The sequence below is a fragment of the Mammaliicoccus lentus genome (assembly GCF_947036595.1).
Taxonomy (GTDB): Bacteria; Bacillota; Bacilli; order Staphylococcales; family Staphylococcaceae; genus Mammaliicoccus; species Mammaliicoccus lentus.
Genome location: NZ_OX344834.1, coordinates 2,651,887 through 2,709,557, shown reverse-complemented (window position 1 = coordinate 2,709,557; position 57,671 = coordinate 2,651,887). Strand labels below are relative to the sequence as shown.

Annotated in this window: 43 protein-coding genes, 9 tRNA genes, 7 rRNA genes, 1 pseudogene and 1 other annotated feature (2 of these 61 only partly in view); of the genes and pseudogenes, 57 read left to right on the top strand and 3 right to left on the bottom strand. The window is 37.5% G+C overall.

All coding sequences use genetic code 11. The features are described from left to right. The 25 genes and pseudogenes from ftsH to ACNMOQ_RS13355 form a co-directional block, all read left to right on the top strand. Window positions 1-2,071, top strand: the 3' portion of a protein-coding gene (gene ftsH, locus ACNMOQ_RS13475; RefSeq protein WP_016999893.1) for an ATP-dependent zinc metalloprotease FtsH. Its footprint begins 41 nt before the window's first position; 2,071 of the gene's 2,112 nt are visible here — the last part of the coding sequence; the start codon falls outside the window, past its left edge; the stop codon is at window positions 2,069-2,071. Between the two features lie 64 nt (window positions 2,072-2,135). Further along, window positions 2,136-3,008, top strand: a complete 873-nt coding sequence (gene hslO, locus ACNMOQ_RS13470) for an Hsp33 family molecular chaperone HslO (RefSeq protein WP_016999891.1) — start codon at window positions 2,136-2,138, stop codon at window positions 3,006-3,008. A gap of 117 nt (window positions 3,009-3,125) precedes the next feature. Further along, entirely contained in the window at window positions 3,126-4,055 is a 930-nt protein-coding gene (gene cysK, locus ACNMOQ_RS13465) for a cysteine synthase A (protein WP_064211599.1), read from the top strand. A 141-nt stretch (window positions 4,056-4,196) separates the two neighbouring features. Then, window positions 4,197-4,976 (top strand): dihydropteroate synthase, encoded by a 780-nt coding sequence (folP, locus tag ACNMOQ_RS13460; RefSeq protein ID WP_416349995.1) that lies wholly within the window; start codon window positions 4,197-4,199, stop codon window positions 4,974-4,976. Window positions 4,977-4,979: 3 nt separating this feature from the next. Beyond that, window positions 4,980-5,339 (top strand): dihydroneopterin aldolase, encoded by a 360-nt coding sequence (gene folB / locus ACNMOQ_RS13455; RefSeq protein WP_016999885.1) that lies wholly within the window; start codon window positions 4,980-4,982, stop codon window positions 5,337-5,339. Further along, complete coding sequence (gene folK, locus ACNMOQ_RS13450) at window positions 5,340-5,828, top strand: 2-amino-4-hydroxy-6-hydroxymethyldihydropteridine diphosphokinase (RefSeq protein WP_016999883.1); 489 nt, start codon at window positions 5,340-5,342, stop codon at window positions 5,826-5,828. A gap of 16 nt (window positions 5,829-5,844) precedes the next feature. After that, window positions 5,845-5,970: pseudogene (locus tag ACNMOQ_RS13445) on the top strand (tRNA-dihydrouridine synthase); the annotation flags it as partial. Window positions 5,971-6,008: 38 nt separating this feature from the next. Further along, entirely contained in the window at window positions 6,009-7,496 is a 1,488-nt protein-coding gene (lysS, locus tag ACNMOQ_RS13440; RefSeq protein ID WP_064205418.1) for a lysine--tRNA ligase, read from the top strand. Window positions 7,497-7,783: 287 nt separating this feature from the next. After that, a 5S ribosomal RNA gene (gene rrf / locus ACNMOQ_RS13435) occupies window positions 7,784-7,898 on the top strand. 13 nt (window positions 7,899-7,911) lie between these two features. After that, window positions 7,912-7,987 (top strand) — tRNA-Val (locus ACNMOQ_RS13430). Between the two features lie 4 nt (window positions 7,988-7,991). After that, a tRNA-Thr gene (locus ACNMOQ_RS13425) sits at window positions 7,992-8,067 on the top strand. 7 nt (window positions 8,068-8,074) lie between these two features. Further along, a tRNA-Lys gene (locus ACNMOQ_RS13420) sits at window positions 8,075-8,150 on the top strand. 28 nt (window positions 8,151-8,178) lie between these two features. After that, window positions 8,179-8,253 (top strand) — tRNA-Gly (locus ACNMOQ_RS13415). Window positions 8,254-8,268: 15 nt separating this feature from the next. Further along, window positions 8,269-8,357 (top strand) — tRNA-Leu (locus ACNMOQ_RS13410). Between the two features lie 6 nt (window positions 8,358-8,363). After that, window positions 8,364-8,440, top strand: a tRNA-Arg gene (locus ACNMOQ_RS13405). A gap of 10 nt (window positions 8,441-8,450) precedes the next feature. Next, window positions 8,451-8,524 (top strand) — tRNA-Pro (locus ACNMOQ_RS13400). 17 nt (window positions 8,525-8,541) lie between these two features. Beyond that, a tRNA-Ala gene (locus ACNMOQ_RS13395) sits at window positions 8,542-8,617 on the top strand. A 133-nt stretch (window positions 8,618-8,750) separates the two neighbouring features. Continuing rightward, a 16S ribosomal RNA gene (locus ACNMOQ_RS13390) occupies window positions 8,751-10,306 on the top strand. A gap of 279 nt (window positions 10,307-10,585) precedes the next feature. After that, a 23S ribosomal RNA gene (locus ACNMOQ_RS13385) occupies window positions 10,586-13,512 on the top strand. An 88-nt stretch (window positions 13,513-13,600) separates the two neighbouring features. After that, window positions 13,601-13,715 (top strand): 5S ribosomal RNA (gene rrf, locus ACNMOQ_RS13380). A 233-nt stretch (window positions 13,716-13,948) separates the two neighbouring features. Further along, window positions 13,949-15,504 (top strand): 16S ribosomal RNA (locus tag ACNMOQ_RS13375). Between the two features lie 93 nt (window positions 15,505-15,597). Further along, a tRNA-Ile gene (locus ACNMOQ_RS13370) sits at window positions 15,598-15,674 on the top strand. 198 nt (window positions 15,675-15,872) lie between these two features. Continuing rightward, window positions 15,873-18,799, top strand: a 23S ribosomal RNA gene (locus ACNMOQ_RS13365). A 203-nt stretch (window positions 18,800-19,002) separates the two neighbouring features. Next, window positions 19,003-19,117 (top strand): 5S ribosomal RNA (gene rrf, locus ACNMOQ_RS13360). The 16S, 23S and 5S rRNA genes sit together here with 9 tRNA genes alongside, the layout of an rRNA operon. 93 nt (window positions 19,118-19,210) lie before the next feature. Continuing rightward, window positions 19,211-21,103 carry an FUSC family protein gene (locus tag ACNMOQ_RS13355; RefSeq protein WP_416349994.1) on the top strand — a complete coding sequence of 631 codons (1,893 nt, stop codon included), beginning with the start codon at window positions 19,211-19,213 and terminating at the stop codon, window positions 21,101-21,103. Window positions 21,104-21,258: 155 nt separating this feature from the next. On the opposite strand, the gene pdxR is transcribed toward ACNMOQ_RS13355, so the two are convergent. Then, window positions 21,259-22,650: a MocR-like pyridoxine biosynthesis transcription factor PdxR gene (gene pdxR, locus ACNMOQ_RS13350; protein ID WP_416349993.1), complete on the bottom strand. Its 1,392-nt coding sequence runs from the start codon at window positions 22,648-22,650 to the stop codon at window positions 21,259-21,261. Window positions 22,651-22,757: 107 nt separating this feature from the next. Between pdxR and pdxS the strand changes: the two genes are divergently transcribed. Further along, window positions 22,758-23,645, top strand: coding sequence for a pyridoxal 5'-phosphate synthase lyase subunit PdxS (gene pdxS / locus ACNMOQ_RS13345; RefSeq protein WP_016999396.1), 888 nt, complete (start codon window positions 22,758-22,760; stop codon window positions 23,643-23,645). Between the two features lies 1 nt (window position 23,646). Then, complete coding sequence (pdxT, locus tag ACNMOQ_RS13340; protein ID WP_016999397.1) at window positions 23,647-24,225, top strand: pyridoxal 5'-phosphate synthase glutaminase subunit PdxT; 579 nt, start codon at window positions 23,647-23,649, stop codon at window positions 24,223-24,225. 748 nt (window positions 24,226-24,973) lie between these two features. On the opposite strand, the gene ACNMOQ_RS13335 is transcribed toward pdxT, so the two are convergent. Next, window positions 24,974-26,194, bottom strand: a complete 1,221-nt coding sequence (locus tag ACNMOQ_RS13335) for a NupC/NupG family nucleoside CNT transporter (RefSeq protein WP_016999398.1) — start codon at window positions 26,192-26,194, stop codon at window positions 24,974-24,976. Window positions 26,195-26,369: 175 nt separating this feature from the next. Here ACNMOQ_RS13335 and ACNMOQ_RS13330 point away from each other — a divergent pair, with 175 nt between their 5' ends. From ACNMOQ_RS13330 to tuf, 30 genes are all read left to right on the top strand, one after another. Further along, window positions 26,370-26,831, top strand: coding sequence for a CtsR family transcriptional regulator (locus ACNMOQ_RS13330; protein WP_016999399.1), 462 nt, complete (start codon window positions 26,370-26,372; stop codon window positions 26,829-26,831). Window positions 26,832-26,845: 14 nt separating this feature from the next. Beyond that, window positions 26,846-27,382, top strand: a complete 537-nt coding sequence (locus ACNMOQ_RS13325) for a UvrB/UvrC motif-containing protein (protein ID WP_016999400.1) — start codon at window positions 26,846-26,848, stop codon at window positions 27,380-27,382. 1 nt (window position 27,383) lies between these two features. Then, on the top strand, window positions 27,384-28,391 hold the full coding sequence (locus tag ACNMOQ_RS13320; RefSeq protein WP_016999401.1) for a protein arginine kinase: 1,008 nt from the start codon (window positions 27,384-27,386) through the stop codon (window positions 28,389-28,391). Window positions 28,392-28,410: 19 nt separating this feature from the next. After that, window positions 28,411-30,876 (top strand): ATP-dependent Clp protease ATP-binding subunit, encoded by a 2,466-nt coding sequence (locus tag ACNMOQ_RS13315; protein ID WP_016999402.1) that lies wholly within the window; start codon window positions 28,411-28,413, stop codon window positions 30,874-30,876. Between the two features lie 155 nt (window positions 30,877-31,031). Then, window positions 31,032-32,402, top strand: coding sequence for a DNA repair protein RadA (radA, locus tag ACNMOQ_RS13310; protein ID WP_416349992.1), 1,371 nt, complete (start codon window positions 31,032-31,034; stop codon window positions 32,400-32,402). A gap of 21 nt (window positions 32,403-32,423) precedes the next feature. Next, the gene (locus ACNMOQ_RS13305; RefSeq protein ID WP_016999404.1) at window positions 32,424-33,482 is read left to right on the top strand and encodes a PIN/TRAM domain-containing protein; all 1,059 of its coding nucleotides are present in this window, start codon (window positions 32,424-32,426) and stop codon (window positions 33,480-33,482) included. Between the two features lies 1 nt (window position 33,483). Beyond that, the gene (gene ispD, locus ACNMOQ_RS13300) at window positions 33,484-34,170 is read left to right on the top strand and encodes a 2-C-methyl-D-erythritol 4-phosphate cytidylyltransferase (RefSeq protein WP_016999405.1); all 687 of its coding nucleotides are present in this window, start codon (window positions 33,484-33,486) and stop codon (window positions 34,168-34,170) included. Next, window positions 34,163-34,642 (top strand): 2-C-methyl-D-erythritol 2,4-cyclodiphosphate synthase, encoded by a 480-nt coding sequence (ispF, locus tag ACNMOQ_RS13295; RefSeq protein ID WP_416349991.1) that lies wholly within the window; start codon window positions 34,163-34,165, stop codon window positions 34,640-34,642. Before ispD ends, ispF begins: the two co-directional genes overlap by 8 nt. Before the next feature lie 16 nt (window positions 34,643-34,658). Further along, the gene (gltX, locus tag ACNMOQ_RS13290; RefSeq protein WP_416349990.1) at window positions 34,659-36,116 is read left to right on the top strand and encodes a glutamate--tRNA ligase; all 1,458 of its coding nucleotides are present in this window, start codon (window positions 34,659-34,661) and stop codon (window positions 36,114-36,116) included. Between the two features lie 249 nt (window positions 36,117-36,365). Next, on the top strand, window positions 36,366-37,007 hold the full coding sequence (cysE, locus tag ACNMOQ_RS13285; protein ID WP_016999408.1) for a serine O-acetyltransferase: 642 nt from the start codon (window positions 36,366-36,368) through the stop codon (window positions 37,005-37,007). Then, a complete protein-coding gene (cysS, locus tag ACNMOQ_RS13280) occupies window positions 36,991-38,394 on the top strand; it encodes a cysteine--tRNA ligase (RefSeq protein WP_064204247.1) in 1,404 nt (467 codons plus the stop codon). Before cysE ends, cysS begins: the two co-directional genes overlap by 17 nt. A gap of 13 nt (window positions 38,395-38,407) precedes the next feature. After that, on the top strand, window positions 38,408-38,797 hold the full coding sequence (locus tag ACNMOQ_RS13275; RefSeq protein ID WP_037539268.1) for a Mini-ribonuclease 3: 390 nt from the start codon (window positions 38,408-38,410) through the stop codon (window positions 38,795-38,797). Next, window positions 38,790-39,536, top strand: coding sequence for a 23S rRNA (guanosine(2251)-2'-O)-methyltransferase RlmB (rlmB, locus tag ACNMOQ_RS13270; protein WP_016999411.1), 747 nt, complete (start codon window positions 38,790-38,792; stop codon window positions 39,534-39,536). Before ACNMOQ_RS13275 ends, rlmB begins: the two co-directional genes overlap by 8 nt. Beyond that, window positions 39,536-40,054, top strand: coding sequence for an NYN domain-containing protein (locus ACNMOQ_RS13265; protein WP_016999412.1), 519 nt, complete (start codon window positions 39,536-39,538; stop codon window positions 40,052-40,054). Before rlmB ends, ACNMOQ_RS13265 begins: the two co-directional genes overlap by 1 nt. 70 nt (window positions 40,055-40,124) lie before the next feature. Then, window positions 40,125-40,751: a sigma-70 family RNA polymerase sigma factor gene (locus ACNMOQ_RS13260; protein ID WP_247877449.1), complete on the top strand. Its 627-nt coding sequence runs from the start codon at window positions 40,125-40,127 to the stop codon at window positions 40,749-40,751. Window positions 40,752-40,801: 50 nt separating this feature from the next. Beyond that, complete coding sequence (gene rpmG, locus ACNMOQ_RS13255) at window positions 40,802-40,942, top strand: 50S ribosomal protein L33 (protein WP_081501334.1); 141 nt, start codon at window positions 40,802-40,804, stop codon at window positions 40,940-40,942. A 13-nt stretch (window positions 40,943-40,955) separates the two neighbouring features. After that, window positions 40,956-41,135 (top strand): preprotein translocase subunit SecE, encoded by a 180-nt coding sequence (gene secE, locus ACNMOQ_RS13250; protein WP_016999414.1) that lies wholly within the window; start codon window positions 40,956-40,958, stop codon window positions 41,133-41,135. A gap of 14 nt (window positions 41,136-41,149) precedes the next feature. Further along, on the top strand, window positions 41,150-41,698 hold the full coding sequence (gene nusG, locus ACNMOQ_RS13245; protein ID WP_016999415.1) for a transcription termination/antitermination protein NusG: 549 nt from the start codon (window positions 41,150-41,152) through the stop codon (window positions 41,696-41,698). Window positions 41,699-41,845: 147 nt separating this feature from the next. Continuing rightward, window positions 41,846-42,268: a 50S ribosomal protein L11 gene (gene rplK, locus ACNMOQ_RS13240; RefSeq protein WP_016999416.1), complete on the top strand. Its 423-nt coding sequence runs from the start codon at window positions 41,846-41,848 to the stop codon at window positions 42,266-42,268. Window positions 42,269-42,383: 115 nt separating this feature from the next. After that, on the top strand, window positions 42,384-43,076 hold the full coding sequence (rplA, locus tag ACNMOQ_RS13235) for a 50S ribosomal protein L1 (RefSeq protein ID WP_016999417.1): 693 nt from the start codon (window positions 42,384-42,386) through the stop codon (window positions 43,074-43,076). Between the two features lie 44 nt (window positions 43,077-43,120). Further along, window positions 43,121-43,262 (top strand) — a sequence feature (ribosomal protein L10 leader region). Window positions 43,263-43,305: 43 nt separating this feature from the next. Then, window positions 43,306-43,812 carry a 50S ribosomal protein L10 gene (rplJ, locus tag ACNMOQ_RS13230; protein WP_016999418.1) on the top strand — a complete coding sequence of 169 codons (507 nt, stop codon included), beginning with the start codon at window positions 43,306-43,308 and terminating at the stop codon, window positions 43,810-43,812. A 42-nt stretch (window positions 43,813-43,854) separates the two neighbouring features. Next, on the top strand, window positions 43,855-44,217 hold the full coding sequence (rplL, locus tag ACNMOQ_RS13225) for a 50S ribosomal protein L7/L12 (RefSeq protein ID WP_016999419.1): 363 nt from the start codon (window positions 43,855-43,857) through the stop codon (window positions 44,215-44,217). A gap of 82 nt (window positions 44,218-44,299) precedes the next feature. Then, window positions 44,300-44,908: a class I SAM-dependent methyltransferase gene (locus ACNMOQ_RS13220; RefSeq protein WP_016999420.1), complete on the top strand. Its 609-nt coding sequence runs from the start codon at window positions 44,300-44,302 to the stop codon at window positions 44,906-44,908. Between the two features lie 206 nt (window positions 44,909-45,114). Next, window positions 45,115-48,669 carry a DNA-directed RNA polymerase subunit beta gene (gene rpoB, locus ACNMOQ_RS13215; protein ID WP_016999421.1) on the top strand — a complete coding sequence of 1,185 codons (3,555 nt, stop codon included), beginning with the start codon at window positions 45,115-45,117 and terminating at the stop codon, window positions 48,667-48,669. Window positions 48,670-48,768: 99 nt separating this feature from the next. Beyond that, entirely contained in the window at window positions 48,769-52,386 is a 3,618-nt protein-coding gene (gene rpoC / locus ACNMOQ_RS13210) for a DNA-directed RNA polymerase subunit beta' (RefSeq protein ID WP_016999422.1), read from the top strand. A gap of 135 nt (window positions 52,387-52,521) precedes the next feature. Continuing rightward, window positions 52,522-52,776: a ribosomal L7Ae/L30e/S12e/Gadd45 family protein gene (locus ACNMOQ_RS13205; protein ID WP_064204243.1), complete on the top strand. Its 255-nt coding sequence runs from the start codon at window positions 52,522-52,524 to the stop codon at window positions 52,774-52,776. Between the two features lie 91 nt (window positions 52,777-52,867). Beyond that, window positions 52,868-53,290 carry a 30S ribosomal protein S12 gene (gene rpsL / locus ACNMOQ_RS13200; RefSeq protein ID WP_016999424.1) on the top strand — a complete coding sequence of 141 codons (423 nt, stop codon included), beginning with the start codon at window positions 52,868-52,870 and terminating at the stop codon, window positions 53,288-53,290. 86 nt (window positions 53,291-53,376) lie between these two features. Continuing rightward, window positions 53,377-53,847 carry a 30S ribosomal protein S7 gene (gene rpsG, locus ACNMOQ_RS13195; protein ID WP_016999425.1) on the top strand — a complete coding sequence of 157 codons (471 nt, stop codon included), beginning with the start codon at window positions 53,377-53,379 and terminating at the stop codon, window positions 53,845-53,847. 144 nt (window positions 53,848-53,991) lie between these two features. Beyond that, window positions 53,992-56,070: an elongation factor G gene (gene fusA / locus ACNMOQ_RS13190; RefSeq protein ID WP_016999426.1), complete on the top strand. Its 2,079-nt coding sequence runs from the start codon at window positions 53,992-53,994 to the stop codon at window positions 56,068-56,070. A gap of 137 nt (window positions 56,071-56,207) precedes the next feature. Beyond that, window positions 56,208-57,398, top strand: coding sequence for an elongation factor Tu (gene tuf, locus ACNMOQ_RS13185; RefSeq protein ID WP_016999427.1), 1,191 nt, complete (start codon window positions 56,208-56,210; stop codon window positions 57,396-57,398). Window positions 57,399-57,527: 129 nt separating this feature from the next. Here tuf and ACNMOQ_RS13180 read toward each other — a convergent pair whose 3' ends face one another. After that, a protein-coding gene (locus ACNMOQ_RS13180) for a M20 metallopeptidase family protein (protein ID WP_416349989.1) crosses the window boundary here: on the bottom strand, window positions 57,528-57,671 show its 3' end. The gene runs 1,032 nt beyond the window's last position; 144 of the gene's 1,176 nt are visible here — the last part of the coding sequence; the start codon falls outside the window, past its right edge; the stop codon is at window positions 57,528-57,530.

Below are 57,671 nucleotides of genomic sequence, written 5' to 3'. Positions count from 1 at the left end.
AGCTATCGTCCTATTTGGTGTGTTCCAGTTCATTAATGGCAACGGACAATCACCAAAACAACTTACATATAATGAGTTTATGACGAAGTTAGAAAAAGGCGATTTAAAAACGTTAACTATTCAACCAGAACAAAATGTTTATATGGTTAGCGGTGAACTAAAAAAAGGTAAAGATGAAAAATATACATCTTCAATCCTATTTAACAACCAAGATGATCTGAAAAAAATTACAGAAACAGCCGATAAGCAAAGTGACTTGAAATTCAATGTCAAAGAAGAAGAAAAACAAAGTGTGTTCGTAAGTGTGTTAACGACACTCATCCCTGTTTTAATTATTGCATTTTTATTTATATTCTTCTTAAGCCAAATGCAAGGCGGCGGTGGCGGTGGCGGCCGCGTTATGAACTTTGGTAAATCAAAAGCCAAACTTTATGACGACCAGAAAAAACGCGTTAGATTCTCTGATGTAGCAGGTGCTGACGAAGAGAAACAAGAATTAGTGGAAATTGTAGATTTCCTTAAAGATAATCGTAAATTCAAGAAAATGGGCGCACGAATACCTAAAGGTGTTTTACTAGTTGGTCCTCCAGGAACAGGTAAAACTTTACTTGCAAGAGCTGTTGCAGGTGAAGCTGGAACACCGTTCTTCTCAATAAGTGGTTCTGACTTCGTTGAGATGTTCGTTGGTGTCGGTGCAAGCCGTGTTCGTGACTTATTCGAAAATGCTAAGAAAAATGCTCCATGTATCATCTTTATTGATGAAATTGACGCTGTAGGTCGTCAACGTGGCGCAGGTGTTGGCGGTGGACACGATGAACGTGAACAAACACTGAACCAATTATTAGTTGAAATGGATGGCTTCGGTGAAAACGAAGGTATCATTATGATTGCAGCTACTAACCGTCCTGATATTCTTGACCCAGCATTATTACGTCCTGGACGTTTTGATAGACAAATTCAAGTTGGTCGTCCAGATGTTAGAGGTCGTGAAGCAGTACTTAAAGTACATGCACGTAATAAACCTTTAGATGAAACAGTAGACCTAAAAGCAATTTCACAAAGAACACCAGGATTCTCAGGTGCAGATTTAGAAAACTTATTAAATGAAGCATCATTAGTTGCTGCTCGTACAAATAAAACTAAAATTGATATGCGAGATATAGAAGAAGCTACAGACAGAGTTATCGCTGGACCAGCCAAGAAGTCACGTGTTATTTCCGAAAAAGAAAAAAATATTGTGGCTTTCCATGAAGCGGGACATACAATTATCGGTTGTGTATTAGATGAAGCTGAAATGGTTCATAAAGTAACAATCGTTCCTCGCGGACAAGCTGGTGGATATGCAATGATGTTACCTAAAGAAGATCGTTACTTCATGACTGAACCAGAACTATTAGATAAAATAGTTGGACTATTAGGTGGTCGTGTTTCTGAAGAGATTAACTTTGGTGAGGCATCAACTGGTGCACATAACGACTTCCAACGTGCTACTAGTATTGCACGTAAGATGGTTACGGAATACGGTATGAGTAAGAAATTAGGTCCGTTACAATTCGGTAGCTCAGACAGTGGACAAGTATTCTTAGGTAAAGATATGCAGTCTGAACCAAATTATTCAGATCAAATTGCTTATGAAATTGATTCAGAAGTACAACGTATTATTAAAGAACAATATGAACGTTGTAAACAAATTCTTACAGAGCATAAATCTCAATTAGAGTTAATTGCTAAAACATTACTTGTTGAAGAAACGTTAGTCGCTGAACAAATCCACTCATTATTTAACGAAGGAAAATTACCAGAAGTTAAATACGATGATTCTCACTTAGAAGAAGACAATGAACCTGACGAAGATAAATATGAAGGTGACTTAACACAACAAGAAGGCACATTAGATGTCGAAGATGACAAAATTGGTAAATCTTACGAAGAGGTTAAAAAAGAAGAATCTCATAATTCGAAAGATGAACAAGAATCTGATGAAGAAAAATCTAATGATGAGCCAGCACATAAAGAAGAACCAAATATCGATGATTTAGGTGACAATAAACCTACAGATCGTAAAGAATAAATTTATACAAGTCCCTTTCAATAGTTTGATTGAGAGGGGCTTTTTTTAAAGAAGGAGTATATTTATGACAAAAGATTATTTAGTAAGAGCATTGGCATTTAATGATGAAGTACGTGCTTTTGCTGTACAGACTACAAATACAATTCAAGAAGCTCAAACGAGACATTACACATGGCCAACTGCTTCTGCTGCATTGGGAAGATCGATGACAGCAGGTGTGATAATGGGTTCAATGTTAAAAAATGAAGAGAAATTAACGATTACTATCGACGGGGGCGGACCTATAGGTAAAATTATGGTAGATGCTAATGCTAAAGGTGAAGTTAGAGGTTATGTTCAAAATCCTCAAACTCATTTCCCGTTAAATGATCAAGGTAAATTGGACGTAAGACGTGCAGTAGGTACAGATGGTATGCTAAGCGTCGTAAAAGATATTGGGCTAAAAGACTATTTCACAGGTTCTACACCGATTGTTTCGGGAGAACTTGGCGAAGACTTTACTTATTATTTTGTTACGAGTGAACAAGTTCCATCAGCTGTTGGACTAGGTGTACTGGTAAACCCAGATAATTCTATTAAAGCAGCAGGCGGGTTTGTTATTCAGCTTATGCCAGGTGCTTCTGAAGAAACGATTGAAGCGATTGAAGAAAAAATTAATCAAATGGAACCTGTTTCTAAATTGATAGATAGAGGCCTTTCACCAGAAGAATTAATTGAAACGGTGTTAGGAAAAGAAAACACAAGAATAATTGATAACATGGAAGTAGAGTTCAAATGTAATTGTTCAAGAGAAAAATTCTTAAATGCAATTAAAGGTTTAGGAGAGGCAGAAATCGACTCAATGATAGAAGAAGATCATGGAGCTGAAGTAGAATGCCATTTCTGTAGAACGAAATATAATTTTACAGAAGAAGATTTAATGTCACTTAAAAAATAAATGTAAAAAGTAATTTAGTAAATACTTTCACTTTAAGGCGTATTTTGTTATAATAAGTATATCCGATAAAGAAACTAAGATATGAAATTGAAAATACTGACTAGGAGTGAATTATAAATGGCTAAGAGAGTAAATAATATTGTTGAATTAATTGGAGATACACCTGTTGTTAAATTAAATAGAGTAGTGGAAGATGGTTCGGCAGATGTTTATGTAAAATTAGAATATCAAAACCCGGGTAGTTCAGTTAAAGATAGAATCGCTTTAGCGATGTTAGAAGCTGCTGAAAAAGAAGGTAAAATTAAACCGGGCGATACTATTATAGAGCCTACATCTGGTAATACTGGTATCGGTCTAGCAATGGTAGCAGCTGCAAAAGGTTACAAAGCAGTATTTGTTATGCCGGACACAATGAGTAGTGAACGTCGTGCGCTATTAAAAGCTTATGGTGCCGAATTAGTATTGACACCTGGAGCTGAAGGAATGAAAGGTGCAATCAAAAAAGCAAAAGAACTCAAAGAAGAAAAAGGCTATTTTGAACCACAACAATTCGAAAACCCAGCAAACCCTAAAGTTCATGAATTAACAACTGGTCCAGAATTAGTTGAACAATTCGAAGGTACAGAAATAGATGCTTTCTTAGCTGGTGTCGGTACAGGCGGAACATTAACTGGTGCAGGTAAAGTGCTTAAAGAAAAATACCCTAACATCCAAATCGTAGCTATTGAGCCTGAAGATTCTGCTATATTAAGTGGCGGAAATCCAGGACCACATAAACTACAAGGTTTAGGTGCAGGATTTGTCCCAGACACTTTAGATACAAAAGTTTATGATGATGTTATTAAAGTAGGAAATGAAGAAGCGATGGAAATGTCTAGAAGAGTTGCTAAAGAAGAAGGGATTCTTGGCGGTATTTCATCTGGTGCTGCTATAAAAGCTGCATTGAAAAAAGCAAAAGAATTAGGTGAAGGTAAAACAGTTGTTACAGTATTACCAAGTAACGGTGAACGTTACCTATCTACACCATTATATGCTTTTGAAGACTAATCATTTATAATTTTATAATGTATTAACTTTTAATTACGAATCACGTCTAGAATAAATAACTTAAATAAGTTATTTCATTTAGGCGTGATTTTTTAAATTTGTTATAATAAGTTTATCTATGTAAAAGGTAGGTTTTCTATTGTGAAAAATACGAAAGTTATGGGTATTTTAAATGTGACGCCAGATTCTTTTTCTGATGGTGGTTCTTATAATAGTGTTGAAAATGCTAGAGCACATGCTGAACAATTAATAAGTGAAGGTGCAGATATTATAGATATTGGCGGTGTTTCAACACGTCCTGGATATACTAAAGTAACGTTAGAAGAAGAATTGAATAGAGTTATACCTGTAATAGAAGCATTAAATGATTTAGATGTTCAATTATCGGTAGACACGTTTAGAAGCCAAGTTGCAGAAGAATCGTTAAAACGTGGTGTAACGATGATTAACGATCAATGGGCTGGGTTATATGATCCTGAAATATTTAATGTTGTTGCGAAATATGATGCCGAAATTATTTTAATGCATAATGGGGACGGCAACCGAGAAATGCCAGTGATGGATGAATTGCTATTATCTTTATTGAAACAAGCAAATCAAGCAGAAATAGCAGGAATACCCGAAAAAAATATTTGGTTAGATCCTGGTATTGGATTTGCTAAATCAAGAGAAGAAGAACGTATAGTAATGTCGAGGTTAGATGAATTAGTAGCAACAGGTTATAAAGTGATGCTGGCTACAAGTAGAAAACGTCTCATCAATGATTTACTAGGTGGAAATATAGATGTGAAAGAGCGTGATGAAGCAACTGCAGCAACGACAGCTTTTGGAATTGAAAAAGGTATTCATGCTGTACGCGTACACAACGTAAAAATGAATAAAAGAGTTGCGCAAACTATTGATGCTTTGAAAGGGATATAAAATATGGATAAAATTATACTAGATGGCATGTCTTTTTATGGATATCATGGAGCATTTAAAGCTGAAAACGAATTAGGGCAGATATTTTTAGTAGATTTAGAATTGAAATTAGATTTATCTGAAGCTGGAGAAACAGATGATTTAGAAAAGACTGTAAACTACGGTGAAGTATTCGAGATTGTTAAAGAAATAATGGAAGGGGAACCAGTACAATTAATTGAACATCTCGCAGAACGTATTGCAAAACAATTATTTTCGCACTATAATCGAGTATTGGAAACTAAAGTAAAGATTACGAAAAATAATCCGCCAATTCCGGGACATTATAATGGTGTTGGTATTGAGATCGTGAGGAAGAGATAAATGCATACCGCATATTTAGGTTTAGGAAGTAATATAGGAGAGAGGGAACTTCAATTAGAACAAGCTGTTACATTTTTAAATTCAGAAGAAGGTATCAAAGTAACGCAAGTATCTCCAATATATGAAACAAAACCGGTAGGATACACAGAACAACCTGATTTTTTGAATATGTGTATCGAAATCTCAACTGAATTAGAAGCATTAGACTTGTTGAAAGTATGTATGATGGTTGAGCAACAATTACATCGTGTTAGAAATGAACGATGGGGACCACGTACCATTGATATTGATATATTATTATATGATCAATCCGTTATTCAATCACCAGACTTAGAAGTGCCACACCCAAGAATGACAGAAAGAGCATTTGTGATGGTACCACTTAATGATATCGCCTCAAATGTTGTTGAACCAATATCCAAAAAATATATTTGGGAGCTATTGCCAAACGACGAACAAGTAGTAAAGTATAATAAAGAAAGAGGTTAGACCATGTGGGAAATAGGAAATGAAAAAACATGCTTCATGGTACTTAAAAGATGTAAGAGGTAGAGTTAGAAAAGTTATAAATCAAACAAATACAAGAGATGAGTTAGTAAGTATTCTTGAACAATTTGTTGAAGAGCAATAACAAGAAATAAGTGCAATTTAATTAAGGAGTGGAAGATCATGTCAGAAGAAATGAATGACCAAATGTTGGTTCGAAGAGAAAAACTACAAGAATTAAGAGATTTAGGTATTGATCCATTCGGGCAGAAATTTGTAAGAAGCGGAGATTCTGTTACTTTACATAAAGAATGGGACGAATTTACAAAAGAAGAACTTCAAGAAAAAGAAGAAGAGTCTTCAGTTGCTATAGCTGGACGTTTGATGACTAAAAGAGGTAAAGGTAAAGCAGGATTTGCTCATGTTAAAGATATAACAGGACAAATTCAAATTTATGTTCGTAAAGACCAAGTCGGTGAAGAACAATTTGAAATTTGGAAACATGCTGATTTAGGAGACATAGTTGGAATTAAAGGTGTTATGTTCAAGACGAATACTGGTGAATTATCTGTTAAAGCGAAAGAATTCGTAGTATTAACTAAGTCTTTAAGACCTTTACCAGATAAATATCATGGTTTACAAGACATTGAACAACGCTATCGTCAACGTTATTTAGACTTAATTACAAGTGAAGAATCAACAAAAACATTCATTACACGTAGCCAAATTATTCAAGAGATGAGAAATTACTTGAACCAAAAAGGTTTCTTAGAAGTTGAAACACCAATGATGCATCAAATAGCAGGAGGTGCTTCAGCACGTCCGTTCGTTACACATCATAATGCTTTAGATGCTACTTTATACATGAGAATAGCAATTGAATTGCACTTAAAACGACTTATTGTTGGTGGTTTAGAAAAAGTATATGAAATCGGAAGAGTATTCCGTAATGAAGGTGTGTCAACGAGACATAACCCTGAGTTCACTATGATAGAGTTATATGAAGCTTATGCAGACTATAATGATATTATGGATTTAACTGAAGCAATGGTCGCTTCAATAGCTGAAAAAGTACTTGGTTCTGCTACAATTCAATATGGAGAAGAAACAATCGATCTAGCTTCAAAATGGAAGAGATGGCACATGGTAGATGCTGTCAAAGAATATACAGGAGTAGACTTCTATGAAGTTAAAACTGATGAAGAGGCACATGAATTAGCAAAACAACATAATATAGAAGTAGAAGATCGTATGACATATGGTCATATCTTAAATGAATTCTTCGAACAAAAAGTAGAAGAAGAATTAATTCAACCTACGTTTATTTATGGACATCCAATTGAAATATCACCATTAGCTAAGAAAAATCCAGAAGATCCACGATTTACTGATCGCTTCGAACTATTTATAGTTGGTAGAGAACACGCTAATGCATTTACAGAATTAAATGATCCAATCGATCAACGTGAAAGATTTGAAGCGCAAGTGAAAGAAAAAGATCAAGGTAATGATGAAGCACATGAAATGGATGAAGATTTCATCGAAGCATTAGAATATGGTATGCCTCCGACAGGTGGATTAGGTATTGGTATTGACCGTTTAGTTATGCTATTAACAAATTCAGCATCAATAAGAGATGTACTATTATTCCCATATATGAGACAAAAATAATTTTATGTTCGGCAATAACCTTTAATAATAAGGTTATTGCCTTTATTTTTGGTATTAAATGACATAAATAAAGCGTTAAAACGTTTTCTTATTAAAAAAACAACTTTTTTCATAAAAAGCATTGACGAAAGAATATAAATTGGGTATTATATAAAGGTCGCTGAAAACAAGCGGACGTGAATTCGAAAACTTTGTAAAGAAAGTTAACAAGGTGTAAAATTTACTATTGAAAAACATAAACTAACTCTATATAATATATAAAGTAAGACAAAAACGAAACAACATTGTCTGGTGGCGATAGCAAAGAGGTCACACCTGTTCCCATGCCGAACACAGAAGTTAAGCTCTTTAGCGCCGATGGTAGTTGGACTTACGTTCCGCGAGAGTAGGACGCTGCCGGGCAGTATTGTTAATTGGAGAATTAGCTCAGCTGGGAGAGCATCTGCCTTACAAGCAGAGGGTCGGCGGTTCGAACCCGTCATTCTCCACCATTTAGCCGGCCTAGCTCAACTGGTAGAGCAACTGACTTGTAATCAGTAGGTTGGGGGTTCAAGTCCTCTGGCCGGCACCATGTTTTAGAGCCATTAGCTCAGTTGGTAGAGCATCTGACTTTTAATCAGAGGGTCAGAGGTTCGAATCCTCTATGGCTCACCATTAATAATATTGTAAAAATAATGATTTAGCGGAAGTAGTTCAGCGGTAGAATACAACCTTGCCAAGGTTGGGGTCGCGGGTTCGAATCCCGTCTTCCGCTCCATTTTTATTTTTTCTTGCCGGGGTGGCGGAACTGGCAGACGCACAGGACTTAAAATCCTGCGATAAGTGATTATCGTACCGGTTCGATTCCGGTCCTCGGCACCATTTTTAGCGCCCGTAGCTCAATTGGATAGAGCGTTTGACTACGGATCAAGAGGCTAGGGGTTCGACTCCTCTCGGGCGCGCCATTATTAATAACGGGAAGTAGCTCAGCTTGGTAGAGCACTTGGTTTGGGACCAAGGGGTCGCAGGTTCGAATCCTGTCTTCCCGACTTCTATTAAATATTTTGGGGGCTTAGCTCAGATGGGAGAGCGCCTGCTTTGCACGCAGGAGGTCAGCGGTTCGATCCCGCTAGTCTCCACCATTTATAAAATAGATAATGAACATTGAAAACTGAATGACAATATGTCAACGTTAATTCCAATAATTGAGTACTGAAAGTACTTCAAAGAGTGATTGGCTTAACCAATCAACAAGAGCTAATCAAGCTTACTTCTTTTATGGAGAGTTTGATCCTGGCTCAGGATGAACGCTGGCGGCGTGCCTAATACATGCAAGTCGAGCGAACAGATGAGAAGCTTGCTTCTCTGATGTTAGCGGCGGACGGGTGAGTAACACGTGGGTAACCTACCTATAAGACTGGGATAACTCCGGGAAACCGGGGCTAATACCGGATAATATATTGAACCGCATGGTTCAATGTTGAAAGACGGTTTCGGCTGTCACTTATAGATGGACCCGCGCCGTATTAGCTAGTTGGTAAGGTAACGGCTTACCAAGGCAACGATACGTAGCCGACCTGAGAGGGTGATCGGCCACACTGGAACTGAGACACGGTCCAGACTCCTACGGGAGGCAGCAGTAGGGAATCTTCCGCAATGGGCGAAAGCCTGACGGAGCAACGCCGCGTGAGTGATGAAGGTCTTAGGATCGTAAAACTCTGTTGTTAGGGAAGAACAAATTTGTTAGTAACTGAACAAGTCTTGACGGTACCTAACCAGAAAGCCACGGCTAACTACGTGCCAGCAGCCGCGGTAATACGTAGGTGGCAAGCGTTATCCGGAATTATTGGGCGTAAAGCGCGCGTAGGCGGTTTCTTAAGTCTGATGTGAAAGCCCACGGCTCAACCGTGGAGGGTCATTGGAAACTGGGGAACTTGAGTGCAGAAGAGGAGAGTGGAATTCCATGTGTAGCGGTGAAATGCGCAGAGATATGGAGGAACACCAGTGGCGAAGGCGGCTCTCTGGTCTGTAACTGACGCTGATGTGCGAAAGCGTGGGGATCAAACAGGATTAGATACCCTGGTAGTCCACGCCGTAAACGATGAGTGCTAAGTGTTAGGGGGTTTCCGCCCCTTAGTGCTGCAGCTAACGCATTAAGCACTCCGCCTGGGGAGTACGACCGCAAGGTTGAAACTCAAAGGAATTGACGGGGACCCGCACAAGCGGTGGAGCATGTGGTTTAATTCGAAGCAACGCGAAGAACCTTACCAAATCTTGACATCCTTTGACCGCTCTAGAGATAGAGTCTTCCCCTTCGGGGGACAAAGTGACAGGTGGTGCATGGTTGTCGTCAGCTCGTGTCGTGAGATGTTGGGTTAAGTCCCGCAACGAGCGCAACCCTTAAGCTTAGTTGCCATCATTAAGTTGGGCACTCTAGGTTGACTGCCGGTGACAAACCGGAGGAAGGTGGGGATGACGTCAAATCATCATGCCCCTTATGATTTGGGCTACACACGTGCTACAATGGATAATACAAAGGGCAGCGAACCCGCGAGGTCAAGCAAATCCCATAAAATTATTCTCAGTTCGGATTGTAGTCTGCAACTCGACTACATGAAGCTGGAATCGCTAGTAATCGTAGATCAGCATGCTACGGTGAATACGTTCCCGGGTCTTGTACACACCGCCCGTCACACCACGAGAGTTTGTAACACCCGAAGCCGGTGGAGTAACCTTTTATTAGGAGCTAGCCGTCGAAGGTGGGACAGATGATTGGGGTGAAGTCGTAACAAGGTAGCCGTATCGGAAGGTGCGGCTGGATCACCTCCTTTCTAAGGATATTACGGAATGACCATAAGGTCATGGAATAACGGAGACATATTGTATTCAGTTTTGAATGTTTATTTGACATTCAACATTGCACATTGAAAACTAGATAAGTAAGCAAATAGATTTTACCAAGCAAAAAACCGAGTGAATTTTTAACGAAATTCAACAAGCTTAATAATCGCGCGTCGTCTTTTTAGACGACATCACAGATTAATAACTGGTAAAGGTTAGTTAAACATGGTTGTATCTTCGATACACAGTGCTTAACTAAGGATTTACATGATTAAGTTATTAAGGGCGCACGGTGGATGCCTTGGCACTAGAAGCCGAAGAAGGACGTTACTAACGACGATATGCTTTGGGGAGCTGTAAGTACGCTTTGATCCAGAGATTTCCGAATGGGGAAACCCAGCATGAGTTATGTCATGTTATCCACATATGAATACATAGTATGTGAGAAGGCACACCCGGAGAACTGAAACATCTTAGTACCCGGAGGAAGAGAAAGAAAACTCGATTCCCTGAGTAGCGGCGAGCGAAACGGGAATAGCCCAAACCAATAGGCTTGCCTATTGGGGTTGTAGGACACTCAATACGGAGTTACAAAGGAAATAATTAGACGAATGGTTTTGGAAAAGCCAACCATAGAAGGTAAAGGTCCTGTAGTCGAAAGTTATTTCTCTCCTGAGTGGATCCTGAGTACGGCGGAACACGTGTAATTCCGTCGGAATCTGGGAGGACCATCTCCCAAGGCTAAATACTCTCTAGTGACCGATAGTGAACCAGTACCGTGAGGGAAAGGTGAAAAGCACCCCGGAAGGGGAGTGAAATAGAACCTGAAACCGTGTGCTTACAAATAGTCAGAGCCCGTTAATGGGTGATGGCGTGCCTTTTGTAGAATGAACCGGCGAGTTACGATTTGATGCAAGGTTAAGCAGTAAATGTGGAGCCGTAGCGAAAGCGAGTCTGAATAGGGCGAATGAGTATCTGATCGTAGACCCGAAACCAAGTGATCTACCCATGTCCAGGTTGAAGTTCAGGTAACACTGAATGGAGGACCGAACCGACTTACGTTGAAAAGTGAGCGGATGAGGTGTGGGTAGCGGAGAAATTCCAATCGAACTTGGAGATAGCTGGTTCTCTCCGAAATAGCTTTAGGGCTAGCCTCAAGTGATGATTATTGGAGGTAGAGCACTGTTTGGACGAGGGGCCCCTCTAGGGTTACCGAATTCAGACAAACTCCGAATGCCAAATAATTTAACTTGGGAGTCAGACTATGGGTGATAAGGTCCATAGTCGAAAGGGAAACAGCCCAGACCACCAGCTAAGGTCCCAAAATATATGTTAAGTGGAAAAGGATGTGGCGTTGCCCAGACAACTAGGATGTTGGCTTAGAAGCAGCCATCATTTAAAGAGTGCGTAATAGCTCACTAGTCGAGTGACACTGCGCCGAAAATGTACCGGGGCTAAACATATTACCGAAGCTGTGGATTATCCGTAAGGATAATGGTAGGAGAGCGTTCTAAACGTGTTGAAGCATGATCGCAAGGACATGTGGAATGTTTAGAAGTGAGAATGCCGGTGTGAGTAGCGAAAGATGGGTGAGAATCCCATCCACCGATTGACTAAGGTTTCCAGAGGAAGGCTCGTCCGCTCTGGGTTAGTCGGGACCTAAGCCGAGGCCGATAGGCGTAGGCGATGGATAACAGGTAGATATTCCTGTACCACCTATGATTGTTTGAACGATGGGGGGACGCAGTAGGATAGGCGAAGCGTGCTGTTGGAGTGCACGTCCAAGCAACAAGACTGAGTGTTAGGCAAATCCGGCACTCGTAAGGTTGAGTTGTGATGGGGAGTTGGATCATGAATCCGACGAGTCGTTGATTTCACACTGCCAAGAAAAGCCTCTAGTTAGAAAATAGGTGCCCGTACCGCAAACCGACACAGGTAGTCAAGATGAGAATTCTAAGGTGAGCGAGCGAACTCTCGTTAAGGAACTCGGCAAAATGACCCCGTAACTTCGGGAGAAGGGGTGCTTTTTAAGGTGCAAGCCTTGAAGAGCCGCAGTGAATAGGCCCAAGCGACTGTTTATCAAAAACACAGGTCTCTGCTAAACCGTAAGGTGATGTATAGGGGCTGACGCCTGCCCGGTGCTGGAAGGTTAAGAGGAGTGGTTAGCTTCTGCGAAGCTACGAATCGAAGCCCCAGTAAACGGCGGCCGTAACTATAACGGTCCTAAGGTAGCGAAATTCCTTGTCGGGTAAGTTCCGACCCGCACGAAAGGCGTAACGATTTGGGCACTGTCTCAACGAGAGACTCGGTGAAATCATAGTACCTGTGAAGATGCAGGTTACCCGCGACAGGACGGAAAGACCCCGTGGAGCTTTACTGTAGCCTGATATTGAAATTCGGCACAGCTTGTACAGGATAGGTAGGAGCCTTAGAAACGTGAGCGCTAGCTTACGTGGAGGCGCTGGTGGGATACTACCCTGGCTGTGTTGACTTTCTAACCCGCACCATTTGATCATGGTGGGAGACAGTGTCAGGCGGGCAGTTTGACTGGGGCGGTCGCCTCCTAAAGAGTAACGGAGGCGCTCAAAGGTTCCCTCAGAATGGTTGGAAATCATTCGCAGAGTGTAAAGGCACAAGGGAGCTTGACTGCGAGACTTACAAGTCGAGCAGGGTCGAAAGACGGACTTAGTGATCCGGTGGTTCCGCATGGAAGGGCCATCGCTCAACGGATAAAAGCTACCCCGGGGATAACAGGCTTATCTCCCCCAAGAGTTCACATCGACGGGGAGGTTTGGCACCTCGATGTCGGCTCATCGCATCCTGGGGCTGTAGTCGGTCCCAAGGGTTGGGCTGTTCGCCCATTAAAGCGGTACGCGAGCTGGGTTCAGAACGTCGTGAGACAGTTCGGTCCCTATCCGTCGTGGGCGTAGGAAATTTGAGAGGAGCTGTCCTTAGTACGAGAGGACCGGGATGGACATACCTCTGGTGTACCAGTTGTCGTGCCAACGGCATAGCTGGGTAGCTATGTATGGACGGGATAAGTGCTGAAAGCATCTAAGCATGAAGCCCCCCTCAAGATGAGATTTCCCAACTTCGGTTATAAGATCCCTCAAAGATGATGAGGTTAATAGGTTCGGGGTGTAAGCGCAGTAATGTGTGTAGCTGACGAATACTAATCGATCGAAGACTTAATCAAATTTTTAAAATCGGTTTTTGAGCCGTAAAATCTGCTTACTATCTAGTTTTGAATGTGCAATACATTCTTAATAAGTTTTTACTATTTGTCTGGTGACGATAGCAAAGAGGTCACACCTGTTCCCATGCCGAACACAGAAGTTAAGCTCTTTAGCGCCGATGGTAGTTGGGCTTACGTTCCGCGAGAGTAGGACGTTGCCGGGCAAAATTCAATTTTTGACCCTAGGGTCTTTTTTTCTTGAATAAATTCTTGGAAAAGTTGAATTAGTTATTGACACAAGGTTTTAATAAGAGTATAATTAATTCTTGTGATACAAAATGAACATTGAAAACTGAATGACAATATGTCAACGTTAATTCCAATAATTTGAGTACTGAAAGTACTTCAAAGAGTGATTGGCTTAACCAATCAACAAGAGCTAATCAAGCTTACTTCTTTTATGGAGAGTTTGATCCTGGCTCAGGATGAACGCTGGCGGCGTGCCTAATACATGCAAGTCGAGCGAACAGATGAGAAGCTTGCTTCTCTGATGTTAGCGGCGGACGGGTGAGTAACACGTGGGTAACCTACCTATAAGACTGGGATAACTCCGGGAAACCGGGGCTAATACCGGATAATATATTGAACCGCATGGTTCAATGTTGAAAGACGGTTTCGGCTGTCACTTATAGATGGACCCGCGCCGTATTAGCTAGTTGGTAAGGTAACGGCTTACCAAGGCAACGATACGTAGCCGACCTGAGAGGGTGATCGGCCACACTGGAACTGAGACACGGTCCAGACTCCTACGGGAGGCAGCAGTAGGGAATCTTCCGCAATGGGCGAAAGCCTGACGGAGCAACGCCGCGTGAGTGATGAAGGTCTTAGGATCGTAAAACTCTGTTGTTAGGGAAGAACAAATTTGTTAGTAACTGAACAAGTCTTGACGGTACCTAACCAGAAAGCCACGGCTAACTACGTGCCAGCAGCCGCGGTAATACGTAGGTGGCAAGCGTTATCCGGAATTATTGGGCGTAAAGCGCGCGTAGGCGGTTTCTTAAGTCTGATGTGAAAGCCCACGGCTCAACCGTGGAGGGTCATTGGAAACTGGGGAACTTGAGTGCAGAAGAGGAGAGTGGAATTCCATGTGTAGCGGTGAAATGCGCAGAGATATGGAGGAACACCAGTGGCGAAGGCGGCTCTCTGGTCTGTAACTGACGCTGATGTGCGAAAGCGTGGGGATCAAACAGGATTAGATACCCTGGTAGTCCACGCCGTAAACGATGAGTGCTAAGTGTTAGGGGGTTTCCGCCCCTTAGTGCTGCAGCTAACGCATTAAGCACTCCGCCTGGGGAGTACGACCGCAAGGTTGAAACTCAAAGGAATTGACGGGGACCCGCACAAGCGGTGGAGCATGTGGTTTAATTCGAAGCAACGCGAAGAACCTTACCAAATCTTGACATCCTTTGACCGCTCTAGAGATAGAGTCTTCCCCTTCGGGGGACAAAGTGACAGGTGGTGCATGGTTGTCGTCAGCTCGTGTCGTGAGATGTTGGGTTAAGTCCCGCAACGAGCGCAACCCTTAAGCTTAGTTGCCATCATTAAGTTGGGCACTCTAGGTTGACTGCCGGTGACAAACCGGAGGAAGGTGGGGATGACGTCAAATCATCATGCCCCTTATGATTTGGGCTACACACGTGCTACAATGGATAATACAAAGGGCAGCGAACCCGCGAGGTCAAGCAAATCCCATAAAATTATTCTCAGTTCGGATTGTAGTCTGCAACTCGACTACATGAAGCTGGAATCGCTAGTAATCGTAGATCAGCATGCTACGGTGAATACGTTCCCGGGTCTTGTACACACCGCCCGTCACACCACGAGAGTTTGTAACACCCGAAGCCGGTGGAGTAACCTTTTATTAGGAGCTAGCCGTCGAAGGTGGGACAGATGATTGGGGTGAAGTCGTAACAAGGTAGCCGTATCGGAAGGTGCGGCTGGATCACCTCCTTTCTAAGGATATTACGGAATGACCATGAGGTCATGGAATAACGGAGACATATTGTATTCAGTTTTGAATGTTTATTTGACATTCAAAAATAGATAGGGCCTATAGCTCAGCTGGTTAGAGCGCACGCCTGATAAGCGTGAGGTCGATGGTTCGAGTCCATTTAGGCCCACCATTTTTTTGCACATTGAAAACTAGATAAGTAAGCAAATAGATTTTACCAAGCAAAAAACCGAGTGAATTTTTAACGAAATTCAACAAGCTTAATAATCGCGCGTCGTCTTTTTAGACGACATCACAGATTAATAACTGGTAAAGGTTAGTTAAACATGGTTGTATCTTCGATACACAGTGCTTAACTAAGGATTTACATGATTAAGTTATTAAGGGCGCACGGTGGATGCCTTGGCACTAGAAGCCGAAGAAGGACGTTACTAACGACGATATGCTTTGGGGAGCTGTAAGTACGCTTTGATCCAGAGATTTCCGAATGGGGAAACCCAGCATGAGTTATGTCATGTTATCCACATATGAATACATAGTATGTGAGAAGGCACACCCGGAGAACTGAAACATCTTAGTACCCGGAGGAAGAGAAAGAAAACTCGATTCCCTGAGTAGCGGCGAGCGAAACGGGAATAGCCCAAACCAATAGGCTTGCCTATTGGGGTTGTAGGACACTCAATACGGAGTTACAAAGGAAATAATTAGACGAATGGTTTTGGAAAAGCCAACCATAGAAGGTAAAGGTCCTGTAGTCGAAAGTTATTTCTCTCCTGAGTGGATCCTGAGTACGGCGGAACACGTGTAATTCCGTCGGAATCTGGGAGGACCATCTCCCAAGGCTAAATACTCTCTAGTGACCGATAGTGAACCAGTACCGTGAGGGAAAGGTGAAAAGCACCCCGGAAGGGGAGTGAAATAGAACCTGAAACCGTGTGCTTACAAATAGTCAGAGCCCGTTAATGGGTGATGGCGTGCCTTTTGTAGAATGAACCGGCGAGTTACGATTTGATGCAAGGTTAAGCAGTAAATGTGGAGCCGTAGCGAAAGCGAGTCTGAATAGGGCGAATGAGTATCTGGTCGTAGACCCGAAACCAAGTGATCTACCCATGTCCAGGTTGAAGTTCAGGTAACACTGAATGGAGGACCGAACCGACTTACGTTGAAAAGTGAGCGGATGAGGTGTGGGTAGCGGAGAAATTCCAATCGAACTTGGAGATAGCTGGTTCTCTCCGAAATAGCTTTAGGGCTAGCCTCAAGTGATGATTATTGGAGGTAGAGCACTGTTTGGACGAGGGGCCCCTCTAGGGTTACCGAATTCAGACAAACTCCGAATGCCAAATAATTTAACTTGGGAGTCAGACTATGGGTGATAAGGTCCATAGTCGAGAGGGAAACAGCCCAGACCACCAGCTAAGGTCCCAAAATATATGTTAAGTGGAAAAGGATGTGGCGTTGCCCAGACAACTAGGATGTTGGCTTAGAAGCAGCCATCATTTAAAGAGTGCGTAATAGCTCACTAGTCGAGTGACACTGCGCCGAAAATGTACCGGGGCTAAACATATTACCGAAGCTGTGGATTATCCGTAAGGATAATGGTAGGAGAGCGTTCTAAACGTGTTGAAGCATGATCGCAAGGACATGTGGAATGTTTAGAAGTGAGAATGCCGGTGTGAGTAGCGAAAGATGGGTGAGAATCCCATCCACCGATTGACTAAGGTTTCCAGAGGAAGGCTCGTCCGCTCTGGGTTAGTCGGGACCTAAGCCGAGGCCGATAGGCGTAGGCGATGGATAACAGGTAGATATTCCTGTACCACCTATGATTGTTTGAACGATGGGGGGACGCAGTAGGATAGGCGAAGCGTGCTGTTGGAGTGCACGTCCAAGCAACAAGACTGAGTGTTAGGCAAATCCGGCACTCGTAAGGTTGAGTTGTGATGGGGAGTTGGATCATGAATCCGACGAGTCGTTGATTTCACACTGCCAAGAAAAGCCTCTAGTTAGAAAATAGGTGCCCGTACCGCAAACCGACACAGGTAGTCAAGATGAGAATTCTAAGGTGAGCGAGCGAACTCTCGTTAAGGAACTCGGCAAAATGACCCCGTAACTTCGGGAGAAGGGGTGCTTTTTAAGGTGCAAGCCTTGAAGAGCCGCAGTGAATAGGCCCAAGCGACTGTTTATCAAAAACACAGGTCTCTGCTAAACCGTAAGGTGATGTATAGGGGCTGACGCCTGCCCGGTGCTGGAAGGTTAAGAGGAGTGGTTAGCTTCTGCGAAGCTACGAATCGAAGCCCCAGTAAACGGCGGCCGTAACTATAACGGTCCTAAGGTAGCGAAATTCCTTGTCGGGTAAGTTCCGACCCGCACGAAAGGCGTAACGATTTGGGCACTGTCTCAACGAGAGACTCGGTGAAATCATAGTACCTGTGAAGATGCAGGTTACCCGCGACAGGACGGAAAGACCCCGTGGAGCTTTACTGTAGCCTGATATTGAAATTCGGCACAGCTTGTACAGGATAGGTAGGAGCCTTAGAAACGTGAGCGCTAGCTTACGTGGAGGCGCTGGTGGGATACTACCCTGGCTGTGTTGACTTTCTAACCCGCACCATTTGATCATGGTGGGAGACAGTGTCAGGCGGGCAGTTTGACTGGGGCGGTCGCCTCCTAAAGAGTAACGGAGGCGCTCAAAGGTTCCCTCAGAATGGTTGGAAATCATTCGCAGAGTGTAAAGGCACAAGGGAGCTTGACTGCGAGACTTACAAGTCGAGCAGGGTCGAAAGACGGACTTAGTGATCCGGTGGTTCCGCATGGAAGGGCCATCGCTCAACGGATAAAAGCTACCCCGGGGATAACAGGCTTATCTCCCCCAAGAGTTCACATCGACGGGGAGGTTTGGCACCTCGATGTCGGCTCATCGCATCCTGGGGCTGTAGTCGGTCCCAAGGGTTGGGCTGTTCGCCCATTAAAGCGGTACGCGAGCTGGGTTCAGAACGTCGTGAGACAGTTCGGTCCCTATCCGTCGTGGGCGTAGGAAATTTGAGAGGAGCTGTCCTTAGTACGAGAGGACCGGGATGGACATACCTCTGGTGTACCAGTTGTCGTGCCAACGGCATAGCTGGGTAGCTATGTATGGACGGGATAAGTGCTGAAAGCATCTAAGCATGAAGCCCCCCTCAAGATGAGATTTCCCAACTTCGGTTATAAGATCCCTCAAAGATGATGAGGTTAATAGGTTCGGGGTGTAAGCGCAGTAATGTGTGTAGCTGACGAATACTAATCGATCGAAGACTTAATCAAATTTTTAAAATCGGTTTTTGAGCCGTAAAATCTGCTTACTATCTAGTTTTGAATGTGCAATACATTCTCATAACGTTGCGAAGAGAAAACGCTTATAGACGACGAATCACAATGGATGACAAATGAGTTTACTCCGGTAAATGAATGCGGAAGCCAGCAGTGATGAGGAAGTATGTAAACGATTGTCTCAAGCAAGTATTTTGTCTGGTGACGATAGCAAAGAGGTCACACCTGTTCCCATGCCGAACACAGAAGTTAAGCTCTTTAGCGCCGATGGTAGTTGGGCTTACGTTCCGCGAGAGTAGGACGTTGCCGGGCAAATATTTATAAAATGGATGCGATGAGCCGCACTCGAGACCTGTTAGGTCTCTTTTTTTTGACTTAAAACTTAAAAGATAGGAGTTGTTATAAATGAAGAAATATTTCGAAGTGATGTTCAAAGTAAATATGCAAAATATAGCAATTAAAAAGGCAATTATGCAAGCTATAATTGTTTTTACCATCTTGTCTACGAGTGTTATTGTCGGTCGATTTGATTTAGGTTTAACGGCTCTTTTAGGCTCATTTAGTCATATATACATTATAAATGGTTCATACCCATCTAGAATAAGAAAGGTTATTACTGTATCTATAATGTTAAGTATCTGTTTAATGCTAGGGAGCATTACTATTACAACGCCTTTCTTATATGCTTTTGTATTAGGTTTAATAGGCATGAGTGCGCATTTTATTCTTAAATCTTTACAAGTTCCAGGTCCATCATCGTTATTCTTTATATTAACTTATAGTATAGCTTCTATTATGCCCATAGCCCCTGAAGACTTCTTATTACGAGGTTCATTAGTTTTATGTGGTGGTTTAGTGAGTGCATTAGTAGTAATGGTTGATGCATTTTTTAATCATAAAAAGCCTGAAACTGAAAGTGTACTAAATATTTATAAAAACTTATCTTATTTAGTGGAGAATTTTAAAGGTGAACGATTTAATAAAGCAAGAAGTCAAACACTTAATACAATCAATCAAGCCTCGCTAACTTTAACTACTGCTAAAGCATTTTGGAATAATAAAAGAGATTATAATCGCTTATTGTTACTTAAAGAAAAAGCTGATGAAATTTGGTCAGAAAGCTTAGAATTATCATCAAGAGGTTATGAAAGTTTACCTAATGAAATAAGTGTCGCACTTAATTACATATGCGAAAGATTAGAAGGAAAATCAGACTTAAATTATGATATTAAGTATTATAACGGGGATGACCCTTATATTAATGAACTAGTTAAGCTTATCTATGATGCTGAAGCTTTGTTAAATGAAAATGAGCTTCAAATAGATAAGAAAATTATTCATCATAAACCTATGTATTCTAAAACAATTAAAGAAAATTTTTCTAAAAACTCTTTAGTTCTAATGCAATCTATGCAGTATGGTATTATCTTGTTCGTATCTGTTATTATAGCATTTGGGATAGGATTTGAACGTGCTTACTGGATTCCGGTATCATGTTGCTCAGTCTTATTAGGTACGTCTTCTTTATCTACGATACAAAGGGCATTTCAAAGAACACTTGGCACAATTATAGGTACATTAGTAGCTGTTGTTATATTGTATTTTGAACCAAGTACATGGCCTATTGTTATTTTAATGGCTATTCTTATGGCAGCAGCAGAATTGCTCATTGCAGTGAATTATACAATAGCTGTCACATTCATCACACCAAACGTATTATTAATGTCAGCAGCGATTACTAAACACTTTGATACTTATCTTATCTTGCCGAGAATAACTGATGTTATGATTGGTTCTGCTATTGGTTTGATAGGAGTGTTAATAGTAGGTAGAAAGCAAGCTTCCAAAAAGCTACCTAAAACAATAATTAATACATTAAGAATACAATCACAATTATTACATACACTATTTTCATCAAATAAATATCATATTAATTTAATAGATACTTTACTCATTAGAGAAATGCAAACAGAGATTATGAATACAAAAGCAATGTATCAAGCAGCACTAAATGAAATAGATAATGATGTTAAAAAAATTGAGTATGTTTATCCAATTATTTTCACAGTTGAACACTTAGCATTCACCCTCGAGCAAGCCTATAGAAGAGGTAATTTAAGCACCTTAACAGATGAAGAAATCGGCCTTTATTTAACAACTTATGAGAATATATGCAAAAAAGTAGAGTTTAATGTCAGATACGATATTATAGAACTTCCAAAATTAAAAGAATTCCAAAGCATAAGAAATGAACTCATGAAATTACAAAATTTAATAGGTTATAAAGCCGAGACATAAATACATGTCTCAGCCTCTCTTTCATTATAATGGCAGTAGCTGACTGGATTGAAAATGCGCGTATATCAAGCTTTTTTCAACCCTAGTCATCCTTGCCGGGGTGGGACTACGAAATCTTTTTATTAAAATGAGATTTCTGTCTCGCTCCTTTTTTATTATACTTCCATCAAACACTTTATTAATGCTTCAATATGTTCTTTAGCTTCGTCTATCTTAATCCCTCCAAAGCCTAATACAAAATGAGGAGTATGATCACTTTGTTTAAATCGATAGTGTGTTAAAGGTTTAATATCTATATCACATTTTTTTATACGGTGTAAGCATTCTTCTAATGTTAAGCCATTAACTACCGTCAATATAAAATGCATGCCTGTTAATTCTCCTGACACTTTAAAATCATTTGGATATTTCATGAGTTCATTTAATATAATATCTCGTTTACTTCTATATATTTTTCTCATGCGATTTAGGTGTCTTTCAAAAAAACCTTCATTCATAAATCGGCTTAATATATATTGTGTATGTCTAGGTACAGTGCCACCTTCTATATTTGTTTTATTTTGATACTGTTGCATGAGTTTCTTAGGTAAGACTGCATATGCAACTCTTAGAGAAGGGGAAATCGACTTTGAGAACGTACTGACATAAATGACCCTATCTGTGTTGTCTAAGCTTTGTAATGCAGGCACAGGACGTCCACTATATCTAAATTCTGAGTCATAGTCATCTTCGATAATATATCGTGTCTGCTTTTCAGACGCCCATTTTATGAGTTGTGTGCGCCTCTTTAAATCCATAATGACGCCTGTAGGGAACTGATGACTTGGCGTAATATATACGACTTCGTTGTTTAATTTTTTAATTTGTTCAATATCAATACCGTTTTCAGTGACTGATATAAATTCGAAAGGTACGTGTTTTCTTTTCAATAAATCTCTTACTTGTTTATAAAGTGGATCTTCTATCATGTAAGTAGAGTTTGAAATAAGATCTGTGATGATAGAGAGTAATTGCTCAGTTGATGAACCTACAATAATTTGTTGGGGTGAACAATTAACACCTCTACTATGGAAGATATAGTGCCTGATTTCTTTTCTTAATTCATAATCTCCTTGCTTATGCCCACTGTCCAATAATGAAAGTTGTGAATAATCAAATGCCTCTTTAGAAAATTTCCTGAATTGATCTAGTGGAAAATGTTCTTTATCAATAGCACCTAATTTGAATGAATATTTGTATGTTTTTTCAGTTTGAATATCTTCGTCTGTAATTTTTGTTTTATATGTTACTGGCAAGTTTACAATATCGTTTATGTAAAATCCTGAACGATTTTTACTATGTATATACCCTTCATCGCTTAAAAGTTGATATGCATGTTCTATTGTAGTTTGGCTAACAGATAAGTAATGACTGAGCTGTCTTTTTGAAGGTAATTTTTCATTATGTTGCATAACATTATTAATAATATTTTGTTTAATGTTTTCATAAAGTTGTTGATAAATAGGTACATCGATATTGCGATTTATATTAAACATTAGCATTTCCATAATAATCCCTCATTCTGACCACTTATATTTTTGTAAATCTGGCACTTTTACCAGTTCAGAATTTAGTATAACCTACAAATAAGCGATTTAAAAGGAGGAAGTAATAAATGTCTAAGATTACAGGTTCAGATAAAGTTAAAAGAGGTATGGCAGAAATGCAAAAGGGTGGCGTTATCATGGATGTTGTTAACGCTGAGCAAGCTAAATTAGCTGAAGAAGCAGGAGCTGTCGCAGTTATGGCACTTGAACGCGTGCCTTCTGATATCAGAGCTGCAGGCGGTGTAGCAAGAATGGCTGATCCCCGAATTGTGGAAGAAGTAATGAATGCTGTATCGATTCCGGTAATGGCTAAAGGAAGAATTGGTCATATTACAGAAGCACGTGTATTAGAATCGATGGGTGTAGACTATATAGATGAATCAGAAGTATTAACACCAGCAGATGAAGAGTACCATTTGAAAAAAGATGAATTTACAGTTCCGTTTGTATGTGGTTGTCGTAATTTAGGCGAAGCTGCTAGAAGAATTGGTGAAGGTGCAGCGATGTTACGTACTAAAGGTGAGCCAGGTACAGGGAATATTGTTGAAGCGGTTCGTCATATGAGACAAGTAAATGCTGAAGTGCGTAAATTAGTTGTTATGAACGATGATGAAATCATGACTGAAGCTAAAAACATTGGCGCACCATATGAAATATTAAAAGAAATTAAAGATTTAGGCCGTTTACCTGTTGTAAACTTTGCAGCTGGCGGTGTAGCAACACCTGCTGATGCAGCATTAATGATGGAACTAGGTGCTGATGGTGTATTCGTCGGTTCAGGTATTTTTAAATCAGAAGCACCAGAAAAATTTGCAAAAGCAATTGTTCAAGCAACTACTCATTATCAAGACTATCAATTGATTGCGGAACTTTCTAAAGAATTAGGACCAGCTATGCAAGGGTTGGATATTAATCAATTATCTTTAGAAGAACGTATGCAAGAGCGTGGTTGGTAAGATGAAAATAGGTGTATTAGGTTTACAAGGCGCTGTTAGAGAGCATTTAAAACATATTGAACAATCTGGACATGAAGGCATTACTGTTAAGACTGTTGATCAATTAAGTGGTTTAGATGGACTTGTATTGCCAGGTGGGGAATCTACTACAATGAGAAGGTTGATGGATTTATATGGCTTTACAGAAGCCTTAAGAAAAAGTGATTTGCCTATGTATGGTACATGTGCAGGACTTATTTTATTGGCTACTGAAGTAATAGGGCAAGAAAGCCATTTAAATAAATTAGATGTAACAGTAGAAAGAAATTCCTTCGGTAGACAAGTAGATAGTTTTGAAGAATACTTGGAAGTTAAAGGTATTGATGAGACAGTGAATGCTGTATTTATAAGAGCACCTCATATTCAATCAGTACATGAGGATGTAGATATTCTATCGACTGTTGAAGATAAAATTGTAGCTGTAAGACAAAATCAATACTTAGGTATTTCTTTCCATCCGGAATTAACAGATGATTATAAAATTATGAAATATTTTATTGAAGAAATTGTCGTTCAATATCATGCACAAGTAATAAAATAAAAACAGGGTGAGACATGAAGCTCTAGCTTAAAGTCATCCTCCTAATCTGTTTAAATTTTGATTAACATATTAGGAGGATTTATGTATAAGATTTTGAAAGTGCATGCTTGCCTAGGGTATGGCTCGAGCCTGTAGTCTCTCGCTCATACTATTCCCTCGGGCGTCAGCACTTTATAAAATCGTTTAATAAGAAATGTATGGCTAACGTGCTTGTCTATAAACTCTTGCCTGTTAGAAAATGTAGCGAGCTTGTTTAAAATTTCTAGCCCGTTAGCCGTTGATTTCGTACATATATTAAGGGGAATTAATAAAAATCAAAGCTTTTTATAGCGCTAACGTGCTTGTCTATAAACTCTTGCCTGTTAGAAAATGTAGCGAGCTTGTTTAAAATTTCTAGCCCGTTAGCCGTTGATTTCGTACATATATTAAGGAGAATTAATAAAAATCAAAGCTTTTTATAGCGCTAACGTGCTTGTCTATAAACTCTTGCCTGTTAGAAAATGTAGCGAGCTTGTTTAAAATTTCTAGCCCGTTAGCCGTTGATTTCGTACAAAATTTAAGTGGAATTAATAAAAATCAAAGCATTTTACAGCGCTAACGTGCTTGTTTATAAACGCTTGCCCGTTAGAAAATGTAACGAGCTTGTTTACAATCACTAGCCCTTTAGAGAGGTATCACATTCTTCTCAATTAATCATAAATAAAAACAGGGTGAGACATTAATAAAAGTCTCACCCTGTTTCATTATATTATAAGAAAAATCCAGCGATAGTTGCTGATAAGAACGATACTAATGTCGCACCGTATAATAGTTTTAATCCGAAACGTGCAACGTTATTACCTTGTTCATCATTTAATGATTTAACAGCACCAGCGATGATACCGATAGAACCAAAGTTTGCAAATGAAACTAAGAATACTGAAATAATACCGTTTGCTCTTTCAGAAATTTCAGCTTTTGGTAAAATACCCATCGCAACAAACTCGTTTGAAAGTACTTTTGTTGCCATAATACTACCAGATTGGACTGCATCAGCCCACGGGATACCAGCTAAGAATGCAAATGGCGCAAATACGAATCCAATTAATGTTTGGAAGTCCCAAGAAATTGATCCGCCAGATACAAATGAGAAGATATTAGCAGTAACACCGTTTAATAAACCAATCATGGCTACATACCCGATTAACATTGCTGCAACAATAACTGCTACTTTAAATCCGTCTAAAATATATTCTCCAAGCATTTCAAAGAATGATTGTTTTTCTCCAGACTCTTCTATCATTATGTCGTCTTCTTTATCATCTACTGTATAAGGATTGACGATTGAAGCGATTATAAAACCGCCAAATAAGTTTAAGACGATAGCTGTAACCACATATCTAGGCTCAACCATTGTAAAATATGCACCGATAATAGATGCTGAAACTGTCGACATTGCTGAAGCAGTTAAAGTATACATACGGTGTTTAGGAATTAAAGGAAGTTGTTTTTTAATTGAAATAAATACTTCAGATTGTCCTAAAATTGCAGAGGCAACTGCGTTATATGATTCTAGTTTACCCATGCCGTTAATTTTAGAAATAACGAACCCTAAGTATTTAATAATAAGTGGTAAAACTTTAATATATTGTAAGATACCAATTAGCGCTGAAACGAATACAATCGGCATCAGTACGTTAAGGAAATATACTGAAACAGGTTTGTTCGTTTTTGGATCGATATTTGCGACGCCTTCAAAGACGAAGTTAATACCCTCCATTGCTTTGTCAATGATATAACTAAAGCCGTTCGATATACCACCGATAACAGTTAATCCACCTGTTGTTTTTAATAGTAAGAATGCAAATAAAAATTGGATTACAATCATTAATCCTATGTATTGCCATCTTACTTTCATCTTATCAGAACTTACTACCCATGCTAGAAATAGGAATACTAATATTCCGATAATCCCGATAATAAAATGCATAACACACACACCTTTCCCAAGAATTATTCTCTTTAATAACCTATCTTATATCATAACTTATTTTTTATGAAAGCGGTACACAAAAATAATAATTTTTTTAAGAAACAAATTAATTGAAATAATAAACAGCAGAACATATAATATAGTCAAAGAAGGTCAAAAGAGGTGATGATTAATGCACAATATGTCGGATATCATTGAGCAATACTTAAAGCAGTTGCTTGAAGAAGCTCAAGGTGAGGTCGTCGAAATCAAACGTGCACATATTGCTGAGAAGTTTGATTGTGTACCTTCGCAATTAAACTATGTCATTAAAACACGGTTTACTAATGAACATGGTTACGCCATAGAAAGTAAAAGAGGTGGCGGTGGATATATTCGTATATCCAAAGTCGAGACAAATAGTCAGTCAGCGTTCATTAGACATTTAATAGATTTAGTTGGCGATGAAATCTCTCAAGCAAATGCATTTAGAATCGTTGATGGTTTGTACGAAAACAAATTAATAACAGATAGAGAAAAGAAAATGATTATACAAAGTATACACAGAGATACTTTACAAATAGAAATACCATTTAGAGATATTATTCGAGCAAATATATTGAAACGAATATTGGCAGTCATACATTATAATTAAAAAGGAGTGACAGTATGCTTTGTGAAATTTGTGGTAAAGAAGAAGCAACAATTCAATTAACATCGGCAGGAAAGAAGCATAAAACAGAGCAATGGATATGTAAAAGTTGTGCTTCAGAACATTTTTATTTTCAAGACGATCACGTAAATGATCAAAATTTAGACCAAGAATTTGTTGTGAATCAATTTTTACAATATCTTGTAGGTAAGCACGGTATAAACTTTAAAAAGGTTGAGCCTCAAGAAGAGAAGCGCTGTCCAACTTGTAGTATGACTTTAACGGATATAGCTAAAGTCGGAAAATTCGGTTGTCATGATTGCTATGAGACGTTTAAAGATGATGTTCCTCAAATCATCCGAAGAGTTCAAGCTGGTAGCGGTGAGCATACAGGTAAAATACCAGTTTCATCAAGAAGTAAAATACAACTTAAACAACAAATAGCTGAAAAAGAAAAGGTCTTACAAGGTTTGATAGAAGAACAAGCTTTTGAAGACGCAGCAGTTGTTAGAGATGAAATTAAAGCTTTGAAAGCAGAAGGCGAGGTCAAGTAGAATGGAAGAACATATAAATGAGCATATTAGTGATTGGATGAAAGAGAAGACAAATTCACCAATCATCATGAGCTCTCGTATTAGACTTGCTCGAAACCTTCAAGATGAAGTTCATCCGCTCAAATTTGAAGATGACAAAATAGGCAATAGGGTAATTGATAAAGTGAGCAAAGCTTTATCAGACTTAAAATTAGTTCGTTTATCAGATTTATCTGAACTTGAACAAAACAAATTGGTTTTTAAACATCTTATTAGTCCAGCATTAACGAAACAAGAATACGGTGCTGCTGTTCTATTAAACGAAGATGAATCGACAAGCGTGATGATAAATGAAGAAGATCACGTAAGAATCCAAGTGATGGGTAATAATCTTGTATTAAATGAACTATATGAAACAGCGTCTAAACTTGATGATGAGTTAGACAAGCATTTAACAATTTCATATGACGAACAACACGGTTTTCTAACAACTTGTCCTACGAACATCGGAACAGGTTTGAGAGCAAGTGTAATGTTGCATTTACCTGGTTTGAGTATAATGAAGCGAATGAAAAGAATTGGCCAAGCGATTAATCGATTTGGTTATACAATTCGTGGTATATATGGTGAAGGTACAGGTGCTTTAGGCCATGTATATCAAATTTCTAATCAATTAACTTTAGGTAAAACCGAACAAGAAATAATAGAAGATTTGACGCAAATTGTAGAACAAATCATACACGAAGAAGAACAAATTAGAAATAGACTTAATCGCTTTAATCATATGGAAACAAAAGATAGAGTACATCGAGCAAAAGGTATACTCCAATCAGCACAATTAATGTCGGTTGAAGAAGCGTCACTTCGCTTAAGTGAAATGAAACTTGGTATTGATTTAGGTCATATCGAGAGGGAAAACTTTAATTTTGATCATTTAATGGTTACAATACAGACACCATTCTTTGAAAATGAAGAAGAAGACGTTTCAGTAAACGAAAAACGGGCAACATTTTTAAGAGAAAACATATAAATAAATAGGAGGTTAGTTTATGCTATTTGGTAGATTAACAGAACGTGCACAACGTGTTTTAGCACATGCACAAGAAGAAGCAATGAGATTAAACCATTCAAATATAGGCACAGAGCATTTACTTTTAGGTTTAATGAAAGAGCCTGAAGGTATCGCAGCAAAAGTATTAGATGCTTTTGGTATTACTGAAGAAAAAGTAACAAAAGAAGTAGAAAATTTAATTGGCCAAGGACAAGAGCAAGTTGGCGCAATTCATTATACACCTAGAGCTAAAAAAGTAATCGAACTATCTATGGATGAAGCAAGAAAATTAAATCACACATTCGTAGGTACAGAGCACTTATTATTAGGTCTTATTAGAGAAAATGAAGGCGTTGCAGCTCGTGTATTTGCTAATTTAGATTTAAATATTACAAAAGCAAGAGCACAAGTAGTGAAATCACTAGGTAGTCCTGAACAAGGCTCTAAAAACGCTCAAGCTACTAAAAATCAAGCAACACCAACATTAGATGGTTTAGCTAGAGATTTAACTGTAATCGCAGAAGACGGTACATTAGATCCAGTAATTGGCCGTTCAGATGAAATTACAAGAGTAATAGAAGTATTAAGTAGAAGAACTAAAAACAACCCTGTACTAATCGGTGAACCTGGTGTAGGTAAAACTGCGATTGTAGAAGGTTTAGCGCAAGCAATCATACAGAACGAAGTACCAGAAACATTAAAAGGTAAACGTGTCATGTCATTAGATATGGGTACAGTTGTTGCCGGAACAAAATATCGTGGTGAATTCGAAGAAAGACTGAAAAAAGTAATGGAAGAAATTCACCAAGCGGGCAACGTTGTGCTATTTATCGATGAGTTACACACGTTAATTGGCGCTGGAGGAGCAGAAGGCGCTATAGACGCTTCTAATATATTAAAACCTGCTCTAGCACGCGGTGAACTACAATGTATTGGTGCGACAACTTTAGATGAATATCGTAAATATATTGAAAAAGATGCAGCATTAGAAAGACGTTTCCAACCAGTTACTGTTGATGAACCTACTAATGAAGATTCAATTGCAATCTTGAAAGGTTTAAGAGATCGTTATGAAGCACATCACCGCATCAATATTTCAGATGAAGCAATTGAAGCGTCAGTAACTATGAGTGACCGTTATATCTCAGACCGTTTCTTACCAGACAAAGCAATTGATTTAATTGATGAAGCAAGTTCAAAAGTAAGACTTAGAAATTATACAACACCACCAAGTCTCAAAGAACTTGAAGCGGAATTAGAAACAGTTAAAAAAGAAAAAGATGCAGCTGTACACTCTCAAGAATTTGAAAATGCAGCTAATTTAAGAGATAAACAAACAAAACTTGAAAAACAATTAGAAGAGACTAAAAATGAATGGAAAAAAGTCCAAGGCGAGAAAAACACTTGCGTAACAGCTGAAGATATTGCAGTTGTAGTAGCAAATTGGACAGGTGTTCCAATTACGAAATTAAATGAAACTGAATCAGAAAGATTACTAAACCTAGAATCTATTCTTCATAATCGTGTAATTGGTCAAAATGATGCAGTACAATCTATCTCTAAAGCAGTTAGACGTGCGAGAGCTGGATTGAAAGATCCGAAAAGACCAATTGGTAGCTTTATCTTCTTAGGACCTACTGGTGTAGGTAAAACGGAACTTGCACGTACATTAGCGGATGCAATGTTTGGTGAAGAAGACGCAATGATTAGAGTAGATATGAGTGAGTTTATGGAAAAACACTCTGTCAGTCGTTTAGTTGGTTCTCCTCCAGGCTATGTTGGCCATGATGATGGTGGACAATTAACTGAAAATGTAAGACGTAAACCATATTCAGTTATATTATTCGATGAAATTGAAAAAGCTCACCCAGATGTATTTAATATCTTGTTACAAGTATTAGATGATGGTCACTTAACAGATTCTAAAGGACGTAAAGTGGATTTCAGAAATACAGTTATCATAATGACATCAAACGTAGGTGCACAAGAACTTCAAAATGCTAAATTCGTTGGCTTTGGCGCTGCTAAAGATAGTGGTCCAGACTATGAAACGATTAGAAAAACAATGATGGACGAATTAAAACAACAATTTAGACCAGAGTTCTTAAACCGTGTAGATGACATCATTGTATTCCACAAACTAGAAAAACCACATCTTAAAGAAATTGTTTCTAAGATGGCTAGCGATTTAACTAAACGTTTATCAGAACAAGGTATTCATATTAGCTTAACTGACTCAGCTCAAGAGAAAATAGCAGACGAAGGATTTGACCCTGAATATGGTGCTAGACCATTAACACGTTCAATCCAAAAAAATGTTGAAGATAATCTAAGTGAATTAATCTTGTCTGGTCAAGATTTAGTTGGTAAAGACGTTGTAGTAGATTATCGCGATGACGAATTTAAATTTGATTTATCAGATCATAAAGAAGATGAATCAGAAGAAGAAACTTCAAAAGTATAAAATAGAAAATTTTAACTTAAATAATATAATGAGTCCGCAAACCATATATAATAAAGGTTTGCGGACTTTTATTGTTAGAAAAAAGTATATAAATTTGTTTTTCAAGTCTGCCAAGTTTAAAATATAACTATTCAATTAACACGGAGGTATCATGAATGGCGAAAAAGAAAGTAATATTTGAATGTTTAGCCTGTGGGTACCAATCGCCAAAATGGATGGGCAAATGTCCTAATTGTGGCGCATGGAATCAAATGGAAGAAACAATAGAACATAAAGAAACAAAAGGGCCTAAAAATACATTTAAATCAGATGTACCAGCACAAAAAATAGAAAAATTAAAAGACATTAAAGATGAAGACATACCTAGAATTTTAACGAAAATTAATGAATTTAACCGCGTATTAGGCGGCGGAGTAGTAGAAGGGTCGCTTGTATTAATAGGTGGAGATCCGGGTATCGGTAAATCGACACTATTATTACAAATTTGTGCCGCTCTATCACAACAGAAAAACGTACTTTACGTCTCTGGTGAGGAATCGGTAAGACAAACTAAATTAAGAGCAGAAAGACTCGTTGAAGATTCAGGCGAACTAAATGTATACGCTGAAACAAACTTAGAAATTATTCATAGTATGGTTCAAAAAGAAAAGCCAGATGTATTAGTAATAGATTCAATACAAACTATATACCATCCAGAAGTTACGTCGGCTCCTGGTTCAGTATCTCAAGTGAGAGAATGTACACAGAATTTAATGCATATTGCTAAGCAAATGAATATAGCAACATTCATCGTTGGACATGTTACGAAAGATGGACAAATTGCAGGTCCTAGATTGCTAGAACACATGGTGGATACCGTATTATATTTTGAAGGGGACACACATCACGCTTATCGAATATTAAGAGCAGTTAAAAACCGTTTTGGTTCAACAAATGAAATGGGTATATTTGAAATGAAACAAACTGGCTTAAACGAAGTGAAAAATCCTTCAGAAATGTTCCTAGAAGAAAGAACAAAACATGTGGCTGGCTCGACTATTGTTGCGACTATGGAAGGAACTAGACCGATATTAGTTGAAGTACAGGCATTAGTAACGCCAACAACTTTCCATAATCCAAGAAGGATGGCTACAGGTATAGACCATAATAGATTGAGCTTGTTGATGGCAGTACTTGAAAAGAAAGAAAATTTCTTACTACAGCAACAAGATGCATACATTAAAATCGCTGGTGGTGTTAAATTAAGTGAGCCAGCAGTTGACTTAAGTATTATAATAGCAATAGCATCTAGTTTTCAGGATAAACCAACAAAAGGAGACGATTGTTTTGTTGGTGAAGTCGGCTTAACTGGAGAAGTAAGAAGGGTTGCTAGAATTGACCAACGTGTTCAGGAAGCGGCTAAACTAGGTTTTAAACGCATCATCGTACCGAAAAATAATTTAAAAGGTTTAGAGTTCCCAGAAGGCACACAAGTTATTGGTGTTTCTACAACGAGAGAAGCATTGAAAATTGCCTTTAATGCATAGAAACCATTAGGAGGTTGACGTATGAAAATTTTAAAAGCCCTCATCATTCTATGTTATTTAGTTATAGGATCCTCGGTCGGTATTCTAGTTATTCCTGAGTTGATTAACGCTTTTAGTATACAACCTAAAGAGGTACTTACTAACCCATATATTGATGGTCTAATCGGGGCAGTCGTTATATTTCTGCTGTTTGGTTTTTTAATCGATAAAATTGTGTATATGGCTGATCAAGGTGAAAAATATTTGTTAAAGAGAAGTATTTTAGAAATATTTTTCGCAACTATTGGTGTTATGATTGGTCTAATGATTGCTGTAATGGTTTCGTTTATATTGGAAATGATTGGCGCTCCCGTATTGAAACATATATTACCTATTATTATTGCTGCTTTTTTATGTTATTTAGGCTTTCAAATCGGGTTACAAAAGCGTGAAGAAATTCTTAGGTTGTTCCCAGAGAATATTTCGAACTCATTAACAAGACAAACTACTGCGAGAAACGCTAAATTGTTAGACACTAGTGCCATTATTGATGGTCGTATACTTGATGTCGTGAAATGCCAATTTTTAGACGGTGAAATATTAGTCCCTCAAGGCGTAATTGAAGAACTACAAGTTATTGCTGATGCAAAAGATAGTTTGAAAAGAGATAAAGGACAACGTGGTTTAGATATGTTAAATTCATTGAAGGATACTGATTTTCCTATTTCTATCATTGAACCTAATTCTACCCATAAAGATGTAGATGCACTATTGATTGTTTTAGCTAAAAAATATAACGCAAGTATTATTACGACAGATTATAATTTAAATAAAGTGTGTTCTGTACAAGGTATTAAAGTTTTAAATGTTAATGATTTGTCTGAAGCAATTAAACCAATTGTGCATCAAGGCGATCAGTTCGAATTACTTATTACTAAAATAGGAAAAGAAGATGGCCAAGGTGTTGGATATTTAGATGACGGTACAATGGTTGTTATTGAAAAAGGTAGAGAATATATCGGCAAAACAATAGTTGTAGAAGTAATGAGTCTATTACAAACGTCATCTGGAAGAATTATTTTTGCGAAGAAGGTGTCTTAGCGTGGGTTTTACAGTTATAATACCAGCTGCTGGTCAAGGGAAGAGAATGGGTAAGAATATTAACAAATTATTTTTAAAAATCAAAGGTGAAACGATTATAAGAAGAACAGTTTCAGTTTTTGAAAATATGAAGTCATGTGAACAAATCTTTATTGCTGCCCACCCTGAAGAGGTCAATATAATGGAAAAACATTTAAAAGACTTTCAAAAAGTGGCTGGTATTATACCAGGAGGTAAAGAACGACAGCACAGTATTTATGAAGTGTTAAAAGTATTAGTAAATACCGAAGTTGTTATTGTACATGATGGAGCTAGACCTTTTGTAACAGAAGAAAAAGTAGAACAACTATACGAAGATACTTTAGAGCATGATGCTGTTATTTTAGCGGTTCAAGCTAAAGATACAATCAAAAAAGTGATAAATGGTATTGTAGAAGAAACTTATCAACGCGAAACGGTATGGCAAGTCCAAACACCTCAATCTTTTAAAAGAGAAATCATCTTAAAAGCATATCAATTAGCGGATTCGGAATCTTTTGTAGGTACAGATGACGCATCTTTAGTTGAAAGAGCTGGTTTTAAAGTCCACGTCCTCAGTGGAGATTACGATAATATTAAAATAACAACAACTGAAGACTTAGTGATAGCAGAATCAATAATAGAAAGACGAGGTATTCATGATGTTTAGAATAGGTTATGGATGTGATGTACATGAATTCGATGAAAATAGACCGCTTATTATCGGTGGAATTGAAATAGAACATACTAAAGGGCTCAAAGGACATAGCGATGCAGATGTATTGTTACACGCTATTACAGATGCTATTTTAGGTGCTGCAAGTTTAGGTGACATTGGTAAGTTGTTTCCAGATACCGATCAAACATTTAAAGATGCAGACTCGAAAATATTATTAAAAGAGGCTTATCAACAAGTTTTAAAAAAGGGATACCAACTAGGAAATGTGGATGCTACAATAATTGCTGAGAAACCTAAATTTAGACCACATATTGATAACATGAGAGATAAGATTGCTACAATTTTCGAAGTATCAATAGAAGATGTTAATGTGAAAGCGACAACAAATGAAAAATTAGGATTTCTAGGAAGAGAAGAGGGCATACAAGCACAAGCTGTGGTATTATTAACAAATAAAGATTAAAAACAGGAGTGAGACGATGAGTAACAAAGTAAGAGTAAGATATGCGCCAAGTCCAACTGGTTACTTACACATCGGTAACGCAAGAACCGCATTATTTAATTATTTATTCGCTAAACATTATGATGGGGACTTTGTTATACGTATTGAAGATACAGATATAGCCAGAAACTTAGAGGACGGAGAGTCTTCACAATTTTCAAACCTTGAATGGTTAGGTTTAAATTGGGACGAATCTGTCAATAAAGACGGAGGATACGGCCCTTATCGTCAATCAGAACGTGGCCATATCTATAAACCGCTTATTGATAAATTACTAGCTGAAGATAAAGCTTATAAATGTTACATGACACAGGAAGAATTAGAAGCAGAACGTGAAGAACAAATAGCTAGAGGTGAAATGCCACGTTATGCTGGTAAACACGCACACTTAACTCTAGAAGAACAGAAAGCTTTCGAAGCGGAAGGTAGACAGCCTAGTATTCGTTTTAGAGTACCTCAAAATAAAACATATACATTTAATGATATCGTTAAAGGTGAAGTATCATTTGATTCAAACGGTATAGGTGACTGGGTTATCGTTAAGAAAGACGGTATTCCAACATATAACTTTGCTGTTGCTATTGATGATCATTATATGGAAATTTCTCACGTAATCCGCGGGGACGACCACATTTCAAACACACCTAAACAACTTATGATTTTTGAGGCATTTGGATTTGAAACGCCAAAATTTGCTCATATGACATTGATTGTTAACGAAGAACGTAAAAAATTAAGTAAACGTGATGGACAAATTTTACAATTTATCGAACAATATAAAGATTTAGGTTACTTACCTGAAGCCTTATTCAATTTCATTGGATTGTTAGGTTGGTCTCCAGAAGGCGAAGAAGAAATTTTCTCTAAAGAAGAATTCATTAAAATCTTCGATGAAAAACGACTATCTAAATCTCCAGCATTCTTTGATAAGAAAAAATTAGAGTGGATCAATAACCAATACATGAAGGAAAAAGATTCTGAAACTGTATTTGAAATGACAATCCCTCACATGGTAAAAGCAGGATTATTACCAGAAAGTCCATCAGAAGCAGAATTGTCTTGGGCTAGAGACTTGGTTGGTTTATATCAAGAACAAATGAGCTACGCAGGTGAAATTGTACCGCTATCTGAGTTGTTCTTCAGAGAACATTTAGATTTCTCTGATGAAGCTAAAGAAGTCTTAAACGGTGAACAAGTTCCTACTGTCATGACTGAGCTTATTAAACAATTTGAAAGTTTAGAGCCTTTTGATGAACCAGCTGAAATTAAGAAATCAATTAAAGCAGTTCAAAAAGAAACAGGTGTTAAAGGTAAACAGTTATTCATGCCTATTCGTGTAGCGGTAACTGGACAAACACATGGACCTGAATTACCTAATACAATAGCATTATTAGGTAGAGATAAAGTGTTAAGTAGATTAAAACGTATTATTTGATTTTTTGTAAATAAAAAACTATGATATTAAATACTTAAAGGCCAAGTAATTTAATAAATGTGAAATAAGAGAGCACATGGTTGGTGAAAATGTGCCACATTTATAAATGAATGCACCTTTATTGAATGAAAACTTATATATTTAAATGAGTGAGCATAGATATATGCTAAACAAGAGTGGAACCGTGCAAAAGGCACCTCTAGCAAAAATTGTTAGAGGTGCCTTTTTGATATCTGAGGGGGGAAAGAGATGTTTAAAAGAGTCAAAGATGATATTCAAATGGTGTTTGATCAGGACCCTGCTGCAAGATCTTCATTTGAAGTTGTTATGACTTACTCAGGGCTACATGCAATATGGAGTTATTTGATTGCTAATTGGTTTTTTAAGAAAAAAATGTATTTTATAGCTCGATCAATTTCACAAATTTCACGATTTTTTACTGGAGTGGAAATTCATCCTGGTGCTACGATAGGAAAGAGATTATTTATAGACCATGGAATGGGTATTGTGATTGGTGAAACATGTCGAATTGGTAACAATGTGACAATTTATCAAGGCGTTACCCTCGGAGGTACAGGTAAAGAGCGCGGAAAAAGACACCCAGATATAGGTGATAATGTATTGATTGCTGCTGGTGCTAAAGTACTGGGCAATATAGAAGTTGGCAGCAACGTAAACATTGGTGCCAATTCAGTTGTGTTAAAAGATGTTCCTGATTACTCAACAGTAGTAGGTATCCCAGGCAGGATTGTTAAGCAAGATGGTATGAAAGTTGGTAAAAACTTCAATCATACTAACTTACCAGATCCGATTTATGAACAATTAAAAGAATTAGAACGTCAACTTGAAAAGACGAAGAATGGAGAGATTGTTGATGATTACGTTATATAATACGCTAACAAGACAAAAGGAAGAATTTATACCAATTGAAGAGGGCAAAGTTAAGATGTATGTATGTGGCCCTACTGTTTACAATTATATTCATATTGGAAATGCAAGGTCGACAGTAGCCTTTGACGTTGTTAGACGCTATTTAGAATATAAAGGTTATGAAGTAGATTATGTATCTAACTTTACTGATGTTGATGATAAATTAATTAGAACAGCTAATGAATTGGGTCAAACAGTTCCAGAAATAGCAGATCGTTTTATTCAAGCATTTTACGAAGATACTGGGGCATTAAATTGTAAGAGAGGTACTTCAAATCCAAGAGTTATGGACCATATGGATGACATTATCGAATTTATAAAAGTATTAGTCGATAAAGGTTATGCTTATGAAAGTGGCGGAGATGTTTATTATCGTACACGTCGTTTTGAAGGGTATGGCAAGTTGAGTCACCAATCTATTGATGACTTGAAAGTTGGAGCTAGAATTGAAACAGGTGAACAAAAAGAAGATGAATTAGATTTCACACTTTGGAAAAAAGCTAAACCTGGTGAAATTAAGTGGGACAGCCCTTGGGGACCAGGACGCCCTGGTTGGCATATAGAATGTTCTGTCATGGCTCATGTACATTTAGGTGATACAATTGATATACACGCAGGAGGAACAGACCTTCAGTTCCCTCACCACGAAAACGAAATTGCGCAATCTGAAGCACATAGTGATACAACATTTGCTAACTACTGGATGCATAACGGATTTGTAAATATTAATAATGAAAAAATGAGTAAGTCTCTTGGTAACTTTATTTTAGTGCATGATATTATTAAGGAAATTGATCCAGATGTTTTACGATTCTTTATGGTTGGTGCACATTATAGAAGTCCAGTTAACTATGATTTAGATTTAGTACAGGCAGCTAAAAAAGGTTTAGAAAGAATCAGAAACAGTTACAAATCTTTAGTGGATAGAGAAGAACATGCTTTGCTTAAAGAAGACGAAACGAATCAATATATCGAAGGTATCGACCAAGCGTTGAAAGATTTTGAAATGTATATGGACGATGACTTTAATACAGCTAACGCGATGACTGCTTGGTATGATTTAAACAAACTTGCAAACAAGTATTTATTAGAGAATGCGACATCAGTTAGAACGATTGAATACTTTAAAGAAGTTTACCAAATATTTAGTGATGTTTTAGGTGTACCTTTATATGGTAAAGAACATGCTGAATTATTAGATGAAGAAATCGAACAACTAATTGAAGAACGAAACGAAGCTAGAAAATCTAAAAACTTCCAACGTGCTGATGAAATTCGAGATATGCTAAAAGAACAAAATATTATCCTTGAAGATACGCCTCAAGGTGTGAGGTTTAAACGTGGATAAGCAATCAATAAAAATGTTAAACCCCTTGTCATTAGCATATATGGGAGATTCTATACTAGATACTTATGTAAGAAAGTATATTATCCTGAAAATTAAAGGGAAGCCTAACCGTCTACATCAACTATCTAAACAATATGTATCCGCAAAAGGGCAAGCGTATGTTTTAAACGTTTTGTTAGAAGAAGATTTTTTCGATGAGGAAGAGCTAGCTATTATTAAACGTGGGCGTAATGCAAAAAGTTATACAAAAGCAAAGAATACGGATATACAAACATATCGTAAAAGTTCTGCGATAGAAGCGGTTATCGGTTATTTATATTTAAATGATGAGACAGAGCGTTTAGAATTGTTAATTAATAAAATGATAGAAATTACAGAAGAAAGGGTGAATACAAATGGATGATTCAATAATTGTCGGGAGACATGCTGTGAAAGAAGCGATTACTTCTGGCCATACAATTAACAAAGTGTTAATCCAAGAAGGTATCAATAAAAAACAAATTAATGATATTTTAAAGATTGCAAAATCAGAGAAAATCGTTGTTCAAACAGTACCGAAATCAAAAATAGACTACCTTACAGACGTCCCACACCAAGGTATAGCTGCACAAATAGCGCCTTATCCTTATAAAGAATTAGAAGATTTTATATCTGAAACAAAAGACATTGAACATCAACCCTGTCTGTTAATGTTGGATGGATTAGAAGATCCTCATAATTTAGGTTCAATTATGAGAACTGCTGATGCAATAGGTATCGATGGAATTATTATTCCTAAAAGAAGGTCCGTTCAATTAAATGCTACTGTAGCTAAGGCTTCAACAGGTGCTATTGAGCATGTACCTGTTATTCGTGTTACGAATCTACCGAGTACAATGGAGCGTTTACAAGAAGTTGGTTATTGGATAGCTGGTACTGATGCTAAACATGCAACGGATTATCGACAAATGGATGTTAATATGCCATTAGTTATTGTGATAGGTAGTGAGGGAGAAGGTATGAGTAGGTTAGTTAAAGATAAGTGTGACTTCTATATTAAATTGCCTATGGTTGGGCATGTTAATAGCCTTAATGCGTCCGTTGCAGCCAGTCTTCTTATGTATGAAGTATATAGAAAAAGGCACCCGATAGGACAAGAATAATGAAAGATATCTATTTGATTATTGATGGTTATAATTTGATAGGACAATCAAAAGAATTATCCGAGACTGCGAAAGTCTCATTAGAAGAAGCAAGGGACAAATTGTTAATCACACTTATTAACTATAATACACAACATGACGGAGAGATGATTGTTGTCTTTGACGCTTATGGTGTTGAAGGAACAGAAACAATAGAAATAAAACACGGTGTCAAAATAGTATATACAAAAGGGAAAGAAACGGCAGATAGTTATATTGAAAGATTAACTTATGATTTGTATAGAAAGCATATTACACATATTACAGTTGTAACGAGTGATATGAGTGAGCAACACGCTATTTTTGGGACAGGCGCTTATCGGATATCATCGAGAGAGATGTGGTCAACAATAGCGAGGCAAGAATCTGTGGTAACGAAACATTTATCAGATATAGAAACGAAGACACCTAGAAATAGATTACATTTGCCTGATGAAGTACTACAACAATTCGAAAAATGGCGTAGAAACAATAAGTAATATTAAAAAATGCAGTTTGATTTAATAATAATTGAATCTGTAAAATGTGTTCAATACTTATGAACAAGGAATGAACAACATGCATGATACAATTAAAGAGAATCAAACTTTAAACTGGATTCAAACAATTCAAAGAGGCCAAGTCGATTGCTTTAATCAATTATTGGAAGTTTATGATCAAGATATAATGAAACGAATTAAAATGCTTAATATATCTAAAGAAGATTGTGAAGATATCGCACAGATAGTGAGATATAAATTGTATAAACAAGTGCTAACTTATGATATAGAGCAACCACAACCTTTTTCTCATTGTGTTAACGTCATTATTAAAAATGCTAAAATAGATTTTATACGTAAAGCCACAAGTGAAAAGGAACAGTTTTATACAAAAATGCTCACAATTGATAGCTCAAATAAATACGAAGTAGATTATTTAATTGATAAAGTTGTAGATAATAAACATCACTCATTTGAAGATATGATAGTATTTAATCATTTTTGTTCGTCATTTATAAAAGAAATAGGGTTAAATGCTTTTGAATCTCGGATTGTAAACTGTACGATGCAAGGGAAAAGTAAAAAAGAAATATCGAAAGAGCTTAATGTACCTATCAAACACATATACAATGCACAATACCGGCTAAAAAAGAGATTAAATAAGCAAGAAATCGTTTCTGTGTTGTTTGACAACTAGGTGTTTTGTTTTGTATATTAATCTAGGATTAGAATGAATAAGGTGAGAATATGAGAAAAGTCCCTTTAAATTGCGAAAAATGCGGAGCGAGAAATTATACAGTCCCTAAAAAAGAAACAGATAAACGATTAGAGCTAAAAAAGTTTTGTAAAACTTGTAATACGCATACATTGCATAAAGAATCCATATAAAGGAGGAAAATCAATGGCTAAAAAAGAAAACTTCTTTCAAGGCGTAAAATCAGAAATGCAAAAAACAAGTTGGCCGACTGGCAAAGAACTTGTTAAATATACAACAGTAGTAGTATGTACTGTAATCTTCTTCTTAATCTTTTTCTACGCATTAGATTTAGGAATTACAGAGTTAATTAATTTGATTAAATAGTAAGGAGTGGCAAAATGTCAGAAGATATAGGCGCTAAACGTTGGTACGCAGTGCACACTTATTCAGGTTACGAAAATAAAGTGAAAACAAACCTTGAGAAACGTGTCGAAACAATGAACATGGAAGAACAGATCTTTAGAGTTGTAATCCCTGAAGAAGAAGAAACATCAATTAAAGATGGTAAAGCTAAGACACAACTTAAGAAAACATTCCCTGGTTATGTATTAGTAGAATTAATTATGACCGACGAATCTTGGTATATTGTCAGAAATACGCCAGGTGTAACTGGCTTTGTTGGGTCAGCTGGCGCAGGTTCTAAGCCAAATCCTTTATTACCAGATGAAGCTAAATTCATTTTGAAACAGATGGGTATGTCTGAAAAAACCGTCGACGTAGAAGTAGAATTAGGAGAACAAGTTCGCGTTACAAGTGGACCATTTACGAACCAAATTGGTGAAATAAAAGAGATAGATGTTGAAAAGTATAAATTAACAGTACTTGTTGACATGTTCGGCAGAGAAACCCCTGTTGAAGTAGAATTTGACCAAATTGAAAAGTTGTAAAAAAACACTTGAAAATTAATTATTTCAATGTTATTATTTAAAGGTCGCGCTCGGACTATGCGCAACCATTTCATTAGGAAATGAAGAGTGGGAGGGTAAAATATCATTACCCCATGACCACATCACGATATCAAGGAGGTGCACATCGTGGCTAAAAAAGTAATCAAAGTAGTTAAATTGCAAATACCTGCAGGTAAAGCAAACCCAGCACCACCAGTTGGTCCTGCATTAGGTCAAGCCGGTGTGAATATTATGGGATTCTGTAAAGAATTCAACGCTCGTACACAAGAGCAAGCAGGTTTAATCATTCCAGTTGAAATTACAGTATTTGAAGATCGTTCATTTACTTTCATCACTAAGACACCACCTGCAGCAGTATTACTTAAAAAAGCAGCTAAAGTAGAAAAAGGTTCTGGTGAACCTAACAAATCTAAAGTTGCTACAGTAACTCAAGACCAAGTACGTGAAATTGCTAACACTAAAATGCCTGACTTAAACGCAGCATCTGAAGAAGCAGCAATCCGTATCGTTGAAGGTACTGCACGCAGCATGGGAATTGTCGTAGAATAATTGAGATTTTAAAGTTTAAGCAGGCGGCTAATTCGCTGTCTGCTATTGCATTGTCTAATAGATGATGCACGTGGGAGGTAACATTCCGCTAAAACCACTAAAGGAGGAAAACAAAATGGCTAAAAAAGGTAAAAAGTATCAAGAAGCAATTGCTAAAGTTGATCGTTCTTCATTATACTCAGTAGAAGAAGCTATGAAATTAGCAAAAGAAACAAGCACTGTAAACTTTGATGCTTCTGTAGAAGTTGCATTTCGTTTAGGCATTGATACTCGTAAAAACGACCAACAAATCCGTGGAGCAGTAGTATTACCACACGGAACTGGTAAAACACAACGAGTATTAGTATTCGCTAAAGGCGATAAAATCAAAGAAGCAGAAGAAGCTGGAGCAGACTATGTAGGTGAAGAATACATCAGCAAAATCAACGATGGTTGGTTTGAATTTGATGTTATTGTTGCAACACCTGACATGATGGGTGAAGTTGGTAAACTTGGTCGCGTATTAGGACCTAAAGGTTTAATGCCAAACCCTAAAACTGGTACAGTTACAATGGATATCAAAAAAGCAGTCGAAGAAATTAAAGCAGGTAAAGTAGAATACCGTGCTGAAAAATCTGGTATTGTTCATGCTTCTATTGGTAAAGTATCATTTGATGAGCAGAAGTTAGTTGATAACTTCAAAACTATCCAAGATACATTAACAAAAGCTAAACCATCATCTTCTAAAGGTACTTATTTCAAGTCTGTTGCTGTAACAACAACAATGGGCCCTGGTATCAAAGTAGATACTTCAAACTTTAAATTATAATAATAAAAATATATTGACTTCACATCTGAAACGCGTTATAGTTTTGAATGTGTAATATTTAACCTAAGACAGTAGGAGTTCGTTTTTGGAACTTAAAAGGCTATCCTACCGAGGCTTAAATTGACTTGAACGTATAAATTTCAAGCACTTTTTGCCGTGGGTAAAAAGTGCTTTTTTGTTGAGATACCTCATCATAAAAGCACGATATAAATACTATGGAGGTGTAGAGATGTCTAATTCAAAAATCGTTGAAATCAAACAACAAAAAGTTGATGCTATTGCTGAACAATTAAAAAACTCAGTTTCAACAATTATTGTAGATTACCGTGGTTTATCAGTTGCGCAAGTTACAGAGTTACGTCAACAATTACGTGAAGCTGGTCTTGAATATAAAGTATACAAAAATACTTTAGTTCGTCGTGCTGCTGAAGCTGCTGGAATCGAAGGTTTAGAAGAATTCTTAACTGGTCCTAACGCAATTGCTTTCTCAAATGAAGAAGTTGTTGCACCAGCAAAAATTCTTGCTGACTTCGCTAAACAAAACGAAGCATTAGAAATCAAAGCAGGTGTTATTGAAGGAAGCGTAGTAAGTGCAGAACAAGTTAACACTATCGGTTCATTACCATCAAAAGACGGTCTTGTATCTATGTTACTATCTGTATTACAAGCTCCAGTTCGTAACTTTGCTTACGCAGTTAAAGCTGTTGGAGAACAAAAAGAAGAAAGTGCTGAATAATATCAGTACAAAATAAAAATTAATTATTGGAGGAAATATATCATGTCTAATGAAAAAATTATCGAATCAATTAAAGAAATGTCAGTATTAGAATTAAACGACTTAGTTAAAGCTATTGAAGAAGAATTTGGTGTAACAGCAGCAGCTCCTGTAGCAGCAGCTGGCGCAGCTGGTGGAGAAGCAGAAGCTGAACAAACTGAATTCAACGTTGAATTAACTGCAGCTGGAGATTCAAAAATTAAAGTTGTTAAAGCAGTTAAAGAAGTAACTGGTTTAGGCTTAAAAGAAGCTAAAGAAATCGTAGATAACGCTCCTAAAGTTGTTAAAGAAGGATTATCTAAAGAAGACGCTGAAGCTCTAAAAGAAAAATTAGAAGAACTTGGCGCATCTGTAGAATTAAAATAATTTCTGTATTAAATCAAAAACCCGTTATTATCATGATAACGGGTTTTTCTTTACTCATTAAATGTATTAAAGAGGTGGCATAATGAGTCATTATTATGATAATGATCCAAATGTGAAATCGGAAAGAAAACCTTTCGATTATCGCTATCGTGACATCAAACTCTCTCTTCAGACAGATCATGGCGTTTTTTCAAAAGGAAAAATTGATTTTGGATCTGATTTATTGATTACTACATTTTTAAATTTAAATCCCCCAGGACCTAAAAAGAAAATATTAGACGTAGGCTGTGGATACGGACCTATTGGATTAACTTGTGCTAAAGTGCTACCACATAGTGAAGTAACGATGGTGGATGTAAATGAAAGGGCATTAGAATTGGCGAAAGATAATCGAAACTCAAATCAAATTAATAATGCCGAAATACAACAAAGTGATTGTATAGATGGTGTTTTAGATTTACAATTTGATTTCGTACTAACTAATCCGCCGATTAGAGCTGGTAAAAATGTTGTACATCGAATATTTGAACAAAGTGATCAAGTTTTAACGCACGGAGGAGAACTTTGGGTAGTCATTCAAAAGAAACAAGGTATGCCTTCTGCAAAAGAAAAAATGCAAAATATTTTTGGCAATGCAGAAATTATAGAAAAAAGCAAGGGTTATTACATTTTAAAAAGTGTAAAAGCTTGATTTTGCTATTTTGTTCTGATATAGTAATAGAATGTTAAAAATTATATTCAATAAGTGTGTACTTTTGCGTCGCCCTTAATTGAATGTTAGAAATAAGTCGTACGAAATAGAAAATGGAATCATTGACTTTCCGTTTTCTTTTTGTCTTATTATCTTTGTTTTGTAAGACGCAAAGTTATATTCACAATATTTGAGGGGTGAATCTGTTGACAGGTCAACTTATCCAGTATGGAAGACATCGTGTTCGTAGAAGTTATGCGAGAATTTCCGAATCTTTAGAATTACCTAATTTAATCGAGATTCAAACGAAATCATATGAATGGTTTCTTAAAGAAGGTTTACTTGAAATGTTTCGCGACATTTCGCCAATCGACGATTTTACAGGTAACTTATCTTTAGAATTCGTAGATTATCGTTTAGGTGAATCAAAGTATGATTTAGAAGAATCTAAAAACCGTGATGCGACTTATTCCGCGCCATTACGCGTTAAAGTTCGTTTAATTAATAAAGAAACAGGCGAAGTGAAAGATCAAGAAGTATTTATGGGTGATTTCCCATTAATGACTGACACTGGTACTTTCGTTATTAATGGTGCAGAACGTGTAATTGTATCACAACTTGTACGTTCACCATCCGTATACTTCAACGAAAAAGTTGATAAAAACGGTAAAATTAGTTATGGAACAACTGTGATTCCTAACCGTGGTGCATGGTTAGAATATGAAACAGACGCTAAAGACGTTCCTTACGTAAGAATTGATAGAACGCGTAAGTTGCCAATTACAGTATTAGTCCGCGCTTTAGGATTCTCAACGGACCAAGAAATTTTAGATTTACTTGGAGACAATGAATATCTTAGAAACGCTTTAGATAAGGATAATACTGAAACTACTGATCAAGCATTGCTTGAGATTTATGAGCGTTTGCGTCCGGGAGAACCACCAACAGTAGAAAACGCGAAGAGTTTAATTTACTCACGCTTCTTCGACCCAAAACGTTATGATTTAGCGAGTGTCGGTCGTTATAAAATGAACAAAAAGTTACATCTTAAACATCGTTTGTTCAATCAAACATTAGCTGAACCTATTGTTGATGTTGAAACAGGTGAAATTGCAGCAGAAGAAGGAACGGTTTTAGACCGTCGTAATTTAGATAAAATTATCGATGTATTAGAATCTAATGCTAATATTCAAGTTTATGAATTAAATAGTAGCGTATTAGATGAACCAGTTGAAATTCAATCTGTTAAGATTTATATCCCTGGTGATGAAGAAAACCGTACGACAACAGTGATTGGTAATGCATTTCCTGATGAAGCAGTTAAATGTATTACGCCAGCAGATATCGTTTCATCATTATCATATTTCTTCAACTTATTACATGGTGTAGGTTATACAGATGACATTGACCATTTAGGTAACCGTCGTCTACGTTCAGTAGGTGAATTGCTACAAAACCAATTTAGAATTGGTTTATCACGTATGGAGCGTGTTGTACGTGAACGTATGTCAATTCAAGATACTGATTCAATCACACCACAACAACTTATAAATATACGTCCAGTTATTGCTTCAATTAAAGAATTCTTTGGTAGTTCACAATTGTCTCAATTCATGGACCAAGCTAACCCATTAGCTGAGTTAACGCATAAACGTCGTCTATCAGCGCTTGGACCCGGCGGTTTAACTCGTGAACGTGCTGGTATGGAAGTACGTGACGTTCACTACTCTCACTATGGTCGTATGTGTCCGATTGAGACACCAGAGGGACCAAACATTGGTTTAATCAACTCACTTTCAAGTTATGCTAGAGTTAACGAGTTTGGCTTTATTGAAACACCATATCGTAAAGTTAATATCGAAACTAACCAAGTAACAGACAGAATTGATTATCTAACTGCTGATGAAGAAGATAGTTATGTTGTTGCACAAGCAAACTCAGTATTAGATGAAACTGGTAGATTCGTCGACGATGAAGTTCTTTGTCGTTTCCGTGGTGACAACACTACTAAACCTAAAGAACGTATGGATTACATGGATGTATCTCCTAAACAAGTTGTTTCTGCAGCAACAGCATGTATTCCTTTCCTTGAAAACGATGACTCTAACCGTGCACTTATGGGTGCGAACATGCAACGTCAAGCAGTACCTTTAATGAACCCTGAAGCACCATTTGTTGGAACGGGTATGGAACATGTTACAGCACGTGACTCAGGAGCAGCTATTGTTGCTAAATATAAAGGTAGAGTTGAACATGTTGAATCGAAAGAAATTCTTGTTAGAAGAATTGTAGAAGAAAATGGTAAAGAAATCGAAACGGAATTAGACCGTTATCCTTTATCTAAATTTAAACGTAGTAACTCTGGAACATGTTATAACCAACGTCCAATCGTTGCATATGGTGACATTGTTTCTAAAGGTGAAATTTTAGCTGATGGACCTTCAATGGAACTTGGTGAAATGGCACTAGGTAGAAACTTAGTAGTTGGATTTATGACTTGGGATGGTTATAACTACGAGGATGCTGTTATCATGAGTGAACGTCTTGTTAAAGATGACGTATATACTTCTATTCATGTTGAAGAATATGAATCAGAGGCTCGTGACACTAAATTAGGACCTGAAGAAATCACACGTGATATTCCAAACGTTTCTGATAATGCACTTAAAAACTTAGACGATCGCGGTATTGTTTATGTTGGTGCTGAAGTTAAAGATGGTGACATTTTAGTAGGTAAAGTAACGCCTAAAGGTGTGACTGAACTAACAGCTGAAGAAAGATTATTACATGCGATATTTGGTGAGAAAGCACGTGAAGTACGTGATACATCATTACGCGTACCTCATGGTGCGGGCGGTATCGTATTAGACGTTAAAGTCTTTAATAGAGAAGAAGGCGATGATTCATTATCTCCAGGTGTTAACCAATTAGTTCGTGTTTATATCGTTCAAAAACGTAAAATACACGAAGGGGATAAAATGTGTGGTCGTCATGGTAACAAAGGTGTAATTTCACGTATTTTACCTGAAGAAGATATGCCTTACTTACCAGATGGAACACCAATTGACCTTATGTTAAACCCATTAGGTGTACCTTCTCGTATGAATATCGGACAAGTTTTAGAACTTCATCTAGGTATGGCAGCTAAGAATCTAGGTATTCATGTTGCTTCACCAGTATTTGATGGTGCTAACGATGATGATGTTTGGTCAACTATTGAAGAAGCAGGTATGGCTCGTGACGGTAAAACTGTCTTATACGATGGTCGTACTGGTGAACCATTTGATAACCGTGTATCTGTAGGTGTTATGTATATGCTTAAACTTGCACACATGGTCGATGATAAATTACACGCACGTTCTACTGGTCCATACTCACTTGTAACGCAACAACCATTGGGTGGTAAAGCTCAATTCGGTGGACAACGTTTCGGTGAAATGGAGGTATGGGCACTTGAAGCATATGGTGCTGCGTACACATTACAAGAGATTTTAACTTATAAATCTGATGATACTGTAGGTCGTGTAAAAACTTATGAAGCTATCGTAAAAGGCGACAATATCCCTAAACCGGGTGTCCCTGAATCATTCCGCGTATTAATGAAAGAATTACAGAGTTTAGGACTTGATGTTAAAGTCATGGACGAACATGATAATGAAATCGAAATGCGCGATTTAGAGGATGAAGATATGATGGACAAAAAAGTTGATTTAGGTGTTTCACAAGATGCAGCAGTAGAAGGACAACAAGTAACTGAGTAAAAGTTAATCAAGCGCATTTGGTAATACATTTGCGCTTTCATTTGTTACACATTATCAATCAACCGGCACAACTAATTTAATTTGAAGGAGGTAGGCTCCTTGATTGATGTAAATAATTTCCATTACATGAAAATAGGACTTGCTTCACCTGAAAAGATTCGTTCTTGGTCATTTGGTGAAGTTAAAAAACCAGAAACAATTAACTACCGTACGCTAAAACCTGAAAGAGATGGTTTATTCTGTGAGAAAATTTTCGGTCCAACTAAGGACTGGGAATGTAGTTGTGGTAAATACAAACGAGTACGCTATAAAGGTATGGTCTGTGATAGATGTGGCGTTGAAGTCACTAAATCTAAAGTGCGTCGTGAAAGAATGGGGCACATTGAATTAGCAGCACCTGTATCACATATTTGGTACTTTAAAGGTATACCTAGTCGCATGGGACTATTATTAGATATGTCTCCACGTGCGCTAGAAGAAGTAATTTATTTTGCTTCTTACACAGTCATTGATCCAGGTCCAACTGGATTAGAAAAGAAACAATTATTAACTGAAGGTGAATACCGAGAATATTATGATAAATTCCCAGGTAAATTCAGTGCGAAAATGGGTGCGGAAGCAATCCGTGATCTATTAAGTGATATAGATTTAGAAAAAGAATTAAAACAACTTCGTGAAGAATTAGAATCAGCTACTGGCCAAAGATTGACAAGAGCAATTAAACGTCTAGAAGTAGTTGAATCATTCCGTCACTCTGGTAATGAACCTTCATGGATGATTTTAGATGTATTACCAATTATTCCACCTGAAATCCGTCCAATGGTTCAATTAGATGGTGGTCGCTTCGCAACAAGTGACTTAAATGATTTATACCGTCGTGTTATCAACCGTAATAATCGTTTGAAACGTTTATTAGACTTGGGTGCTCCTGGCATTATCGTTCAAAACGAAAAACGTATGCTACAAGAAGCTGTAGATGCGTTAATCGATAACGGTCGTCGTGGTCGTCCAGTAACTGGTCCAGGTAACCGTCCGTTAAAATCACTTTCACACATGTTAAAAGGTAAACAAGGTCGTTTCCGTCAAAACTTACTTGGTAAGCGTGTTGACTACTCAGGACGTTCAGTTATCGTTGTTGGTCCTAGTCTGAAAATGTACCAATGTGGTTTACCGAAAGAAATGGCTTTAGAATTATTTAAACCATTCATTATGAAAGAATTAGTAGAACGTGAAATTGCTACAAACATCAAAAATGCAAAAGGCAAAATTGAAAGAATGGAAGAAGAAGTATGGGATGTACTTGAAGATGTTATTAAAGAACACCCAGTACTATTAAACCGTGCACCTACATTACACAGACTAGGTATTCAAGCGTTTGAACCTACTCTAGTTGAAGGTCGTGCGATTAGACTTCACCCACTTGTTACAACAGCTTATAACGCTGACTTTGATGGTGACCAAATGGCGGTTCACGTACCATTATCTAAAGAAGCACAAGCAGAAGCACGTATGTTAATGCTTGCAGCTCAAAACATCTTGAACCCTAAAGATGGTAAACCAGTTGTTACGCCTTCACAAGATATGGTATTAGGTAACTATTACCTTACATTAGAAAGAAAAGGTGCAATCGGTGCTGGTGACATCTTCAATGAAACTGACGAAGTTATTAAAGCTTATGCAAATGGTCATGTACACTTACATTCACGTATAGCTTTACATGCAAGATCACTTAAGAACCCAACGTTTACAGCAGAACAAAATAAAAAATTATTAATTACTTCTGTTGGTAAAGTTATCTTTAATGAAATTATGCCTAATTCATTCCCATATATTAATGAACCGACTAATTTCAATTTAGAAAAATCAACTCCTGATAAATACTTTGTTTCACCTACAGATTTACCAGAAGGTGGACTAGTAGAATATCTTGAAGACGTTGAGCTTGTTAAACCATTTAACAAAGTATTCTTAGGTAAAATCATTGCTGAAATATTCAACAAATTCCATATAACTGATACTTCAATGATGCTAGATAAGATGAAAGATTTAGGATTTAAATATTCATCTCGTGCTGGTATTACTGTTGGTGTATCTGATATCGTGGTTCTTTCAGAGAAACAAGAAATCATCGATGAAGCAGAAGTTAAAGTTGAAAAAGTTCAAAAACAATTTAGCCGTGGTTTAATCACTGAAGGCGAACGTTATGCAGCAGTTATCGAAATTTGGACAAAAGCTAAAGATGATATTCAAGCTAAATTAATGATGTCACTAGATAATCTTAACCCAATATTCATGATGAGTGATTCAGGTGCTCGTGGTAACGCATCTAACTTTACTCAATTAGCTGGTATGCGTGGTCTGATGGCTAACCCATCTGGTAAAATTATTGAGTTACCGATTAAATCTTCATTCCGTGAAGGTTTAACAGTACTTGAATACTTCATATCAACTCACGGTGCTCGTAAAGGTCTAGCCGATACAGCGCTGAAAACTGCCGATTCAGGTTACTTAACTCGTCGTCTTGTTGACGTAGCACAAGATGTTATTGTCAGAGAAGAAGACTGTGGAACTGATAGAGGTTTATTAGTATCTGATATTAGAGAAGGATCAGAATTAATTGAGCCATTTATTGAGCGTATAGAAGGTCGTTATTCTAAAGAAACATTACGTCATCCAAAAACTGATGAAGTAATTATCAAAGTTAACGAACTAATAACGCCAGAAATTGCTAAACAAATACTAGATGCTGGTATTACTGAAATGCACATCCGTTCTGCATTTACATGTAACACTCGTCATGGTGTATGTGAAAAATGTTACGGTAAGAACTTAGCAACTGGTGAACAAGTTGAAGTTGGTGAAGCAGTTGGTACAATAGCTGCCCAATCAATCGGTGAACCAGGTACACAGCTTACAATGCGTACCTTCCATACTGGTGGTGTAGCCGGAGCAGATATCACACAAGGTTTACCACGTATTCAAGAGTTATTTGAAGCGCGTAACCCTAAAGGTCAAGCAGTTATTTCAGAAATTAACGGTGAAGTAACAGAGATTACTATCGTTAAAGATCGTCAACAAGAAATTAAAGTTAAAGGCGAAAATGAAATTAGAACTTACCTTGCTTCAGGTACTGCAAGACTTAAAGTTGAAGAAGGACAATACGTTGAACGTGGCGAAGTAATGACTGAAGGTTCAATTGAGCCTAAAGGATTACTAGCTGTAGCTGGATTAAATGCTACTCAAAAATACTTGCTTAAAGAAGTTCAAAAAGTTTACCGTATGCAAGGTGTTGAAATTTCAGATAAACACGTTGAAGTTATGGTTAGACAAATGCTTCGTAAAGTAAGAATTATTGAAGCAGGAGATACGAAACTATTACCAGGTGCTTTAGTAGATATTCATACATTTACTGATGCAAACAGAGAAGTATTTGCTACGCGTAAGCGCCCAGCAACTGCTAAACCTGTATTACTTGGTATTACAAAAGCTTCTCTTGAAACTGAAAGCTTCTTATCAGCGGCGTCATTCCAAGAAACAACTAGAGTTCTTACAGATGCTGCAATCAAAGGTAAACGTGATAACTTACTTGGACTTAAAGAAAATGTTATCATCGGTAAATTAATCCCTGCTGGTACAGGTATGAGAAGATATACTGGTGTAGATTTCGAAAAAGTTGAAAAAGAAGTATCACCTGAAGAAACAGTAGTAACTGATTAACAGATATGAGCTGTTCTAGGGGTCTAGAACAGCTTATATTTTATTATAAAAACACTCCAAAAATTATTGACTTTATCAAAGTAGGATGTTATTATTGTTAAGGTTGATGCAAGCAGACGCTTTGGAGGATATCAAATGTCTAATGAAAAAGCCTTAAGCTTAAATCAAGACAATTATGTCATTGGTTTAAAACAAACCACTAAAGCATTGAAGAAGCATGATGTACGGAAAGTAATCATTGCTCAAGATGTAAATATTCATATTTTGTCTAAAGTGTTGAATTTAGCATTTGAGACAGGCGTTCCGATAGATTATAGTCCAACAAGACAAAAGTTAGGATCGCACTATGGAATAGAAGTAAATGCGACAGTAGTTGCATTGCTTAAATAAATGTGTAAGCTGTGCTTACTATTTTTATTTGCCTTAAAATGAACCACCTGGATGTGTGGAATTAAGAAAACTAGAGAGGAGGACATTAAAGATGCCTACTATTAACCAATTAGTACGTAAACCACGTACAAGTAAATCATCACACTCTACAGCACCTGCATTAAACAAAGGATACAATAGCATGAAGAAAAAAGTGACTACTGTATATTCTCCACAAAAACGCGGTGTTTGTACACGTGTAGGAACAATGACACCTAAAAAACCTAACTCAGCGTTACGTAAATATGCTCGTGTTCGTTTATCAAACAACATCGAAGTAAACGCGTATATCCCTGGTATAGGCCACAACTTACAAGAACACAGTGTTGTACTTATTCGTGGTGGACGTGTTAAAGACTTACCTGGTGTACGTTATCACGTAGTACGTGGTGCTTTAGACACTTCTGGTGTTGAAGGACGTATGCAAAGTCGTTCACTTTATGGTGCTAAAAAACCTAAAGCTGCTAAGAAATAATCTAATATTAAATTTCTGTGTTTAACAGATTTTTATGTGACGATAAACTAAATAAATTTTATAATTAAGGAAGGAGGATTTCGATTATGCCTCGTAAAGGTCCAGTTCCAAAAAGAGATGTATTACCAGATCCAATTCACAACTCAAAATTAGTAACAAAATTAATCAATAAAATCATGCTTGATGGTAAGCGTGGTACTGCTCAAAGAATTCTTTACTCAGCATTCGAACTTGTTCAAGAACGTTCAGGTAAAGATGCAATTGAAGTATTCGATGAAGCTATCAACAACATCATGCCTGTACTTGAAGTTAAAGCTCGCCGTGTAGGTGGTTCAAACTATCAAGTACCTGTAGAAGTACGTCCAGATCGTCGTACAACTTTAGGTTTACGTTGGTTAGTTAACTATGCTCGTCTTCGTGGTGAAAAAACTATGGAAGAGCGTTTAGCTAACGAAATCTTAGATGCTGCTAACAATACTGGTGGCGCAGTTAAGAAACGTGAAGACGTTCATAAAATGGCAGAAGCTAACAAAGCGTTTGCTCATTATCGTTGGTAAAATAGAACCTAGGACCCTAAGCGTTAAAATGATAAAGATTCCTTTTAATGGGTTATCTCTAGTTTTTTAAACACTTAGGGTATCTGCGTATCTATTGTAATAAAAAAACCAAATATCCAATATTTTGGAAGGAGTAAGAATACTATGGCAAGAGATTTCTCTTTGAAAAACACTCGTAATATCGGTATCATGGCTCACATCGATGCTGGTAAAACAACGACTACTGAACGTATTCTTTATTACACAGGCCGTATTCATAAAATTGGTGAAACACATGAAGGTGCTTCACAAATGGACTGGATGTCACAAGAGCAAGAACGTGGTATCACAATCACTTCTGCTGCTACAACTGCAGAATGGGAAGGCCACCGTGTAAATATCATCGATACACCTGGACACGTAGACTTCACAGTTGAAGTTGAACGTTCTTTACGTGTACTTGATGGTGCCGTTACAGTACTTGATGCTCAATCAGGGGTTGAACCTCAAACTGAAACAGTTTGGCGTCAAGCAACAACATACGGTGTTCCACGTATTGTATTCATTAATAAAATGGATAAAATGGGTGCGAACTTTGAATATTCAGTTGGTACATTACATGAGCGCTTACAAGCTAATGCTCACCCAATTCAATTACCAATCGGTGCGGAAGATGATTTCAGCGCTATTATTGATTTAGTAGAAATGAAATGTTTCCAATACAATAACGATTTAGGTACTGAAATTGAAGAAATTGAAATTCCTGAGTCTCACAAGCAAAAAGCTGAAGAAACTCGTGAATCTTTAATTGAAGCTGTTGCAGAATCAAATGACGAATTAATGGAAAAATACTTAGGTGGAGAAGAAATCACAATTGATGAGCTTAAAAAAGCTATTCGTCAAGCTACTTGTGATGTTGAATTCTACCCAGTATTATGTGGTACAGCATTCAAAAACAAAGGTGTTCAATTAATGTTGAACGCAGTTATTGACTACTTACCATCACCATTAGATGTTAAACCTATTGTCGGACATAGATTCGAAAGTGAAGAAGAAGTAATTGCTAAACCTGATGATTCAGCACCTTTCGCTGCATTAGCGTTTAAAGTAATGACTGACCCTTATGTAGGTAAATTAACATTCTTCCGTGTTTATTCTGGTACTATGGAATCAGGATCATACATTAAAAACTCAACTAAAGGGAAACGTGAACGTGTAGGTCGTATCCTACAAATGCACGCTAACTCTCGTCAAGAGATTTCTACTGTATATTCTGGTGACATTGCTGGTGCGGTAGGTCTTAAAGATACTGGTACAGGTGATACTCTATGTGACGAAAAAGATGACATCATCTTAGAAGCAATGGAATTCCCAGAGCCAGTTATTCACTTATCAGTTGAACCTAAATCAAAAGCTGACCAAGATAAAATGACTAACGCATTAGTTAAATTACAAGAAGAAGACCCAACATTCCATGCACATACTGACCATGAAACTGGACAAGTTATCATCGGTGGTATGGGTGAATTACACCTTGATATTTTAGTAGACCGTATGAAACGTGAATTCAAAGTTGAGTGTGCTGTTGGTGCGCCAATGGTATCTTACCGTGAAACGTTCAAAACGCCTGCACAAGTACAAGGTAAATTTGCTCGTCAATCAGGTGGACGTGGACAATTTGGTGATGTTCACATTGAATTTACACCTAACGAACAAGGCGCAGGTTTCGAATTCGAAAACGCTATTGTTGGTGGGGTAGTTCCTCGTGAATATATTCCTTCAGTTGAAGCTGGTCTTAAAGACGCTATGGAAAACGGTGTATTAGCTGGTTATCCATTAGTTGATGTTAAAGCTAAATTATATGATGGTTCATACCATGATGTCGATTCATCTGAAATGGCCTTCAAAATTGCAGCTTCATTAGCACTTAAAGAAGCAGCTAAAAAATGTGATCCAGTAATCTTAGAGCCAATGATGAAAGTTGAAATCGTTATGCCTGAAGAGTACATGGGTGACATTATGGGTGACGTAACAAGTCGTCGTGGACGTGTTGAAGGTATGGAAGCACGCGGTAACGCTCAAGTTGTTCGTGCATTCGTTCCACTTTCAGAAATGTTCGGTTACGCTACAAACTTACGTTCTAACACTCAAGGTCGTGGTACTTATACTATGGTATTTGATCACTACGAAGAAGTACCAAAATCAATTTCTGAAGAAATTATCAAGAAAAATACAGGCGCTTAATCAAAACGCTTTAATAAATTGATTTTTTTCTCAAAATGATTTATAAATTAACTATAGGTTATCCTCATGATGGTGAGTAACCATCATGAGGCTTAATAAAAAAAATAATTTTTAATATGAATAGGAGAGATTTCATAATGGCTAAAGAAAAATTTGATCGCTCAAAAACACATGCCAATATTGGTACTATCGGTCACGTTGACCATGGTAAAACTACTTTAACAGCTGCTATTGCAACTGTATTAGCAAAACGTTCTGGTGACGGAGAAGCTCGTTCATACGCTCAAATCGACAACGCTCCAGAAGAAAAAGAACGTGGTATTACAATTAATACTTCACACATCGAATATGAAACAGCTACTCGTCACTATGCGCACGTTGACTGCCCAGGACACGCTGACTATGTTAAAAACATGATCACTGGTGCTGCTCAAATGGACGGTGGTATCTTAGTAGTATCTGCTGCTGACGGCCCAATGCCTCAAACTCGTGAGCACATTCTTTTATCACGTAACGTAGGTGTTCCTGCATTAGTAGTATTCTTAAACAAAGTTGACATGGTTGACGACGAAGAATTATTAGAATTAGTTGAAATGGAAGTTCGTGACTTATTAACAGAATATGACTTCCCTGGCGATGACACTCCAGTAATTGCTGGTTCAGCATTAAAAGCTTTAGAAGGCGACGAAGCTTACGAAGAAAAAATTGTTGAATTAATGGAAGCTGTAGATACTTTCATTCCAACTCCAGAACGTGATTCTGACAAACCATTCATGATGCCAGTTGAGGACGTATTCTCAATCACTGGTCGTGGTACTGTTGCTACAGGCCGTGTTGAACGTGGTCAAATCAAAGTTGGTGAAGAAATCGAAATTATCGGTTTAACTGAAGAATCATCTAAAACAACTGTAACTGGTGTTGAGATGTTCCGTAAATTATTAGACTTCGCTGAAGCTGGAGATAACATCGGTGCATTATTACGTGGTGTTGCTCGTGAAGACGTTAACCGTGGTCAAGTATTAGCTAAACCAGGTTCAATCACACCTCACACTAAATTCAAAGCTGAAGTTTATGTATTATCAAAAGATGAAGGTGGACGTCATACTCCATTCTTCACTAACTACCGCCCACAATTCTATTTCCGTACTACTGACGTAACTGGTGTTGTAAACTTACCAGAAGGTACTGAAATGGTTATGCCTGGCGACAACGTTGAAATGGACGTTGAATTAATTTCACCTATCGCTATTGAAGACGGTACTCGTTTCTCAATCCGTGAAGGTGGACGTACAGTTGGATCAGGTGTTGTTACTGTAATCGAAGCTTAATTCGATTTCGTACACACTTAACCAAACGTATAATATCTAGCATATTTTACTAGATTTAAATAGAGCAGGGGAAATTCTTATTAACTTAAGAATTTCCCCTGTTTTTTTATGTTCATTAATATATAGAATTTATTTTTCTAATTCTTCACTATGTTCAATAATGGATAGGAAGAGTTTAACGCTATTTTGTAATGATTGTTCATCTAAATCGAATTTAGGGTGATGATGAGGGTAAGTTGCTTTTAATGCTTCATTGCCTACCCCTGTAAAGAA

Bases quoted from the DNA above. Each gene is read 5' to 3' on its own strand.
- secE (WP_016999414.1), top strand. From the start codon at position 40,956: ATGGCTAAAAAAGAAAACTTCTTTCAAGGCGTAAAATCAGAAATGCAA.
- ACNMOQ_RS13330 (WP_016999399.1), top strand. From the start codon at position 26,370: ATGCACAATATGTCGGATATCATTGAGCAATACTTAAAGCAGTTGCTT.
- ACNMOQ_RS13305 (WP_016999404.1), top strand. From the start codon at position 32,424: ATGAAAATTTTAAAAGCCCTCATCATTCTATGTTATTTAGTTATAGGA.
- lysS (WP_064205418.1), top strand. From the start codon at position 6,009: ATGTCAGAAGAAATGAATGACCAAATGTTGGTTCGAAGAGAAAAACTA.
- ACNMOQ_RS13355 (WP_416349994.1), top strand. From the start codon at position 19,211: ATGAAGAAATATTTCGAAGTGATGTTCAAAGTAAATATGCAAAATATA.
- folB (WP_016999885.1), top strand. From the start codon at position 4,980: ATGGATAAAATTATACTAGATGGCATGTCTTTTTATGGATATCATGGA.
- ACNMOQ_RS13220 (WP_016999420.1), top strand. From the start codon at position 44,300: ATGAGTCATTATTATGATAATGATCCAAATGTGAAATCGGAAAGAAAA.
- rpmG (WP_081501334.1), top strand. From the start codon at position 40,802: ATGAGAAAAGTCCCTTTAAATTGCGAAAAATGCGGAGCGAGAAATTAT.
- gltX (WP_416349990.1), top strand. From the start codon at position 34,659: ATGAGTAACAAAGTAAGAGTAAGATATGCGCCAAGTCCAACTGGTTAC.
- ACNMOQ_RS13260 (WP_247877449.1), top strand. From the start codon at position 40,125: ATGAACAACATGCATGATACAATTAAAGAGAATCAAACTTTAAACTGG.
- rpsG (WP_016999425.1), top strand. From the start codon at position 53,377: ATGCCTCGTAAAGGTCCAGTTCCAAAAAGAGATGTATTACCAGATCCA.
- pdxR (WP_416349993.1), bottom strand. From the start codon at position 22,650: ATGGAAATGCTAATGTTTAATATAAATCGCAATATCGATGTACCTATT.
- ACNMOQ_RS13315 (WP_016999402.1), top strand. From the start codon at position 28,411: ATGCTATTTGGTAGATTAACAGAACGTGCACAACGTGTTTTAGCACAT.
- ACNMOQ_RS13325 (WP_016999400.1), top strand. From the start codon at position 26,846: ATGCTTTGTGAAATTTGTGGTAAAGAAGAAGCAACAATTCAATTAACA.
- rlmB (WP_016999411.1), top strand. From the start codon at position 38,790: ATGGATGATTCAATAATTGTCGGGAGACATGCTGTGAAAGAAGCGATT.
- nusG (WP_016999415.1), top strand. From the start codon at position 41,150: ATGTCAGAAGATATAGGCGCTAAACGTTGGTACGCAGTGCACACTTAT.
- cysS (WP_064204247.1), top strand. From the start codon at position 36,991: ATGATTACGTTATATAATACGCTAACAAGACAAAAGGAAGAATTTATA.
- rplA (WP_016999417.1), top strand. From the start codon at position 42,384: ATGGCTAAAAAAGGTAAAAAGTATCAAGAAGCAATTGCTAAAGTTGAT.
- ACNMOQ_RS13320 (WP_016999401.1), top strand. From the start codon at position 27,384: ATGGAAGAACATATAAATGAGCATATTAGTGATTGGATGAAAGAGAAG.
- cysE (WP_016999408.1), top strand. From the start codon at position 36,366: ATGTTTAAAAGAGTCAAAGATGATATTCAAATGGTGTTTGATCAGGAC.
- folK (WP_016999883.1), top strand. From the start codon at position 5,340: ATGCATACCGCATATTTAGGTTTAGGAAGTAATATAGGAGAGAGGGAA.
- fusA (WP_016999426.1), top strand. From the start codon at position 53,992: ATGGCAAGAGATTTCTCTTTGAAAAACACTCGTAATATCGGTATCATG.
- pdxS (WP_016999396.1), top strand. From the start codon at position 22,758: ATGTCTAAGATTACAGGTTCAGATAAAGTTAAAAGAGGTATGGCAGAA.
- hslO (WP_016999891.1), top strand. From the start codon at position 2,136: ATGACAAAAGATTATTTAGTAAGAGCATTGGCATTTAATGATGAAGTA.
- ACNMOQ_RS13335 (WP_016999398.1), bottom strand. From the start codon at position 26,194: ATGCATTTTATTATCGGGATTATCGGAATATTAGTATTCCTATTTCTA.
- pdxT (WP_016999397.1), top strand. From the start codon at position 23,647: ATGAAAATAGGTGTATTAGGTTTACAAGGCGCTGTTAGAGAGCATTTA.
- rplL (WP_016999419.1), top strand. From the start codon at position 43,855: ATGTCTAATGAAAAAATTATCGAATCAATTAAAGAAATGTCAGTATTA.
- tuf (WP_016999427.1), top strand. From the start codon at position 56,208: ATGGCTAAAGAAAAATTTGATCGCTCAAAAACACATGCCAATATTGGT.
- ACNMOQ_RS13205 (WP_064204243.1), top strand. From the start codon at position 52,522: ATGTCTAATGAAAAAGCCTTAAGCTTAAATCAAGACAATTATGTCATT.
- ACNMOQ_RS13265 (WP_016999412.1), top strand. From the start codon at position 39,536: ATGAAAGATATCTATTTGATTATTGATGGTTATAATTTGATAGGACAA.
- ACNMOQ_RS13275 (WP_037539268.1), top strand. From the start codon at position 38,408: ATGTTAAACCCCTTGTCATTAGCATATATGGGAGATTCTATACTAGAT.
- rpsL (WP_016999424.1), top strand. From the start codon at position 52,868: ATGCCTACTATTAACCAATTAGTACGTAAACCACGTACAAGTAAATCA.
- ispF (WP_416349991.1), top strand. From the start codon at position 34,163: ATGTTTAGAATAGGTTATGGATGTGATGTACATGAATTCGATGAAAAT.
- cysK (WP_064211599.1), top strand. From the start codon at position 3,126: ATGGCTAAGAGAGTAAATAATATTGTTGAATTAATTGGAGATACACCT.
- radA (WP_416349992.1), top strand. From the start codon at position 31,032: ATGGCGAAAAAGAAAGTAATATTTGAATGTTTAGCCTGTGGGTACCAA.
- rplJ (WP_016999418.1), top strand. From the start codon at position 43,306: ATGTCTAATTCAAAAATCGTTGAAATCAAACAACAAAAAGTTGATGCT.